The organism is Rhodococcus sp. CH91, assembly GCF_022554085.1.
GTDB lineage: Bacteria > Actinomycetota > Actinomycetes > Mycobacteriales > Mycobacteriaceae > Rhodococcus.
This window is the reverse complement of sequence record NZ_JAKFYR010000001.1, coordinates 345,750-402,001: the sequence shown is the minus strand read 5'-3', so window position 1 is coordinate 402,001 and position 56,252 is coordinate 345,750. Positions and strand designations below refer to the sequence as shown.

At 66.5% G+C, this 56,252-nt stretch carries 58 protein-coding genes (2 of these 58 cut by a window edge); 34 read left to right on the top strand and 24 right to left on the bottom strand.

What is annotated here, in order from left to right; genetic code table 11:
* Positions 1-1,309 carry the 3' portion of a sensor histidine kinase gene (locus MOM01_RS01900; protein ID WP_241383685.1) on the top strand. Its footprint begins 38 nt before the window's first position, so the window shows 1,309 of its 1,347 coding nt (coding positions 39-1,347); its start codon lies off the left edge, out of view; the stop codon is at positions 1,307-1,309.
* Positions 1,306-1,926, top strand: coding sequence for a response regulator (locus MOM01_RS01895; protein WP_241383684.1), 621 nt, complete (start codon positions 1,306-1,308; stop codon positions 1,924-1,926). The genes MOM01_RS01900 and MOM01_RS01895 overlap by 4 nt, the downstream gene beginning before the upstream one ends.
* Positions 1,927-2,035: 109 nt before the next feature.
* Here MOM01_RS01895 and MOM01_RS01890 read toward each other — a convergent pair whose 3' ends face one another.
* Positions 2,036-2,329, bottom strand: coding sequence for a hypothetical protein (locus MOM01_RS01890; protein ID WP_241383683.1), 294 nt, complete (start codon positions 2,327-2,329; stop codon positions 2,036-2,038).
* 266 nt (positions 2,330-2,595) lie between these two features.
* Between MOM01_RS01890 and MOM01_RS01885 the strand changes: the two genes are divergently transcribed.
* The 8 genes from MOM01_RS01885 (at position 2,596) to MOM01_RS01850 (ending at position 10,434) form a co-directional block, all read left to right on the top strand.
* Complete coding sequence (locus MOM01_RS01885; protein ID WP_241383682.1) at positions 2,596-3,204, top strand: TetR/AcrR family transcriptional regulator; 609 nt, start codon at positions 2,596-2,598, stop codon at positions 3,202-3,204.
* A gap of 187 nt (positions 3,205-3,391) precedes the next feature.
* Entirely contained in the window at positions 3,392-3,922 is a 531-nt protein-coding gene (locus MOM01_RS01880) for a VOC family protein (RefSeq protein WP_241383681.1), read from the top strand.
* Positions 3,923-3,924: 2 nt separating this feature from the next.
* Entirely contained in the window at positions 3,925-4,719 is a 795-nt protein-coding gene (locus MOM01_RS01875) for a mycofactocin-coupled SDR family oxidoreductase (protein WP_241383680.1), read from the top strand.
* A 56-nt stretch (positions 4,720-4,775) separates the two neighbouring features.
* Positions 4,776-5,993, top strand: coding sequence for a DegT/DnrJ/EryC1/StrS family aminotransferase (locus MOM01_RS01870; protein ID WP_241383679.1), 1,218 nt, complete (start codon positions 4,776-4,778; stop codon positions 5,991-5,993).
* Between the two features lie 90 nt (positions 5,994-6,083).
* The gene (locus MOM01_RS01865; RefSeq protein ID WP_241383678.1) at positions 6,084-6,806 is read left to right on the top strand and encodes an SDR family NAD(P)-dependent oxidoreductase; all 723 of its coding nucleotides are present in this window, start codon (positions 6,084-6,086) and stop codon (positions 6,804-6,806) included.
* Entirely contained in the window at positions 6,803-7,708 is a 906-nt protein-coding gene (locus MOM01_RS01860; protein WP_277609081.1) for an aldo/keto reductase, read from the top strand. Before MOM01_RS01865 ends, MOM01_RS01860 begins: the two co-directional genes overlap by 4 nt.
* Before the next feature lie 30 nt (positions 7,709-7,738).
* On the top strand, positions 7,739-9,034 hold the full coding sequence (locus MOM01_RS01855) for an LLM class flavin-dependent oxidoreductase (RefSeq protein WP_241383676.1): 1,296 nt from the start codon (positions 7,739-7,741) through the stop codon (positions 9,032-9,034).
* 44 nt (positions 9,035-9,078) lie between these two features.
* The gene (locus MOM01_RS01850) at positions 9,079-10,434 is read left to right on the top strand and encodes an MFS transporter (protein ID WP_241383675.1); all 1,356 of its coding nucleotides are present in this window, start codon (positions 9,079-9,081) and stop codon (positions 10,432-10,434) included.
* Between the two features lie 195 nt (positions 10,435-10,629).
* Here MOM01_RS01850 and MOM01_RS01845 read toward each other — a convergent pair whose 3' ends face one another.
* Positions 10,630-10,875 (bottom strand): DUF6480 family protein, encoded by a 246-nt coding sequence (locus MOM01_RS01845; RefSeq protein WP_241383674.1) that lies wholly within the window; start codon positions 10,873-10,875, stop codon positions 10,630-10,632.
* Positions 10,876-11,087: 212 nt separating this feature from the next.
* On the opposite strand from MOM01_RS01845, the gene MOM01_RS01840 reads away from it, so the two are divergent.
* On the top strand, positions 11,088-12,269 hold the full coding sequence (locus MOM01_RS01840; protein WP_241383673.1) for a zinc-dependent alcohol dehydrogenase: 1,182 nt from the start codon (positions 11,088-11,090) through the stop codon (positions 12,267-12,269).
* A gap of 56 nt (positions 12,270-12,325) precedes the next feature.
* Here MOM01_RS01840 and MOM01_RS01835 read toward each other — a convergent pair whose 3' ends face one another.
* Positions 12,326-12,751 (bottom strand): Hsp20/alpha crystallin family protein, encoded by a 426-nt coding sequence (locus MOM01_RS01835; RefSeq protein ID WP_241383672.1) that lies wholly within the window; start codon positions 12,749-12,751, stop codon positions 12,326-12,328.
* A gap of 172 nt (positions 12,752-12,923) precedes the next feature.
* Here MOM01_RS01835 and MOM01_RS01830 point away from each other — a divergent pair, with 172 nt between their 5' ends.
* The 4 genes from MOM01_RS01830 to MOM01_RS01815 all read left to right on the top strand — a co-directional run bounded on the left by MOM01_RS01830 (position 12,924) and on the right by MOM01_RS01815 (position 14,828).
* Positions 12,924-13,337 (top strand): MerR family transcriptional regulator, encoded by a 414-nt coding sequence (locus tag MOM01_RS01830; protein ID WP_241383671.1) that lies wholly within the window; start codon positions 12,924-12,926, stop codon positions 13,335-13,337.
* 78 nt (positions 13,338-13,415) lie between these two features.
* Positions 13,416-13,571 carry a hypothetical protein gene (locus MOM01_RS01825; RefSeq protein WP_241383670.1) on the top strand — a complete coding sequence of 52 codons (156 nt, stop codon included), beginning with the start codon at positions 13,416-13,418 and terminating at the stop codon, positions 13,569-13,571.
* An 82-nt stretch (positions 13,572-13,653) separates the two neighbouring features.
* On the top strand, positions 13,654-13,872 hold the full coding sequence (locus MOM01_RS01820; RefSeq protein WP_241383669.1) for a hypothetical protein: 219 nt from the start codon (positions 13,654-13,656) through the stop codon (positions 13,870-13,872).
* Between the two features lie 62 nt (positions 13,873-13,934).
* Positions 13,935-14,828, top strand: coding sequence for an AAA family ATPase (locus tag MOM01_RS01815; protein ID WP_241383668.1), 894 nt, complete (start codon positions 13,935-13,937; stop codon positions 14,826-14,828).
* 5 nt (positions 14,829-14,833) lie between these two features.
* Here MOM01_RS01815 and MOM01_RS01810 read toward each other — a convergent pair whose 3' ends face one another.
* The 5 genes from MOM01_RS01810 to MOM01_RS01790 all read right to left on the bottom strand — a co-directional run bounded on the left by MOM01_RS01810 (position 14,834) and on the right by MOM01_RS01790 (position 19,419).
* Complete coding sequence (locus MOM01_RS01810) at positions 14,834-15,286, bottom strand: OsmC family protein (protein WP_241383667.1); 453 nt, start codon at positions 15,284-15,286, stop codon at positions 14,834-14,836.
* Positions 15,283-16,632 carry an LLM class flavin-dependent oxidoreductase gene (locus MOM01_RS01805; RefSeq protein ID WP_241384033.1) on the bottom strand — a complete coding sequence of 450 codons (1,350 nt, stop codon included), beginning with the start codon at positions 16,630-16,632 and terminating at the stop codon, positions 15,283-15,285. The genes MOM01_RS01810 and MOM01_RS01805 overlap by 4 nt, the downstream gene beginning before the upstream one ends.
* A 50-nt stretch (positions 16,633-16,682) precedes the next feature.
* Positions 16,683-17,756, bottom strand: a complete 1,074-nt coding sequence (locus tag MOM01_RS01800; RefSeq protein ID WP_241383666.1) for an NrtA/SsuA/CpmA family ABC transporter substrate-binding protein — start codon at positions 17,754-17,756, stop codon at positions 16,683-16,685.
* A gap of 83 nt (positions 17,757-17,839) precedes the next feature.
* On the bottom strand, positions 17,840-18,586 hold the full coding sequence (locus tag MOM01_RS01795; protein WP_241383665.1) for an ABC transporter ATP-binding protein: 747 nt from the start codon (positions 18,584-18,586) through the stop codon (positions 17,840-17,842).
* Positions 18,583-19,419 (bottom strand): ABC transporter permease, encoded by an 837-nt coding sequence (locus MOM01_RS01790; protein ID WP_241383664.1) that lies wholly within the window; start codon positions 19,417-19,419, stop codon positions 18,583-18,585. Before MOM01_RS01790 ends, MOM01_RS01795 begins: the two co-directional genes overlap by 4 nt.
* A gap of 220 nt (positions 19,420-19,639) precedes the next feature.
* On the opposite strand from MOM01_RS01790, the gene MOM01_RS01785 reads away from it, so the two are divergent.
* The 3 genes from MOM01_RS01785 (at position 19,640) to MOM01_RS01775 (ending at position 22,667) form a co-directional block, all read left to right on the top strand.
* A complete protein-coding gene (locus MOM01_RS01785) occupies positions 19,640-20,272 on the top strand; it encodes a GntR family transcriptional regulator (RefSeq protein ID WP_241383663.1) in 633 nt (210 codons plus the stop codon).
* A 108-nt stretch (positions 20,273-20,380) separates the two neighbouring features.
* Positions 20,381-21,523 (top strand): vWA domain-containing protein, encoded by a 1,143-nt coding sequence (locus MOM01_RS01780; protein ID WP_374112244.1) that lies wholly within the window; start codon positions 20,381-20,383, stop codon positions 21,521-21,523.
* Positions 21,516-22,667, top strand: coding sequence for an XdhC family protein (locus MOM01_RS01775; protein WP_241383662.1), 1,152 nt, complete (start codon positions 21,516-21,518; stop codon positions 22,665-22,667). Before MOM01_RS01780 ends, MOM01_RS01775 begins: the two co-directional genes overlap by 8 nt.
* 7 nt (positions 22,668-22,674) lie before the next feature.
* On the opposite strand, the gene MOM01_RS01770 is transcribed toward MOM01_RS01775, so the two are convergent.
* Positions 22,675-23,487, bottom strand: a complete 813-nt coding sequence (locus MOM01_RS01770; RefSeq protein WP_241383661.1) for a mycofactocin-coupled SDR family oxidoreductase — start codon at positions 23,485-23,487, stop codon at positions 22,675-22,677.
* Positions 23,488-23,633: 146 nt separating this feature from the next.
* Here MOM01_RS01770 and MOM01_RS01765 point away from each other — a divergent pair, with 146 nt between their 5' ends.
* Genes MOM01_RS01765 through MOM01_RS22995 form a run of 4 tightly spaced genes read left to right on the top strand, consistent with a single transcriptional unit; the run spans position 23,634 to position 28,303 of the window.
* Positions 23,634-24,128, top strand: coding sequence for a (2Fe-2S)-binding protein (locus tag MOM01_RS01765; RefSeq protein WP_241383660.1), 495 nt, complete (start codon positions 23,634-23,636; stop codon positions 24,126-24,128).
* Positions 24,125-26,533 carry a xanthine dehydrogenase family protein molybdopterin-binding subunit gene (locus MOM01_RS01760; protein WP_241383659.1) on the top strand — a complete coding sequence of 803 codons (2,409 nt, stop codon included), beginning with the start codon at positions 24,125-24,127 and terminating at the stop codon, positions 26,531-26,533. The genes MOM01_RS01765 and MOM01_RS01760 overlap by 4 nt, the downstream gene beginning before the upstream one ends.
* A complete protein-coding gene (locus tag MOM01_RS01755; protein ID WP_241383658.1) occupies positions 26,530-27,384 on the top strand; it encodes an FAD binding domain-containing protein in 855 nt (284 codons plus the stop codon). Before MOM01_RS01760 ends, MOM01_RS01755 begins: the two co-directional genes overlap by 4 nt.
* 55 nt (positions 27,385-27,439) lie before the next feature.
* Positions 27,440-28,303: an SRPBCC family protein gene (locus tag MOM01_RS22995; protein ID WP_277609080.1), complete on the top strand. Its 864-nt coding sequence runs from the start codon at positions 27,440-27,442 to the stop codon at positions 28,301-28,303.
* A gap of 90 nt (positions 28,304-28,393) precedes the next feature.
* Here the strand turns inward: MOM01_RS22995 and MOM01_RS01745 are convergent, their stop codons facing one another.
* Positions 28,394-29,317 carry a LysR family transcriptional regulator gene (locus tag MOM01_RS01745; protein WP_241383657.1) on the bottom strand — a complete coding sequence of 308 codons (924 nt, stop codon included), beginning with the start codon at positions 29,315-29,317 and terminating at the stop codon, positions 28,394-28,396.
* 276 nt (positions 29,318-29,593) lie between these two features.
* On the opposite strand from MOM01_RS01745, the gene MOM01_RS01740 reads away from it, so the two are divergent.
* From MOM01_RS01740 to MOM01_RS01715, 6 genes are all read left to right on the top strand, one after another.
* The gene (locus MOM01_RS01740; protein ID WP_241383656.1) at positions 29,594-31,690 is read left to right on the top strand and encodes a sensor histidine kinase; all 2,097 of its coding nucleotides are present in this window, start codon (positions 29,594-29,596) and stop codon (positions 31,688-31,690) included.
* A 123-nt stretch (positions 31,691-31,813) separates the two neighbouring features.
* The gene (locus MOM01_RS01735; protein WP_241383655.1) at positions 31,814-32,725 is read left to right on the top strand and encodes an ABC transporter substrate-binding protein; all 912 of its coding nucleotides are present in this window, start codon (positions 31,814-31,816) and stop codon (positions 32,723-32,725) included.
* A gap of 15 nt (positions 32,726-32,740) precedes the next feature.
* On the top strand, positions 32,741-33,850 hold the full coding sequence (locus tag MOM01_RS01730) for an ABC transporter ATP-binding protein (RefSeq protein ID WP_241383654.1): 1,110 nt from the start codon (positions 32,741-32,743) through the stop codon (positions 33,848-33,850).
* Positions 33,847-34,491 carry an ABC transporter permease gene (locus tag MOM01_RS01725; protein WP_241383653.1) on the top strand — a complete coding sequence of 215 codons (645 nt, stop codon included), beginning with the start codon at positions 33,847-33,849 and terminating at the stop codon, positions 34,489-34,491. The genes MOM01_RS01730 and MOM01_RS01725 overlap by 4 nt, the downstream gene beginning before the upstream one ends.
* The gene (locus tag MOM01_RS01720; RefSeq protein WP_241383652.1) at positions 34,488-35,162 is read left to right on the top strand and encodes an ABC transporter permease; all 675 of its coding nucleotides are present in this window, start codon (positions 34,488-34,490) and stop codon (positions 35,160-35,162) included. The genes MOM01_RS01725 and MOM01_RS01720 overlap by 4 nt, the downstream gene beginning before the upstream one ends.
* A 95-nt stretch (positions 35,163-35,257) precedes the next feature.
* On the top strand, positions 35,258-35,698 hold the full coding sequence (locus MOM01_RS01715) for a hypothetical protein (protein ID WP_241383651.1): 441 nt from the start codon (positions 35,258-35,260) through the stop codon (positions 35,696-35,698).
* A gap of 216 nt (positions 35,699-35,914) precedes the next feature.
* Here the strand turns inward: MOM01_RS01715 and MOM01_RS01710 are convergent, their stop codons facing one another.
* On the bottom strand, positions 35,915-36,775 hold the full coding sequence (locus tag MOM01_RS01710) for an alpha/beta fold hydrolase (protein ID WP_241383650.1): 861 nt from the start codon (positions 36,773-36,775) through the stop codon (positions 35,915-35,917).
* A gap of 187 nt (positions 36,776-36,962) precedes the next feature.
* Positions 36,963-38,288, bottom strand: coding sequence for a glutaminase (locus tag MOM01_RS01705; protein WP_241383649.1), 1,326 nt, complete (start codon positions 38,286-38,288; stop codon positions 36,963-36,965).
* Positions 38,289-38,375: 87 nt separating this feature from the next.
* Between MOM01_RS01705 and MOM01_RS01700 the strand changes: the two genes are divergently transcribed.
* Positions 38,376-39,059, top strand: coding sequence for a phosphodiesterase (locus tag MOM01_RS01700; protein WP_241384031.1), 684 nt, complete (start codon positions 38,376-38,378; stop codon positions 39,057-39,059).
* Here MOM01_RS01700 and MOM01_RS01695 read toward each other — a convergent pair.
* Together MOM01_RS01695 and MOM01_RS01690 are read right to left on the bottom strand one after the other, a co-directional pair.
* Entirely contained in the window at positions 39,052-39,546 is a 495-nt protein-coding gene (locus MOM01_RS01695) for a hemerythrin domain-containing protein (RefSeq protein WP_241383648.1), read from the bottom strand. The two genes, MOM01_RS01700 and MOM01_RS01695, sit on opposite strands and share 8 nt — an antisense overlap.
* A gap of 70 nt (positions 39,547-39,616) precedes the next feature.
* Positions 39,617-40,474, bottom strand: a complete 858-nt coding sequence (locus tag MOM01_RS01690; protein ID WP_241383647.1) for a LysR family transcriptional regulator — start codon at positions 40,472-40,474, stop codon at positions 39,617-39,619.
* An 85-nt stretch (positions 40,475-40,559) separates the two neighbouring features.
* On the opposite strand from MOM01_RS01690, the gene MOM01_RS01685 reads away from it, so the two are divergent.
* Positions 40,560-41,570, top strand: coding sequence for a bile acid:sodium symporter family protein (locus MOM01_RS01685; protein WP_241383646.1), 1,011 nt, complete (start codon positions 40,560-40,562; stop codon positions 41,568-41,570).
* Positions 41,571-41,752: 182 nt separating this feature from the next.
* A complete protein-coding gene (locus tag MOM01_RS01680) occupies positions 41,753-42,706 on the top strand; it encodes a DUF808 domain-containing protein (RefSeq protein WP_241383645.1) in 954 nt (317 codons plus the stop codon).
* Positions 42,707-42,732: 26 nt separating this feature from the next.
* Here the strand turns inward: MOM01_RS01680 and MOM01_RS01675 are convergent, their stop codons facing one another.
* The 7 genes from MOM01_RS01675 to rpsF all read right to left on the bottom strand — a co-directional run bounded on the left by MOM01_RS01675 (position 42,733) and on the right by rpsF (position 49,651).
* Positions 42,733-43,338 carry a phosphoribosylanthranilate isomerase gene (locus MOM01_RS01675; RefSeq protein WP_241383644.1) on the bottom strand — a complete coding sequence of 202 codons (606 nt, stop codon included), beginning with the start codon at positions 43,336-43,338 and terminating at the stop codon, positions 42,733-42,735.
* A 72-nt stretch (positions 43,339-43,410) separates the two neighbouring features.
* Entirely contained in the window at positions 43,411-45,048 is a 1,638-nt protein-coding gene (locus tag MOM01_RS01670) for a DHA2 family efflux MFS transporter permease subunit (RefSeq protein WP_241383643.1), read from the bottom strand.
* A gap of 291 nt (positions 45,049-45,339) precedes the next feature.
* Complete coding sequence (gene dnaB / locus MOM01_RS01665) at positions 45,340-47,541, bottom strand: replicative DNA helicase (protein WP_241383642.1); 2,202 nt, start codon at positions 47,539-47,541, stop codon at positions 45,340-45,342.
* 488 nt (positions 47,542-48,029) lie between these two features.
* Positions 48,030-48,485 carry a 50S ribosomal protein L9 gene (gene rplI, locus MOM01_RS01660; protein ID WP_241383641.1) on the bottom strand — a complete coding sequence of 152 codons (456 nt, stop codon included), beginning with the start codon at positions 48,483-48,485 and terminating at the stop codon, positions 48,030-48,032.
* A gap of 17 nt (positions 48,486-48,502) precedes the next feature.
* A complete protein-coding gene (gene rpsR / locus MOM01_RS01655; protein WP_006550800.1) occupies positions 48,503-48,745 on the bottom strand; it encodes a 30S ribosomal protein S18 in 243 nt (80 codons plus the stop codon).
* 41 nt (positions 48,746-48,786) lie between these two features.
* Positions 48,787-49,299, bottom strand: coding sequence for a single-stranded DNA-binding protein (locus MOM01_RS01650; protein ID WP_241383640.1), 513 nt, complete (start codon positions 49,297-49,299; stop codon positions 48,787-48,789).
* Between the two features lie 64 nt (positions 49,300-49,363).
* The gene (rpsF, locus tag MOM01_RS01645) at positions 49,364-49,651 is read right to left on the bottom strand and encodes a 30S ribosomal protein S6 (protein ID WP_006550802.1); all 288 of its coding nucleotides are present in this window, start codon (positions 49,649-49,651) and stop codon (positions 49,364-49,366) included.
* 152 nt (positions 49,652-49,803) lie between these two features.
* Between rpsF and MOM01_RS01640 the strand changes: the two genes are divergently transcribed.
* From MOM01_RS01640 to MOM01_RS01630, 3 genes are read left to right on the top strand one after another with little or no spacing between them, the layout of a single operon-like run.
* Positions 49,804-51,147, top strand: a complete 1,344-nt coding sequence (locus tag MOM01_RS01640; RefSeq protein ID WP_241383639.1) for a glycosyltransferase 87 family protein — start codon at positions 49,804-49,806, stop codon at positions 51,145-51,147.
* Positions 51,144-51,731 (top strand): GNAT family N-acetyltransferase, encoded by a 588-nt coding sequence (locus MOM01_RS01635; RefSeq protein ID WP_241383638.1) that lies wholly within the window; start codon positions 51,144-51,146, stop codon positions 51,729-51,731. The genes MOM01_RS01640 and MOM01_RS01635 overlap by 4 nt, the downstream gene beginning before the upstream one ends.
* A 26-nt stretch (positions 51,732-51,757) precedes the next feature.
* Complete coding sequence (locus tag MOM01_RS01630) at positions 51,758-52,138, top strand: DUF2752 domain-containing protein (RefSeq protein ID WP_374112252.1); 381 nt, start codon at positions 51,758-51,760, stop codon at positions 52,136-52,138.
* Between the two features lie 49 nt (positions 52,139-52,187).
* On the opposite strand, the gene MOM01_RS01625 is transcribed toward MOM01_RS01630, so the two are convergent.
* The 3 genes from MOM01_RS01625 to MOM01_RS01615 form a co-directional block, all read right to left on the bottom strand.
* On the bottom strand, positions 52,188-52,589 hold the full coding sequence (locus MOM01_RS01625) for an RNA polymerase subunit sigma-24 (protein WP_241383636.1): 402 nt from the start codon (positions 52,587-52,589) through the stop codon (positions 52,188-52,190).
* A gap of 109 nt (positions 52,590-52,698) precedes the next feature.
* On the bottom strand, positions 52,699-54,291 hold the full coding sequence (locus MOM01_RS01620) for a glycosyltransferase family 87 protein (RefSeq protein WP_241383635.1): 1,593 nt from the start codon (positions 54,289-54,291) through the stop codon (positions 52,699-52,701).
* Positions 54,292-54,300: 9 nt separating this feature from the next.
* Positions 54,301-56,252, bottom strand: the 3' portion of a protein-coding gene (locus MOM01_RS01615) for a transglycosylase domain-containing protein (RefSeq protein ID WP_241384030.1). It continues 457 nt past the right edge of the window; only the last 1,952 of its 2,409 coding nucleotides appear in the window; the start codon falls outside the window, past its right edge; it ends in the stop codon at positions 54,301-54,303.

The following is a 56,252-nucleotide window of genomic DNA, read 5'->3' as shown; positions in this document are numbered from 1 at the left end:
TGGGACGCACGGATCCGCCATCGCACACAAGGCCGGAATCGCTCATCGTTCCCGGCTGGCCTGGAAAGAGGAGCAGCTGCGGATCTGGAACCTTCTCCAGTTGTTCACGCCGTGGCTGCTGCTGACGATCTCGACAGCGATCTATTTCTCGTGGCTGCTTCCGGACTCCGATGAACGCTTCCGGCCCGAGGGCGCATCCGTCCTCGGGTTGGTCGCGGTCTCGGCGCTGTGGGTGCTGGTCGGGCACACGCTTCCCCTCAGACGGAAGACGCGTCGGCCCGTGGCGGGGTGCATCTACTTCGTCGGGTTGCTGGCACTGTGCCTCACCCTCATGTCGCACTCCGACATCTTTCTCGTTTTCACCGTTGCGGCCTTCTTCCACGCGTACTTGCTCACGCCGTGGCCGTTGGGGGTGCTCGGAGTCCTCGCCACGTCTGTGGTCCTCAACGGTTCGGCGATGCACATATGGTCAGACCCGAACTCGGAGATGCTCGCGGAGTTCATCGTGATCGTCACACTGCAGACTGCAGCGATCGGTGTGGGCATCGTGCTGACGGCGCGCAGCGAACCCGAGGAACGCAAGCGGGAGGAACTCGTCGAGCGGCTCGAGGCGGCACTGCACGAAAACGCCGGGCTCCATGCACAACTGGTAGTCCAGGCCCGTGAATCCGGCGCGCAGGACGAGCGGCAACGTCTGGCCGGCGAAATCCACGACACGCTGGCGCAGGGTCTCACCGGCATCATCACGCAGCTCCAGGCAGCGGAACGTTCCGCGAAGATGGAGGGCGAGACGGAGGAGCACGTGGCGCGTGCACTTCGCCTCGCGCGCAGCAGTCTGACCGAGGCCCGACGGTCCGTGCAGGCACTCGCGCCCAAGGAACTCGGGCAGGCGCATCTTCCCGACGCGCTGCGCACGCTGACCGAGCAATGGTCGAAGGACCAAGGGTTGAGAGCGCACGTGGAGATCACCGGTGTCCGAGAACCACTCAGCCCGGCGATCGAGGTGTCGTTGTTCCGTGTCGTGCAGGAGTCGCTGACCAACGTCGCGAAGCACGCGGGGGCCTCCCGCGTCGGTGTCACGCTGTCGTACACGGGCACCGAGGTGCTGTTGGACGTGCGGGACGATGGACGTGGGTTCGTGAACGGGGTCGGCACCGGCTTCGGCCTGACGAGCATGCACCAGCGCATCAGAGGAGTCGGCGGTCACATAGAGGTACAGAGCGCACCGGGTGAAGGGACATCCGTCAGTGCGCGCGTTCCCGCGATCGCCCCCGGGGGCACGAGAGCAGATGAGGAAACCGACCGATGATTCGACTGGTGGTTGTCGACGACCATCCGATCGTGAGGGGCGGTCTTCGCGACACGTTCGCCGACGCCGAGGACATCGTCGTGGTCGGCGAGGCCGGTGACGGTGACGAGGGCATCGAATGCGCGAAGGAGTTGGCAGCGGATGTCGTGCTCATGGACCTTCGGATGCCCCGGATGGACGGCGTCGCCGCGACCGCGGCTCTGCGCGAGCGCGTCCCGAGTGCCCGGGTGCTGATCCTGACGACCTTCGACAGCGAAAGCGATGTACTGCCGGCGATCGAAGCGGGTGCGATCGGTTATCTCCTGAAGGATGCGCGGCCCGACGAACTGATGCGCGCCGTTCGTGCAGCCGCGCGGGGAGAGTCGGTGCTCGCTCCGTCCGTGACGCAGCACCTCATGGGGCAGATCCGGAGGCCCGGTGCCGGAACGCTGACCGATCGGGAGAAGCAGGTGCTGCAATTGGTCGCCAACGGCAACTCGAATCGCGAGGCCGCTACAGCCTTGTTCATCGGCGAGGCGAGCATCAAGACCCATCTGCAACACATCTACGACAAACTCGGCGTTCGTGACCGAGCCTCGGCGGTCGCCGAGGGCTACCGGCGCCGCCTGCTCATGTGACGTCCTGCTGCCGGTCACCGCTCTGCAGGGCCGTCGCGGGCGGCCTCGAGATCGGATGGACGAAGGCCGGTACTCCGTCGTCACGACGGGGCACGGGCCTTCCGCGAAATCACCAGGGCAGACAGATGACCGACGAGCCGAACCACGCGTGGTTGTGGCCCTTGTGCCAGTCCTTGTCGTGATCGTGCTTCTTGTCCTTGTCGTAGTGGTCGCGTTTCTTGTCTCTGTCGTGGTCGTGCTTCTTGTCCTTGTCGTAATCGCGATGGTGGTCGCCGTGAGCTTCGACGGCACCGGCATCACCGGATGGTGTTGCGGTTGCGACACCCGCAGGCGCGAGGACCAGAATTGCACCGGCGGACAGTCCGGCCAGAAGTTTGCGGATTTTCATGGTGTTCACCTCCATGAATCGGCAGTGTTTCAAACGGTACTCCCTCGCTCGAGCCGCAATCAACAGCCCTCCCGAACAGGTCGGACCTACTTCGCGAACATCGCATTCTTCATCGGCGCACGGATCCGAGGACGAAAAAGCCGACCCCAGAACGAGAGAGACCTACCTGGAGACCGCCACGCCCACACCAGCCACCCCTGGAAGCACTCATCGCGCAGTACCTTGCCGGCTCGGACTGCGGATCCCGACCCTCGCATATGGGGTCCACTAGCCTGAACGGCATGGTGAACACTCAGGTGACTTCCGGTTCCGGCGCCGAGCGACGAAAGTCCGAGATTCTCTCAGCGGCAGCGAAATTGTTTGCTTCCCGGGGGATCGAAGCGACATCGGTGCGTGAGATCGCCGACTGCGTCGGACTGAACCCGGGCGCTCTCTACTACTACTTCCCGTCGAAGAGCTCGATCGCCGTCGAACTGATCACCGGATACTTGAGAGCGTTGCTCGATCGATACGACCATGAGGGACTCGAGGAACTCGAACCTCGTGCACGTCTGAAGTCGATCATCGACGTCTCCCTCGCGACCGGTGCGGCCTCACCTGATGCGACCAAGGTCTATCACGCGGAGTTCGCCAACCTGCGCGAGCTGCGCGACTACAAGACCGCCCGCGACCTCACCAATCGAATCCAACGGATATGGCTGGACGCAATCGAATCGGGACAGCGAACCGGGGTCCTGCGTCGGGATGTTCCTGCCAAGGTCTTCCATCGATTCCTGCGCGATGCAGTGTGGTTCAGCGTCTACTGGCGAACCGACGCCGATGAGTATCCGCTCGAGGAGCTGTCCAAGGACTATCTGGCTGTATTCCTCGAAGGAATGGTGCAGCGCTAGACATGAGTACCGGGATTCGACACGGTCCTGACAGATCGATTGAATGATCGTTTAAACCCTGCCAGACAGGGCCTCTTAACTGCGGGTTTCACAAAATTTATCGTCAGGTCTTGCGCGCCGATCATTTTTGAACAATCATTCAAAGCATGATCTGGAAAAACTCCTGCCGTTCGGTTCGGGGTGGCCGATGAGTCCGATCGGCGTCCCGGACTTCGACCTCGACCTCGGTCGGTTGCATCATGTCGGCGTAGTCGTAGATGACCTGGACGAGGCCGCTGAACACTTTTCCCGCGCCTACGGCTGGACTGTGTCGCTCGGGAAGGAATCCGCGTACAAATGCCGGATCGACGGCGTCGAGCACGACACGGTTCAGCGTTTGGGCATGACCCTCGAAGGGCCTCCACATGTGGAGCTACTCCGAGCTGTGGCCGGCTCGTCGGTGTGGAGACCGACGTCAGGTGTCTATCATCTGGGCTTCGTCGTCGAGGACCTGTCGGCGGCGTCGGCCGAACTCGAGAGGCGTGGCGCTGCGCTGTGGATGGGTGGCGTGCGCGACGGGGAGTGTCCGGCCGGCACCGCGTACCACCGCGACCGGTTCGGTTTCACCATCGAGCTTCTCGACGTCGCTGTCGAGAAGAGCCTGGCTCGCCGGTTTTTCGGCGATGCTCACCACGCGGAATCGGTGGCACCCCTGGACGATCGGATAGTGATCATATGAGCATGAACGGCAAGACCGTGCTGATCACCGGTGCAGCTCAGAGCCAGGGGCGAAGTCATGCGGTGGCGATGGCAGAGGCAGGCGCCGATGTGATTGCAGTCGACTCCTGCACACAGCTCGACTTTGTGCCCTACCGGATGGGGACTGCAGAGGGCCTCGCTGAAACCGCGCAACTGATCGAGGACGCCGGGGGGCGGGTGTACGCGGCGCAGGTGGACGTTCGTGATCGTGCAGGCCTCGACGCCGCACTCGACGCGGGCGTCGAGAGATTCGGTGGTGTCGATGCGGTGGTAGCGAATGCGTCGATCTGCACGGTCCAGCCGTATGATGAAGTCACCGAACAGATCTGGCAGACCACGCTCGATGTGAATCTGACCGGCGTGTGGAACACCTGCGCCGCATCGATCCCACATTTGGACGCCGCCGGCGGCGGCAACATCGTCATCACCGGTTCGACCGCCAGCACTGTGGGTCTGCCGTTCTACACCCCGTATGTCGCGGCCAAACACGCTCTTGTGGGGCTCTGTCGGTCGCTGGCGCTCGAGCTTGCGAACCGTAACATCCGTGTGAACATGATCAATCCGACCGGAGTCGATACCCCGCAAGGTCATTCGGCCGTACTTCCCGAATTGCTCGCAGAGCGGCCCGATCTGGGACCGATCTTCATGAATTCCCTACCCGTCCAGCGGATCGATGCCTCGGACGTCACGAAGGCGCTGATGTTCCTGGCCTCTGACGACGCTCGCTACATCACCGGAATCACGTTGCCTGTCGACGCCGGGTCCACCATTCGGTGACGCTGCCGACCACGTCTCCATCAGTGAACTTCGACCATTCCACCCAGGAGAGAAGAATGCCCAGAGTCATCTATGCCCGCAGTGTGCACGACGAGCGTGAGGTCGAGGCCTGCCTCGAGGTCCTGCGCGGCGGGCCGTACGCGATGAAGATCGGCAAGAACGTCGCCGAAATGGAGCAGAAGGTCGCCGATCTGTACGGCAAAAAGCTGGGTCTGATGTGCAATTCGGGCTCCTCGGCCCTCTATCTGGCCCTCGAGCTCCTCGACCTGCCGAAGGGTTCGGAGGTCATCACCTCACCCCTCACCTTCTCCACGGACGTGTCGCCGATCGTGCGGGGCGGCTGGGTTCCGGTGTTCGTCGACGTCGAACCGGACACATACAACGTGGACGCATCCAAGATCGAGGAAATGATCACCGACAAGACCGGTGCAATTCTGATCCCCAACCTCGCGGGTAATGCACCCGACTGGGATGCGATTCGCGAGATCGCCGATCGTCACGGCCTCAAGGTGATCGAGGATTCCTGCGACTGCATCGGAACCACGCTGCGCGGCACCAAGACCGGTTCGCGTTCCGACATCACCGTCACCAGCTTCGCGATGGCGCACATCATCACCTGTGCGGGCAACGGCGGTATGGTCTGCCTCGACGACGAGAAGCTGCGCGACAAGGGTCTCATGTTGCGCCGCTGGGGTCGCCGCTCCGAACCGCACCTGTTCGGATCGGCCGGCGAAGGCCGAGTGTTCCGCGAGGAGCTCGACGGTGTCGCCTACGACAACGACTTCATCTTCGACGTCCTGCCGTGGAACTTCGAGCCGTCCGAGCTGGGCGCCGCGTTCGGGCTGGTGCAGTTGAGCAAACTCGACACCAACTACGCGCGTCGCGCCGAGATCTTCGAGGCGTTCACCGGAGCTTTCGGCGCCTACCCGGAGCTTTTCCGCCTACCGCGTCAGCTGGAGGACTTCCACACCGCGTGGCTCTGCTATCCGGTCACGGTACGCGAAGACGCCGGATTCAGTCGTTCCGATCTGCAGGAATCGCTGGAAGCTGCCGGCATCGACACCCGTACTGTCTGGAGCGGTAACGTCACCCGCCATCCGATGATGCGCAACGTCGAGTACCGCATCCCTGAATCGGGATTGCCGAACGCCGACGAGGTCTTCGAACGCGGTATGTCGCTCGGCATGAGTCACGGCATGAGCCAGGAAGAACTCGATCACGTCGTTGCCAGCATTCATGCGTTCGCCTCGCAGCACGTGCGCACACGAGCGTAGGTCCCTGCTCGGTCGTCGGCAGAGAGATGACTCCTGCCGGACACCCGGACCGTTCGACACTTCCCATTCGATGCCAGAGAAGGTGGGTTCATGACGGCTGTGCACGCAGTGGTGACCGGTGGCGCCAGCGGGATCGGCGAGGCAGTCGTCGATCGCTTCCTGACCCGGGGCCTGATGGTCACGGTGCTCGATCTGTCCGCGCCCGCATCGGCTCGCGGGAGGGCAGAGTACCTCGAGGTCGATGTCACCGACGCGGAGGCGGTGGAGGCGGCGATGGCGCATGCTCGAGCCCGTGGCCGCGTGCCCGATGTTCTCGTCACCAGCCACGGGATCCGCGGTCAATTCGTGCCTGCGGTCGAGCTCGATCCCGACCGAGTACGCCGAGTCCTCGACGTTCACGTCGTGGGCACTTTGCTGGTCGCCTCGGCTTTCGCCAGACCATTGCTGAACACGGGGACCGACGGCGCGATCGTGACGATCTCGTCGACCACTGCGTACCGTGGCTGGCCCAAACAGGCCGACTACGGAACTGCGAAGGCCGCGGTCTCTCAGCTCACGCAGAACCTTGCCGTCGAGTGGGCTCCCGGCATTCGCGTCAACAGCGTTGCTCCCGGGCACACCCTGACTCCGATGGTGCAGGAGATGATCGATCAGGGCTACGACGTCTCGCAGATCGAGGACCGCAGCCCGCTGGGACGTCTGTGTCTTCCTGATGAAATGGCTCGATCGATCGAGCATCTGGCGCTGGATGCAAGTTTCGTGACCGGCGTCTGCCTGCCCGTCGACGGCGGTTGGACGGCGGTGGGCAAATGAACACAGCGGTCCGGGCACTGGGTGACCTTCGGTTGCCCGCCATCGGGTTCGGTGCAATGACCATCACACAGCGTCCCGGCTTCGACATCGAACAGGGACGTCGGACGGTCCACACAGCACTCGATGCTGGTGTCCGACTGTTCGACACCGCGGATGTGTACGGTCCGGCCGGGGGCGGAGACGGAGTCAACGAACTGGCACTCAGCGATGCGCTGAAGTCCTGGCCGGGCTCGCTCGACGACGTCGTCGTGTCGACGAAGGGCGGCCACGTACGCTATCGCGAGAACGACACCTGGTGGGTCGACGGCAGCGGCAAGCATCTGCGGGCTGCGTGTATCGCCTCGATCGGCCGGCTCGGCCTGGATCCGCTGCCGCTGTATTTTCACCATCGACCCGACCCGCAGCTGCCGTACGAAGAGTCGATGCTCGCACTGCGCGCGCTGTGGGAGGAAGGCCTGATCCGGCGCGTCGGCATCTCGAACGCAAACGTGCAGCAGATCGGCATCGCGCAGCAGATCCTCGGGGATGCGTTGGTGGCGGTCGAGAACGAGTACTCGCCTCGGTTCCGTGGTTCGGAGCCCGAGATCCAGGAGTGCCGGAGTAGAGGGCTGGCGTTTCTGTCGTGGGGACCCTTCGGGGGCATGCAGAATGCGAAGGATATCGGTTCGGACTGTTCCGGATTCGAACAGGTGGCCCGCGCTCGGGGTGTGAGTGTCCATCGCGTCGCACTGGCTTGGCAGCTGCACCGTTCCCCCGTGGTCATCCCGATTCCGGGTGCCTCCCGCCCGGAGTCCGTCCTCGACTCGTTCGCCGCCCTCGACCTGCACCTGGACGAGGACGAACTGATGCTTCTGAACCGGCAGAATCCTGCCGGGCCGAACCGACCCGAGTGGTCGGTCTGAGCAACCTCGATCGAACAAGGAGAGACCGAAATGGTCAGGAAGATTCATTTGGCGCTCTTCGCGCAGGGTGTAGGCGTAGCGCAGTCGGTCTGGCGTTCGCCTCGGACCACGCCGGAGTCGATGCACAGTCTCGGACACTGGAAATCCCTGGCGCAGACCGCCGAACGTGGATTCTTCGATGCATTCTTCATCGCCGATGCACTCAACTTGTCACCGGCGATTGCCACCGACGCCACCGATCGTCCCGACCCCATCGCGGTTCTCTCCGCGTTGTCGGCGGTCACCGAACACATCGGTCTGATCGGCACCAGCTCCACCACATACAACGACCCGTTCACGGTCGCACGGCAATTCGCCACCCTCGATCACCTCAGCAACGGCCGTGCCGGATGGAACATCGTCACCACCGCTATCCCCGCCGCAGCTGCGAATTACGGCTCCGCGAAACTCCCCGACCACGAGGACCGCTACGCACGCGGCGAGGAGTTCGTCGATGTCGTGCGCGCACTGTGGGACGGCTGGGACGCCGACGCGATCATCGCCGACCGCGAAACCGGGCAATGGACCGACGCGCGCAGAATCCACCGCATCGACCACTCGGGTAAGCATTTCGACGTCGCAGGCCCGTTGACGATCCCCCGCTCGCCCCAGGGCCGACTGCCCCTCGCCCAGGCGGGGTCGTCGCCGACCGGCATGAAACTGGGTGCGCGGGTCGCCGATCTGATCTTCACCACGCAACACGACATGACCGAAGCCAAGACTTTCGCCGACCGGGTTCGTAGTCTGGCACAGTCCGCCGGCCGCCCTGCCGACGCGGTCAAGATCCTACCGGGCGTCACCCCGATCATTGCCGAAACCGACGACGACGCTCGTGATCTCGCGGCCGAACTCGGTTCGTTGATCGATGAGCACACCACTCTCAAATTTCTCGGCCAGGCCTTCGGAGACATCGACTTGTCGCACTACGACCTCGATGAACCGTTTCCGGACATTCTCGAATCGTTACCGCGCAACGCCGGCATGTCTCGACCCACACTCTTCACCGAGATCGCCCTACGCGAACAGCTCACTGTCCGGCAGCTCGCGCAACGCATCGGGCTGAGCATCGGCCACCGCACGCTCGTCGGTTCTCCCGACACGGTCGCCGACGACTTGGCGCGATGGTTCGACAGTGGAGCCGCAGACGGATTCATCATCCTGCCCGCCGACCTCCCCGTCGGGCTGAACGAGTTCGTCGACGAAGTCGTCCCACGACTGCAAAAGCGTGGCCTGTTGCGCACCGAGTACGCCGGCCGCACCCTTCGCGACCACATCGACGAGCCCTGACCGAGCCGCGCCCTCGCGACCTCAATTGACGGCAAGGAGCTTCTATGGCCGAGATCGACCGATTGGAGCCGGTGGTCGGCTCGCACACCCCGTCACCAGAAGATCATGGCAGGCAGGTACGCCGCGTGGCGTACTCCAGCTTGCTCGGCACGGTGATCGAGTACTACGACTTCCTCTTGTACAGCACGATGGCCGCCCTGGTCTTCGGTGAGTTGTTCTTCCCGAACTCCAGCGGCGCAGTGTCGACGATTGCCGCATTCGGCACGCTCGCCGCGGGTTATCTCGCGCGACCTATCGGCGGCGTTCTCTTCGGTCATTTCGGTGACCGGTTAGGCCGAAAGTCGATGCTGATCCTGTCGATGTCGCTCATGGGCGGCGCCAGCGTCCTCATCGGAGTTCTCCCGACCTACCACACGATCGGCATCGCCGCGCCGATCCTGTTGGTCGCATTTCGCGTGGTGCAAGGCATCGCAGTAGGCGGAGAATGGGGCGGCGCTGCGCTCATGGTCATCGAGCACGCCGAATCCGACAAGCGCGGCCGGTGGGCAGGCATCATGCTGATGGGCTCGCCGATCGGATCGATTCTGTCCACTCTGGCGGTGATGGGGGTGACCCTGCTTCCCGAGAGCAGCTTCATGTCGTGGGGTTGGCGTGTTCCGTTCTTGATCAGCGCCCTGCTGCTTGCGATCGGCCTGTACGTGCGCCTCAGCGTCGTCGAGAGCCCCGTCTTCCAGAAGGCTGCCGAGATCCCGTCTGTACGGAAACGCGATCGAATCCCAGCACTGGAGATCCTGCGTCGCCCGCGGGCGTTGCTACTGGCGACCGCAGTCGGTATCGGCCCATTCGTCCTCACCGCGCTGATCAGTTCACACATCCTCGCTTATGCGCCCTCGATCGGATACGAGAAGGCTGACGTAGTTCGGACCCTGCTGTTCACCTCCGGCATCTCATTGGTGTGCATTCCGCTGTTCTCAGCGCTGTCCGATCGCATCGGGAGACGGGTGGTGAGCCTGGGAGGTGCAGTAGGAGCAATCGTGTTCGCGTTCCCGCTGTACGCGATGGTCGGCACCGGTTCGGTAGCCGTCATGACGCTCGCGTTGATGGTCGCGATGGTCGCGCAGAACGCACTCTATGCGCCTCTGGCGCCGATGCTCTCGGAGATGTTCGGCACCGGTGTCCGCTATACGGGTATTTCGATGGGCTACCAGTTGGCGAGCCTCATCGGGGCCGGGTTCACCCCTATGATCGCCGCCTCGCTGGTCGCGGCAGACGACAACTCGAGCCAGTCCTTGAGCATTCTCATGATCGGCGGCGCCGCCATCACGATCATCGGACTCGCGCGACTGACCGAGTCCAGAGGGCGCGACCTCACCGCGGACATCACCCCCTCGTCCGTATAACACCGTCACCACCGGGACCGGAGAGTCTCCCTGGTCGCTACAGCCCCGTCGATGTGTTTCCGACCCGGTCGTCTCACGTCCAGGACCCCTGAGAGCAACGATCTGCACTCGGACGAAGCGATCGCGGAAGCATCGGCCGGTTCCAGCAATTCGGCTGCGGTCTCGGGTGGGCGGTGGCCCACCCGAGACCGTGGCTCACGCCAGGATGCCGAAGATGGCGACCACGAAGATCACGACGATGACGGCGACGGCCAGCAGTGTCAACCACCCGCTCAGCGGGAACCGGTGGCGAGTTTCAGGTTCGGGAGCGGACAGGCCGGAGGTCGTCCCCGAATCGGGGGGCGTCGATCCCGGTGGTACGCCCCCGCCGGGTTCCAGATCCGGGGTACGTGACGGTTCGGGATCCTGATTTCCGTGGGGTTCGGGGTCCGAGACGGTCACTTGATCTCCTTCCGCACGGTCGCGCCTTCGTCGGCGGCCGCACTGGGTGTTGCGGTGGGCGTGCTCTGTTCCGAGTTACCGCTCCCCCGGCGTGCGCAAACATGTACGGGGCGTCGCACGGAGTTTGCACTCCTCTCCTGCGGGTAGGCATCGGTGACACATGCCCGGGAAGCACCCGGCACCCATTACAGCCGATGAGCCGAGGAGCGACGATGAAGGCAGTGACATGGCAGGGCCGCCGCAACGTGAGTGTCGATACGGTGCCCGATCCGAAGATCCAGGATCCCGGTGACGCCGTCATCCGCGTCACCACCACGAACATCTGCGGATCCGACCTGCACCTGTACGAGGTGCTCGGGGCATTCATGACCCCGGGAGACATCCTGGGCCACGAACCGATGGGGATCGTGGAAGAAGTGGGCTCCGCGGTCACGAAGCTGAAGCCCGGCGACCGGGTCGTGATCCCCTTCCAGGTCTGTTGTGGCCAATGCTTCATGTGCTCGCACGGACTGCACTCCCAGTGCGAGACGACGCAGGTCCGGGAGGAAGGTACCGGCGCCGCCCTGTTCGGCTATTCCAAGCTCTACGGCAGCGTGCCGGGCGGGCAAGCGCAGTACCTCCGGGTGCCTCATGCCGACGCGACCCACATCAAGGTGCCGGAGGGGCCGGCGGACGATCGGTTCGTCTATCTCTCCGATGTTCTGCCCACCGCATGGCAGGCCGTCGAGTACGCGGAGATCCCGCAGGGCGGAAGCGTGACCGTACTCGGACTCGGCCCGATCGGGGAGATGGCCGCGCGCATCGCGGCACACAAGGGAGCACGGGTCATCGGCGTCGACCTCGTCCCCGAACGCCTCGCGCGGGCAGCCTCCCGCGGCATCGAGGTCGTGGATCTCCGCGAGGTCGGCAACGACCCGGGAGACGTGATCCGGGATCTGACGAGCGGTCGCGGCACCGATTCGGTGATCGACGCGGTCGGAATGGAGGCGCACGGTTCGCCGGTTGCGAAACTCGCCCAGACCGCGGCGGGATTCCTGCCCTCCGCGATAGCCGAACCGTTCATGGAGAAGGCGGGACTCGACCGTCTGCACGCGCTGTACACGGCCATCGACGTGGTGCGGCGGGGTGGCGCGATCTCACTGAGCGGTGTGTACGGCGGGGCAGCGGATCCGATCCCGATGCTCACCCTGTTCGACAAGCAGATCCGCCTCCGGATGGGCCAGGCCAACGTATTGCACTGGGTGCCGGAGATTCTCCCTCTGCTGACCGACGAGGATCCGCTGGGAGTCGACGACTTCGCCACCCATCGTCTGCCGCTCGACGACGCTCCCCACGCATACGAGATCTTCCAGAAGAAGGAGGACGGCGCGTTCAAGATCGCGCTCAAACCGTGACGGCCACAGCGGGAACCGGCCCGGGCATCGGCACGGGCCGGTTTCGTCGCCTCGGCTCACTTCTCGATAGCGGCCCGGTCGTTGCCCTCCGCGTCGATCACGGAGATCTTCCGGGGCTTCGCCTTCTCGGCGACCGGAATCGTCACGCGCAGCACACCGTTCCGGTACTGCGCTTCGATGCGGTCGGTGTCGAGGGTGTCGCCGAGGAAGAGGCGCCGGGTGAAAACTCCTCGCGGCCGCTCCGTGGCGACGAACTCCTTGTCCCGGTCGATCTCCGGGCGTTCGGCACGGACGGTGAGTACGTTGCGTTCGACGTCGAGGTCGATCGAATCGGCCCGGACGCCGGGAAGATCGAATTCCGCCACGAAACGGTCGCCTTCACGCCACGCGTCGAGAGGCATCACCGCGGGCCGGGCCATCGTGCCCAGCACCTGCTGCGTGAAGCGATCGACATCGCGGAAGGGGTCGGTGCGCATCAACATCGTTCTGTCACCTCCGACTCTCGGCCGTTCGTCACGGCCTCGCTCCATTCGATTATCTGTGCCATTTGACACAGATTTATTATGTGCTCGCCGGTAGACTTCGGTCAAGGTCGACGGCAAGGACATCTCGGTCGATCAGGCGAAACAATCAGTGGGGCTTCCGGAGGAGACGATGGCGCACGATCCGTCACTGCGAACGCACCGCGGGGTCTACGGGATTTCGGTGGCCGCGGAGCTGTCGGGACTCGATCCCCAGACCCTGCGCCTGTACGAACGTCGAGGTCTGCTCCGTCCCGCCCGGACGGCCGGCGGAACACGCCGCTACAGCGACAACGACCTCGAGGTCGTGCAGCGGATCGTCGAACTCGTGGCTTCGGGTGTCAACATCGCCGGAATCGCCCGCATCCTCGAACTCGAATCAGCCAATGCGGCACTCCGGGATGACAACACGCGTTTGCGAGCCGCACTCTCGGGGGAATCCCCGTCCCGCGCGGCCCGATCCCGGACCTCCCCGACACGGTCCGCGGGAGAGAAATGTGCACCCGGCAGACCCGAAGCCCGACCCGCCGCACGCGAACCGGGCTAGCATCGAAGAACGCCTCACAGGTGCGGTGCAGTGCGTCCGTCGAGCGGGCGCACCGAGAGCAATGAAGGGGTGACCTCCGTGCGCAAAGCACATCACGATTCGCCGAGCATCGGACAGGGGCGAGAAGACGGTAGGCCCCTGCCCGGCCACATCGCAGACGACACGATCCGCTGGCCCGATCCCAGCCCTCTCGACAGCTGGTGGGCCCGCATCATGGGCACGACCGCTCCGTGAACCGAGCCGTTCCGGAACGACCGCTCGACAGATTCGCCGATACCGCGCCCCCGACGGCGCCACGACACCGAGGTGGACACAGATGATGCCGCACCGCGACCCACTGTCCGGTGACCGGTGGGTCTTCCGCTGCGACCATTGCGACCACTGCTACCGCACTGCCGCTCGCAGCCGGCTCCAGGCGGAGCTCTACGCCCAGGTGAACGGGTGGGCCACCGAGCCGAAGACCCTGTGCCCCGGGTGCGCCACACTCTTCGTCGGTGAGACCTCCTCACTGACCCCCAGCGCCGACAGCAGCTGAACGCGAGACCTCGATCGCCCCAGTCGCCCCTGGATACGGGATCGAGCATCTACGCTCGCTTCATGACCGGCGACGTGGCACGCATCGACTCCCCCGAGGACCTCACGGCGGCTCTCGGGACGACGGGTTATCTCGCCGACGAGGGCTTGGCGACGGCGGCCTTCCTCGCGATGCGGATGGGCCGGCCTCTCTTCTGCGAAGGTGAACCCGGTACCGGGAAGACCTCGCTCGCAGCAGCTCTCGCCCAGGCACTGGAACTGCCGATGGTCCGGCTGCAGTGCCACGAGGGCATCGACGCTTCGCAGGCGCTCTACGACTGGGACTTTCCCCGGCAACTGCTCCACCTGCGTTCCCTCGAGGCGGCGAGCGAGGGTGTGCTCGACGCGGACGCCGCCGAGCGTTCCCTCTACACCGAGCGCTATCTCCTCGTCCGGCCGTTGCTGCGAGCCCTCACCGAGTCGCCGTGTGTCCTGCTCGTCGACGAGATCGATCGTGCCGACGACGAATTCGAAGCGTTCCTCCTGCAGTTGCTCGACGAAAATGCGGTGACCATCCCCGAACTGGGCGAGATCCGGGCCGAGGTGCCGCCGTTGGTCGTGCTCACCTCCAACCGCACCCGCGAGGTGCACGACGCCCTCAAACGCCGCTGCCTGTACCACTGGGTCGAGCACCCCGATCTCGAGCGCGAGGTGGCGATCCTCCAGCGGCGTCTGCCCGGCCTCGGGCACTCCCTCGCCGAGCAGATCTCACGAGCGGTGCAGTCGCTTCGCGCTCAGGACCTCCTCAAGCCGCCGGGTGTTGCCGAATCCCTGGATTGGGCACGCGCACTGCGCACACTCGACCGCGACGTACTCGACGTTGCGACCGCGGCCGCGACCCTCGGCGCGGTCTTGAAATACCGCGAGGACATCGATCGGGTGACCCGCGCCGGGCTCGAGCAACTGATTGCCGGCTGAGCTCGTCAGCCCACCGATCGCCGGTCCGTGAGGGGTTGCCCGTTGATCGTCAGTTCGATACCGCTCCCCCGCTCGATCGTGTTGTAGATCGGGCACGCGGCGACGAACTTGCGGGCGAGCGCCATGGCGTCGTCCTGCCCGACGCCACGCACCTCGATCTCCAGAACGGTGCTGTCGTACCGGGTGGGATCGACAGCACCGCGGGTATGGGCCGCCCTCGCGACGATCCCACCGACCGGAAGCCCGTCCAGTGCCGCATTGTGCTCGAAGTTGGCCATCGCACACGATGTGAGGGCCGCGAGCAACAACTCTCCGGCGTGCACGGCCTCCCTGCCGGCAAGCCTCGAATCGGTGACGAAGTGGTTGCTGCGGGCACTGACGACGAAACGGCCGGCCTCGCTCGTCACGGTTCCCGTCACCACTGCATCGTGGGCACCCGACGGTGCGGGGGCATTCATCGGGTCACCCGATCCTGCGTTCCCGCCCGCCGCTGCCATTCACCACTCGCCGGACGCGTGAGTCCGAGATTCTCGCGCAATGTCGCGCCTTCGTACTCCGTGCGGAAGACGCCGCGCTTCTGCAATTGCGGAACGACCTGGCGGGTGAAGGTCTCGAATCCTCCCGGCTGGTACGGGACCTGAAGGGTGAATCCGTCTGCCGCTCCGTCCTCGAACCAGTCCTGCAGGCCGTCCGCGACCTCGTCGGCGGTACCGATGAAGCCGCCCTCGTACCGGCCTCCGTACTGCTTCCCGAGCTGACGGAGTGTCAGTCCCTCGCGTTCGGTGATCTCGCGGACCTCGTGGTAGTGCCCGGCAACTCCGGGCACCTCGACCTCCGGCAGCCTCTCGTCGAGCGGGAAGGTCGACAGGTCCACATCGAGATGATATGCAAGTGTCGATAATCCGCCGATCGAAGGCACGAGTTCGAAGATCTCGTCGGCGAGTTCCTTCGCTCGCGCGGTCGTGGACCCGACCACGGGGGTGATCGACGGAAGGATCTTGATCTCCTCCGGGTCACGACCGAATGTCGCAGCACGATCCTTGATTTCGCGATAGAACGCCTGCGCCGACTCCTTCGAGGCGTGGCTGCAGAAGATCACGTCCGACCAGCGCGCGGCGAAATCCTTGCCCTTCGAGGACGCACCGGCCTGGATGAGCACCGGATATCCCTGGGGCGGCCGAGGAACGTTGAGCGGTCCCTGCACGGAGAAATACCTGCCCTTGTGGTCGATACGGTGCACCCTGTCCGGATCGGCGAACAGAGGCCGTTCGGCGTCGAGCACGAGCGCATCGTCGTCCCAGCTGTCCCACAGCTTGCCGGCCACCTCGAGGAATTCGTCGGCCCGTTCGTAGCGGGTGGAACGGTCGAACTGTTCGTCGAGCCCGAAGTTCCGCGCCTCGGATTCCTGGAAGGAGGTCACGATGTTCCACGCCGCGCGTCCGCCCGAGAGGTGGTCGAGGCTGGCGAAGGAGCGGGCGACGGTGAACGGCTGCGCGTAGGTGGTGGAGACCGTTGCAGCGAGTCCGAGATGGCGGGTCACGGACGCCATCGACGCGATGACCGGAAGCGGATCCACCCGCAGCGAGCCGAGGGCACCGTACCTCAACTGCGAATCCGTGCTCCCACCGAATCGGTCGGGTACGGAGACGATGTCGGCGAAGAAGGCGAGATCGAACCGGCCTTCTTCGAGGGTGCGGGCCATGTTCTGGTAGTAGCCCGCATCGAGCCATCCGGGAACCGAATCGGGCAGGCGCCATCCGCCGGGACGACCGGGGCCGGCTGTGACGAACGCGGCGAGATGCATCTTCTTGGTCACGAGAACTCCTGAATTGCTGTGTACCGGGACCGGCCCGGTCAGACCTTCGCCAGTTCGGCGGTGACGGCGGCACGGACGGGATCGAATCGACTGTCGGACAACCAGCTCCGGACGTCGATCGTCTCCGGGTACACGCCGAGAGCATGGAAGTTGTCGGCGAGATCCTGTGTGCCGTCGATCGCGTCGGCGCCTACGGCAGTGAATTCACCGGCACCCGAGTAGGACAGTCGACGGTCGACGACGAGATCGCGGTAGACCTCCCTCTCGAGTTGTGAATCCCCGAATCCGCCGAGCGCCGCGAACTCGCCGACGGCGACATCGGGCTGCGCTTCGATCCAGCGCTGTGCATCGCGGACGTTGCGGGCGAGCTTCGCGGCGAGCTCGGGACGGCCGAACGCGAAGTTCTCGCTCGCGACGAAGAACGCGTAGTCGTAGGTCTTCACGTCGGGCAGGACGTCGGCATCGTGTTTACGCCGCGCCAGTTCGATCGTGGGCTGCCAGTTGATCCACGCATCGACCTTGCCCTGCGCGAAGGCGGCCTCGGCATCGGCGGCGGTGAGATTGCTGTACTCGATGTCGTCGAGCGTCAGGCCCGCGGTCTCGAGGTATTTGACGAGACTGTACGTCCCCGTGGTCCCCTGCTGGTCGGCGACCCTGCGGCCCTTCAGATCCGCAGCGCTCCTGATATCGGAACCCTTGGGGACGAGGATGTCGACCTCGTTGCCCGGCAGCGGATACGCAACGAGCGGTACGAACGGCACCTTTCCACCGATGCCGTAGATGACCGCGGTTGCGGTGGCGAAGGAGAAATCGATGCTGCCGGCCTTGATCGCCTCCATGACGGGGAGCGAGGCCGTGAAGCCGGACCGGAAGTTCACGGGCACAACGAGATCTGCGGAGACGTCGAGACCGCCCAGCTTGTGGGAGAGCACCGTGCCGGGTTCGGCCTTTCCGTCTCCGATGAGCGCGTACCGCACCTCGGCGAGCTCGTCGTCCGCGGACCCGCCCGGCCCGCACGCCGCGAGTGCACCGATTCCGGCGAGTCCGAGCGCGCCGACGCCCGCAGCACGCAGGAATCCGCGACGGTCGAGGGTGGGACGGAAAGTGTTCATCGTGGGGGAAAGCCTTTCGGACGGTCGGAGATCGAAGACAGGTGTGCCGGTGTCGGACGAGAAGGGTGCTCGGTGGAGTGGGATCAGACGGAGGTGCGCACCGCACGGTCGGCTTCGAGGAGACCGTCGAGCAGTTCTTCCTTCCACGCCGCGAGCTGCGCGTCGCCCCGGTGCCGTGGCCGGGCCTGCGGAACCCGGAGATCACGTGTGATCCCCTGCGGCGTCAGCAGCAGCACGCGGTCGGCGAGGACGAGTGCCTCCTCGACGTCGTGGGTGACGAGCAGGACGGTGCGCGGATGTTCGGCGAGGATGTTCTCGAGCAGTTGCTGCATGGTCACGCGGGTGATGGCGTCGAGTGCACCGAAGGGTTCGTCGAGCAGCAGGATGTCGGGGTGGTGCAGCAGGGCACGAGCGAGCGCGACACGCTGCCGCTGACCACCGGAGAGCTCTGCGGGCCAGGAATTCTCACGACCGGAGAGACCGACCTGCGCGAGCAGTCCGACCGCCTTGTCACGCTGCCCCTTCGTCCCCAGGGCAATGTTGTCGAGTACCGACTTCCACGGCAGGAGCCGGTCTTCCTGGAACATCATCCGGGCGGTCGGACCGCCGGCCGGCGCGTCACCGATCGGGGTCATGGTGCCCGAACTGGGATCCTCGAGGCCGGCGAGAATACGCAGCAGGGTCGACTTGCCGACACCGCTGGGTCCGAGGATCGCGACGAAGTCGCCGGGGGCGATGGTCAGATCGAGGTCGCGCAGTACCTGGTTGTCACCGTAGCGACGTCCGATGGAGGTCAGTTCCAGGCCGACGAGTGTGCTGACGGTGGTCATCGTTCACCCTTCCGGTAGTTCGGGTTCCAGCGCAGGACACGGGCTTCGATGAATCGGGTGATCTGGTCCGCGAGCAGGCCCGCACCGGCGTAGAGCACGATTGCGAGGACGATGCGGTCGTTGCGGAGCATCTCGCGGCCGTTCTGCGCGAGGTAGCCGATGCCTTCGCGGGTCGCGATGGTCTCGGCGATGACGAGGGTCAGCCACGCGACACCGAGGGCGTAGCGGATGCCGGTGAGGATCATGGGCATGGCGCCGGGAACGACGATTTCACGAATCAACTGAACACGGCTGAGACCGTACGACTTTCCGAGCTGTACGAGCTTCTCGTCGACCGTGCGGATACCGCTAACGGTGTTGAGGTAGACGGGGAAGATCACGCCCAGCGTCACGAGCAGGACCTTGGGTAGTTCTCCGATGCCGAAGGCTGCGATGAGCAGTGGTACGAGCGCGAGGTGGGGCAACGCCCGCACCATCTGGAGTGTGCGGTCGAACAGGCCTTCGGCGATACGGGACAGGCCGACGGCGAAGCCGAGAAGGAGGCCGATCGCGGCACCGATGACGAACCCGATCGCGATGCGACGCAGACTCACGAGGATGTGCGACTGCAGTTCGCCGGTGGACCACAGCGACCGTGCGGTGTCGACGACGTCCGTGGGCGGCGGCAGGATCGCCGCCGGGACGACCCCGGCACTCGAGCCCCATTGCCAGCCGAGGAGGACCAGCGCGGGTACCACCCAGGGAAGCAGTGTCGTCCAGTGCGGCACACGCAGGCCACGGCCCCGAACGGCGGGGGTCGCCACGGGGGCTGCGGAGACGGTGACGTCGCTCATCGCCGGATCCGGCGATCGGGTCGAGCGGTGTGGTCGGTCATGATTTCTCCCTGTCGTGAAGCGTTCGCAGGGGCACGTTACGACCGAGTGCACGCAATTGTCGTCATTTGTATACACATGGATTTGAAAGGTGTACACGGCACGGATGCCGTGGTAGTCCTGGTCCGGCGGCCCGGTCGGTGAGACCGGCACCACACGATCCGGCCGGGGAGGACACAGCATGACGCCCACGACAACGAATCCGTACAGCGAACTGCGCAGACGAATCATGGAGGGGGTCCATGCGCCCGGCGATCTACTCGTGCCCGCCGCCGTGGGAGAACAGCTGGGCGTCTCCCGGACACCCGTGCGCGAAGCGCTGATCCGACTCGAACTCGAAGGTCTCGTGACGAAGGTCTCACGCGGATTCCGGGTCCTCGAACGCACCCCGGAAGAGATCCTCGACATCTGCGAGGCACGCATCGCACTCGAATCGGCAGTAGCGCTGTCCGCCGCGCAACGACGCACAGAACTCGATCTCGCCCGGCTGCGGCGCAGTCTCGACGAAGCACGAACCGCGCGAGCCCCTGCCGACAGATTGCGATTGCATGCGGAATGGCACGTGGCGTTACGGCTGGCCGCACACAATCCCACGATCGTGGAACTGATGGACCTGCTCGACGCCCGATTACACGTGTACGACGGCAAGGCTTCCCGTACGCCGGACAATCTCGACCTGGTCGAACGAGAGCACCAGGCCGTCTACGAGGCCGTCGCCGAAGGTGACGGCACGCGTGCCCAGGAACTGATGGTCGCCCACCAGCAACGCACTCGCGACCTGCGCATCGCCGAGATGGCGGAATCGAACCACTGAGACGCCACCCGATCTCCCGCATCCGGCAGCTTGCCCGCGGCACTGCCAGTAGCGTCGGCGATCGAGCCCCCGTGACCGGGACCGCTGGGGCGTGAAGCAGGAGGACGAGTGACCGCAGGGCGTCGAGCATCCACGACGGACCGGATCCCATCGGGCCCGATCACAGGCTTCGCCGGTTTCTGCCGCGCCCTCACCGCGGCCGGTCTGCCCGTCACGCTCGATGCCACCGTCACCTATCTCCACGCACTCGAGCACGTCGACGTCGGTGACGTGAAGCAGGTCTACTGGGCAGGCCGCGCCACCCTGTGCCGCACACCGGACGACACGGCGAGGTACGACGCGGCATTCGTCCACTGGTTCGGCGACACCGTCCCGACCGGCTCGAGAACCCGGGGGCAGCGCACCCGCACCGCACGCATCGCCGCCCTGGCACGAGGAGACGGCGCTGCCGGCGAGGCCGGCGACGACGCACCCCGACTGCAGGTCGCGGCCGACGACACGGAGGTGCTCCGTCACCGGGACGTCGCCGAGCTGGCCCCGGCCGAACGCGCACATCTCGCCGAACTGCTCACGCATCTGCGACCCCGGCCACCGCAACGCCGGGCGCTGCGCTCCCGCCCGTCCCGGGGTGGCCCGGTGGATCCGCGCCGCACCCTGCGCGACATGCTGGCGACCGGCGGCGAGTCCGTACGACCTCGACGGCACGCCCGGACGAGCAGAGCGCGCCGGGTGGTACTGCTGATCGACGTCTCCGGGTCGATGAACCCGTACGCCGACGCACTCCTGCGGTTCGCTCATGTCGTCACGCGTGCTGCACCGTCGTCGACCGAGGTGTTCTCCCTCGGTACCCGGCTGACCCGCCTGTCGCGGGCCATGCGCGCCCGCGACGCCGACAGCGCGCTCGCTGCCGCATCCCGCGCGGTACCCGACCGGGCCGGCGGGACCCGTCTCGGCGACACCCTCCGCACCTTCCTGGACCGTTGGGGCCGAAGGGGTTTCGCGCGTGGTGCGGTGGTCGTGATCTTCTCCGACGGCTGGGAACGCGGTGACGCGTCACTGCTCGGGGAACAGATGGCGCAACTGCACCGGCTCGCGCACCGCGTGCTGTGGGTGAACCCGCATGCCGGCGGGAAGGGATACGAACCCGTCCAGTCGGGTATCACGGTGGCCCTGCCCCACATCGACCGTCTGCTCGCGGGACACAGTCTCGCGACACTGGAAGAACTTCTCGAGGAGGTTCGGCGTGCGTGAAATTCTCGACGAACTCGACCGGCGTTACCGGGCCGGCGAGACCGTCGCCGTGGGCACAGTGGTCTCGACCTTCCGGTCGGCGCCCCGAGGGCCGGGCGCGTCGATGCTGGTCGCGCAGGACGGCACCGTCACCGGCAGCGTCTCGGGCGGCTGCGTCGAAGGAGACGTCTACGAGCTGGCCCGGGGCGTGATCGAGGACGGCGAGCCGGTACTGCAGCGATACGGGGTGTCCGACGACGACGCCTTCTCCGTCGGCCTCACGTGTGGTGGCATCATCGACGTCTTCGTCGAACGCATGGACACCGAGACCTTCCCGGGCTTCGCCGAACTGGTCGGCTCCGTCCGCGCCGGCACCCCCGTCGCCCTGGCGACCGTCACCGATCATCCGGACCCGGCGGTGCGCGGGCAGCGGATGGTGGTGTGGCGCGACCGTGCCGAGGGGCGGCTCGCCTCACCCCGCATGCACGACGCCGTGGCCGACGACGTGCGCGGTCTGCTCGAGTCGGGCCGTTCCGGCACCCTCCACTACGGCACCGACGGGGAACGCCGGGGCGAGGGGATGTCGGTCTTCGTCAACGTCTTCCAGCCACCTCCACGGCTGATCGTGTTCGGGGCTATCGACTTCGCGTCCGCGATGGCCCGTCTCGGCTCGTTCCTCGGGTACACGGTGACGGTGTGCGACGCCCGCGGTGTGTTCGCCACCGAGGCCCGCTTTCCGGGAGCCGACGAGGTGATCGTGGACTGGCCGCATCGTTATCTCGAGGCCGAGGCCGAGGCCGGCCGCATCGACACCCGCACCGTGATCACGGTGCTCACCCACGACCCGAAGTTCGACGTGCCGCTCCTGGACATCGCGCTGCGACTCGACGTGGCCTACGTCGGGGCCATGGGCTCGCGGCGCACCCACGGCGAACGGATGGCGCGGCTGAGGGAGACGGGCCTGTCCGAGACCGAACTGGGCCGCCTGTCGTCGCCGATCGGCCTGGATCTCGGTGCCCGGACCCCTGAGGAGACCGCGGTGTCGATCGCCGCCGAGATCATCGCGCTGCGGTGGGGCGGGGGCGGAAACCGACTGGTCGACACCGAAGGGCCCATCCACGCCCACGAGGAATCCGCCGGTCCACAGACTCCGGTTCGGAGGTGACCCCGGCTCAGAAGTACTGAGCGCCCCCGTCGATCGCGAAACTCTGTGCGGTGACGAAGGCCGACTCGTCGGATGCCAGGAAGGCGACCATGTTCGCGATCTCGTCCGCTTCGGCCGCGAACTGGTTCAGGAAGGGCGTCGTCATCCCGGCGAGCCGCGGGTTGCTCTCCGCGGTCTGCGCGATCCGCTCGCGCATCGAACCGGACCCCATGGGAGTGTTCACCGCGCCCGGGTGGATGCTGTTGACCCGGATGTCGTGCTGTCCGAGTTCCGCGGCGAACGCCCGTGCCATTCCAACCAGAGCGTGCTTGCTGGTCGTGTAGTGGACCATGAAGGGCTGCAGCTTCGCACCGGCGAGCGAGCTGGTGACGACGATCGAACCGCCTCCCCGGGCGATCAGGTGCGGGGCGGCAGCGGTGATCGTGTTCCACACACCCGTGACGTTGATGTCGAGAGTGTCGCGGAAGCTCTCGGGTGTGATCTCGTCCCACGTCTGCGGAATGCAGATGCCCGCGTTCGCGACCACCACGTCGAGACCGCCGAACTGTGCGGCCCCCTCCTCGAGGACGTTCTTCGTCCCTTCGAGATCGCGCACATCGCACTGCACCAGATGCGCTTTCGCCCCTTCGGCCTCCACGAGCCTGCGCGTCTCGTCGAGGTCCTCGACGGTGGCCGAATCGTAGGGGACGCCGGGCAGCGGAGCCGCGAGGTCGAGGCCGACGATCTGCGCACCCTCCCGCGCCAGCCGGACCGCATGAGCACGCCCTTGACCTCGCGCGACACCGGTGATGAATGCGACCTTGTTCTCCAGCCGGGCCATCCGGTTCCTCTCGTACTCACGTGCCGCGTTCGACCGGTTCGGGGCCGCCGACGCGATTTCGTCGATTCGGGTCTTTTCTACGCGCGATATGCAGCAGAGTGTCAGTGATCTGTATCACTGCGCCATGTGAGGCACTTGGAGGACCGATGCGCATCACTGTCACCGTCGACGGAACGCAGTACACCGACGACGTGGAACCACGGCTGCTACTCGTGCACTACCTCAGGGATCGGCTCGGCAGAGTGGGCACGGTGGTCGGCTGCGACACCAGCAACTGCGGGGCCTGCACCGTGCTGCTCGACGACCGCAGCGTCAAATCGTGCTCGGTGCTCGCCGTCCAGGCCGACGGCCGTTCCGTCACCACCGTCGAAGGTCTCGCCGTGGACGGCGTCCTGCATCCGGTCCAGGAGGCCTTCCGCGAGAAGCACGCCTTGCAGTGCGGCTTCTGCACCCCCGGGATGATCATGGCCACCATCGACCTGCTCTCCGAGAATCCCGACCCGAGCGACGAGGACGTACGACACGGACTCGAAGGAAATCTGTGCCGCTGCACCGGATATCAGAACATCGTGGCAGCCGCACGGGATGCCGCACAGCGACTGCGCGAGGACTCCGCAGTCACCGAGGAGGTCGCACGATGACGAGCACCGCGGATCCGGCCACCGACGCGCGCGCCGGCGATTCCGAACTCGGCCGGGCACGACGCCGCAAGGAAGACGAACACCTCATCACCGGCCGAACCCGCTGGACCGACAACATCGTGCTCCCCGGCATGGTGCACGCCGCGATCCTGCGCAGCCCGGTCGCTCACGCCCGCATCACCGGCCTCGACGTATCCGAGGCACGGACCATGCCGGGTGTCGTCGCCGTCTACACGGGCGCAGATCTCGCCGAGGAGCAGGGCAGCCTGCCGTGCGCCTGGCCCATCACCGAGGACATGAAGACGCCGAACGCGCCCGCTCTCGCGGTCGACACCGTGCGGTTCGCAGGCGAAGCCGTCGCGGTGGTCGTGGCCCGCAGTCCGTACGAGGCCCACGATGCACTCGACGCGATCGACGTCGACTACGAGGACCTGCCGGTCGTGCTCGACCTCGAGGCCGCGGCCCGGGACGGCGAACTCGTCCACCCCGATCTCGGAACCAACGTCAGCGCGACCTGGGTCTTCGACTCCGCCGAGGCGGGCAGCGGCGGGAACGTCGAGGATGCGATCCGGGACGCGGAGGTCGTCGTCGAGCGGACCTTCCGGCAACAACGACTCATCCCCGCTTTCATGGAGCCGCGGTCGGTGGTCGTCGATCCCACCGCCTCACAGATCACCATGTGGTCGGCGACCCAGGTACCGCACGTGCTGAAACTGATGCTGGCGATGACGCTGGGTCTCCCCGAGCACAAACTGCGCGTGATCGCCCCCGACGTCGGTGGCGGATTCGGTGGCAAGCTCCAGGTCACTCCCGAGGAAGTGCTCACCCTGCTCATCGCGCGCCGGCTCCACAAGCCCGTCAAGTACACCGAGACGCGCAGCGAGTCGATGCTCGCCGCACATCACGGCCGTGATCAGGTCCAGAAGCTCACCCTCGCCGCGCGCCGCGACGGCACCGTCACCGGGCTGAAGGTCGAACTGCTCGCCGACATGGGCGCCTATCTACGTCTGGTCACGCCGGGCGTGCCGATCCTCGGTGCGTTCATGTTCAACGGCATCTACAAGTTCGGCTCCTATCACTTCTCGTGCACCAATGTGTTCACCAACAAGGTGCCCACCGACGCCTATCGCGGTGCCGGACGGCCCGAGGCCACCTTCGCGATCGAACGCATCATGGACGAGCTCGCCGTGGAACTGTCGATGGATCCCCTCGAGATCCGGGAGAAGAACTGGATCAGGCACGAGGAGTTCCCCTTCGACACCGTCGCGGGTCTGACCTACGACTCGGGGAACTACGAGGCCGCCACCGCCAAGGCCCGGGAACTGTTCGACTACGACGCTCTGCGCCGCGAGCAGGCCGAGCGACGCGAACGCCACGACCCGGTCCAGCTCGGGATCGGTGTCTCGACGTTCACGGAGATGTGCGGTCTGGCCCCCTCCCGGGTACTCGGGTCCTTGTCCTACGGCGCCGGCGGGTGGGAGCATGCGGCGGTCCGCATGCTTCCGACCGGCAAGGTCGAGGTCGTCACCGGCTCGTCCGCCCACGGCCAGGGCCACGAGACGGCGTGGAGTCAGATCGTGGCCGACCGGCTCGGAATTCCCTTCGACGACATCGAGATCCTGCACGGTGACACGCAGAGTTCACCGCGCGGCCTCGACACCTACGGCTCCCGATCGCTCGCGGTGGGCGGCATCGCCGTGGTCAAGGCCGCCGAGAAGGTGGTCGCCAAGGCGCGCCCGATCGCCGCGCACCTACTCGAATGTTCCGAGGACGATCTCGATTTCGAGGCCGGGCAGTTCCGCGTCAAGGGGACGGCGAAGTCCGTCGGCCTCACCGACGTCGCACTCGCGGTCTTCGCCGCCCACGACCTGCCCGAGGGCATCGAACCGAATCTCGATTCCGAGGCGACCTACGATCCCGACAACTTCTCGTTCCCGCACGGCACCCATCTGTGCGCGATCGAGATCGATACGGAGACGGGCCACGCGCGCATCCGCAAGTACGTCTGCGTCGACGACGTCGGGCACGTCGTGAACCCGCTCATCGTCGAGGGGCAGGTGCACGGCGGTCTCGCCCAGGGCATCGCCCAGGCGCTCTACGAGGAGGCGGTGCACGACGAATCCGGCACGCTGCTGAGCTCGTCGTTCGCCGAATATCTGCTGCCGACGGCCGTCGATCTGCCGCCCTTCGTCACCGACCGCACCGACACGCCGGCACCGGGGAATCCGCTCGGCGTCAAGGGAGTCGGTGAGGCGGGAACCATCGCGTCGACGCCGGCCGTGGTCAACGCCGTGCTCGACGCGGTACGGCAGTTCGGCGTCACCGACGTCGAGATGCCCTGCACACCGATGCGGATCTGGCACGCGCTCCGCGACGCCCAGAATGCCCGAGGAGGCACGAAATGATTCCGGCCCCGTTCGAGTACGTCGCACCCTCGAGCGTCGACGAAGCCGTCGCCGCGCTGACGGAGGCGGGTGAGGACGCGAAGGTCATCGCCGGCGGGCAGAGCCTCATGCCCGTCCTGCGATTGCGGATGGCCGCGCCGACCGTGCTCGTCGACCTCGGCCGGATCCCCGAACTCCGAGGGATCCGCGACGACGGCGACGCGCTCGTGATCGGCGCGACCACCACGCACCACGAGGTGTTGCACGATCCGCTCGTCGCGCAGCACGCACGACTGCTCGCCGAAGCGACGGCGACGGTGGCCGACCCGCAGATCCGGCACCGCGGTACGTTCGGCGGGTCGCTGGTGCACGCCGACCCGTCCGGGGATCTCGCCGCACCCGCGGTGGCGCTCGGGGCGAGCTTCATCGTCGCGGGGCCCTCCGGTCTACGCACCGTCGCGACGGACGACTTCTTCCAGGACTACTTCACGACCGCCGTCGAACCCGGGGAGATCCTCGTCGAGGTGCGGGTCCCGAAACACACGGGCTGGGCTGCCCGGTACGAGAAATTCCATCGCGCGGCCCAGCAGTGGTCGATCGTCGGTGTCGCCGCGACACTCGAGACGTCGGGGGGACACATCGAACGAGCGAAGATCGCGCTGACCAACATGTCGGCGGCCCCCGTCCGGGCGCGCAGTGTGGAGGAATCGCTCGTCGGCAGACCGGCGACGGCCGAGACGATCCGCGCTGCCGCCGAACATGCCGCGGAGGGCACGGCGCCCATGACGGACGGAAATGCGGACGCCGAGTATCGGAGCCATCTCGCGCGGGTACTCACCCGTCGAGCCGTCACGGCCGCGACCGGGGTCTAGGTCGCCGGCACGGAATGTCCACCGGCCCCGGAACCACTTGTTCGGAAAGGAACCCATGCAACTCGAACACTCACTGTCCGTTCCCGCACCGGTCGACGAGGTGTGGACCGCCCTGCTGAACCCGGAGAAGGTCGCACCGTGCATGCCGGGCGCCACGCTCACGGGGGTCGACGGCGATTCGTTCACCGGGACCGTCAAAGTGAAGCTCGGACCGGTGGCTCTCACGTTCAAGGGCACCGGCGTGTACGTCGAGAAGGACGAGGGTGCCCGCAGGGCGGTGATCGAGGCCAATGCGAAAGACACGCGCGGTAACGGGACGGTGGCTGCAACGGTCACCGTCACCCTCCGTGGCGACGGGAACCGAACCGACGGCACGGTGAACACCGACATGAAGATCACGGGCAAGCCGGCCCAGTTCGGGCGAGGCATGATCTCCGATGTCGGCGGCAGGATTCTCGAGGAGTTCGCGAGTTGCCTGTCGACGAAGCTCGGTCCCGATTCCGAGACCGGAGCCGCTGCGGCAGCGACGGCGGAGGCTGCCGAATCGCAGCCCAACGAGTCGATTCCGGCGAGCACTCCGCTCACCGCGACGGCCACCGGAGCCGAGCAGGCCGGCGGGGCATTCGTCGGTCCCGGCACCGGAGAGCCCACCGAAAAGGACGAATCCGCCGAGCCGCGTCCCAACGAATCGATGCCCCCGAGCCCTCCAGTCCCGTCCCCGGCACCGCCGACACCGGCCACAGCGCCGGTACCGTCGGCGACCCCCTCTCCGGGGCAGTCTCCGCAGCCCGAGGCCGAACCGCTCGATCTCATGCAGTACGCGCGGGGGTCGGTCGCCGCGCGGATGGCGCCGGTGGGAGCGATTGCGCTGCTCGTCGTCGTCATCGCGATCGTCCTGCAGCGCCGATCGGGACGCTGATCGGACTGCGGACCCCGACGGAATTCCGAGCACTGCGGCCGGCCCCGGTGGACGGGCCGGCCGCAGTGCTCGATCGGGTGCAGGCCGGGCTCAGACGGCGTGTACCGAGACGCGTCCACGCCCGATCGGATCGAGTTGCGCCCGGAGCCACGCGTGCGCCGGATCGGCATCGCGTTCGGCGTGCCAGACGGCGAATTCGCGCAGAGGCGGCAACGCGAAGGTGGGCTCGAGTATCCGCAGGGAGGCCGTCTCGGCGATGTGGTGGGCCATCTGTTCGGGTAGGAGGGTGACCATGCGGGTGTTCTCCAGGGCATACGGCAGGACCGCGACATTGCCGGTGGTCGCGCCGATCCGGGCCACCACCCCGGCCCGCAGCAACGCACGGCCGAGGTTCGTGTCGTCGGAGTACCGCACGTAGGACAGCAGGGGGTAGCGCGCGAGCACTTCCCGGGTGAGTTTCGTGCCGGTGTACGGATGCCCCGACCAGACCGCTCCGACGAACCTGTCGGACAGCAGGATCTGCCGACGGCAGGTCGCGAATTCGGGTGAGTCGAGGAAGTGTTCCGGGAGCACCGCGAGGTCGATCTCGAAGCGCCGGAAGGCATCGAGACCTGCTGCATTCAACGGCTGCAGGTCGAAACGGATGTTGGCCGGTGTAGCTCCCCGGACCAGCAGACGCAGCAGGGTGACCTCGGCGTAATCGCCGGTCATGAGGGTGAAGGTGCGTGCGTCGGTCGCCGGGTCGAAGCCGGGTGCGGTGAGCACCGACCGTTCGAGTGTGCGCAGCACTTCTCGGAGCGGCTCGACGAGCGCTTGGGCTCGCGCCGTCGGGCGCAGTACGCGCCCGCTCTTGACGAGCAGCGGATCGTCGAACTGTTTGCGCAGGCGGGCCAGAGCCGTGCTGGTGGCCGGCTGGGACATGTTCAGTCGCTGGGCCGCACGGGTGACGTTGCGTTCTGCGAGCAGGACATCGAGCACCACGAGCAGGTTGAGATCGACCCGTCGCAGATCCATTCGTCCCCCTGACATCGAAACCCGGCGGAACGGGAAATTCCGGCGGCATCGTAACGCACAGCCGCGATGTATACGCAAGGTCGTATACCAGCTATCGGACTTGCATCCCGATCTTGTGAGCATGACGAATGAGTACCTAGTCTGGCCCACGTCCTGACGGCAGCGAACCGTGATTCGCCCTGGCCCGAATTTCGATGGCGAAATTCTCACTTGCCGAGATCCTGCTTCGGCCCGGCCGCCGACTCAGGCATGCAGAGGAGTTCGGGGGCGAAAGACGTGAGTCTCGTACAACAGATCCGGCAGCACACGCCGGAGAACTGGCGCCTGTGGCGCAAGATGACCGTGGTCGTCGCCGTTCCCATCGTGGCCGCCACCCTGTACGGCTCACTGCGCGTCTACGACCTGTTCCAGGAGAACCGCGCCTACAGTGCCGCGGCCGAGAACGTCTCCATCCTGCCCACTCTCGCCGAGTACGCCACCGGTGTCTCGGGTGCCGCGGCCGCGACGATCCTGTCGCTGCCGGTCGACAACGGCGCCCAGATCGCACGCGAAGCCGCGGCGACCCTGACGAGCCAGATGGAGGACAAGGACCTCGATCCGAAAATCGCCGCACAGATCAACCGCATGCTCGCCGAGGGCGAGAGTCTGCTCGCCAGTGCGTCGTCCGGAACGCTCGCCCCGACCGTGGCCAGCGAACGCGCCGACGGATTCGTCACCCGTGCCCAGGCCGCCTACCGCGCCATCACGACCACCAGCGACAATCCCAGCGTCCTGAACGAGAGCGCCACGCTTCTCGACCTGTGGGCCACGCAGTGGACGCTGCTCGACCAGGTCCTCGCCTTCTCCGCCCTGAGCGCCGACACCGACGGCGCATTGCTGATGTGGAACAACGCCCTCGGCGTCGAGGCCGCCAAGCTCACCGTTCTCCGCGACACATTCGCCGAGAATTCTGCCGCCGACGCGAGCAAGGTAGACGCTCTCATCGGCATGCTCGAGAAACGCCGCAGTCTCACCGCCGAACTCGGCAACGCGGGTGGCGACGTCCGCGCCCTGCAGGGCTCGCTCTTCGAGAGCCTCATGATCTACCAGGAAGAGGTCGCCGGTTCCGCGACTCGCGCCGTGGGCGTCCTCGACGATCTCGCGGGCGAAGCCCGCAGCGAAGCGCTCAAGAACGGTATCGGTGTGGCCGTGGTGCTCGCCCTCGCCCTCGGACTCGCGATCATGATCGCAGCATCGCTGGTCAAGCCGTTGCGCCGCCTGCGCAACGACACTCTGCGTGCAGCCGAAGAGGATCTTCCCGCCGCTCTCGCCGCGATCAAGGACGGCGCCGAGATCGACACCGTGCAGTTGTCCCCGGTGCGGGTGCACACCCGTGAGGAGATCGGCGAGGTCGCCCGCGCCGTCGACAGCATGAACGAGGGCGCCCTGCGTCTCGCAGGTGAACAAGCCCAACTGCGGCGGCAGGTCAACGAGATGCTCGAGACCCTCGCGCGTCGCAACAAGACCCTGGTGGAACAGCAACTCGCCCTGATCGATTCGCTCGAACACGAGGAACGCGATCCCACCCGTCTCCAGAATCTGTTCGCGCTCGATCACCTCGCCGCCCGCATGCGTCGTACGGGTGACTCGCTGCTCGTCCTCGCCGGCACTCGTCAGCGCCTCGGCCGGGTCCCCGACACACCGCTCGTCGACGTCCTCCGCGCCGCCGTCTCGCAGGTCGAGAACTACCAGCGCGTGAACATCGGCAATGCCCCGGAAGGCAATCTGGTCGGTAGTGCCGTCACCGACGTCGTCCACATGGTCGCCGAGCTCCTCGACAACGCGCTGCGCGCTTCACCGCCCGACAGCACGGTGGCGTTCGCCTTCTCCCGCGCGGTGGACGGCGGCCTCCTGCTGGAGATCGCCGACCGCGGGATCGGTATTCCCGCAGACGAACTCGCAGACATCAACATGCGACTCGGATCCGACAGCGAGGCCGGATCCGGCGCGGCACGTCGAATGGGCCTGTTCGTGGTGGCCCGCCTCGCCGACCGTCACGGCATCACCGTGCGGTTGCGTCCCACCTTCGACTCGTCCACCAACGCCGGCATCACCGCGAGCATCTATCTGCCGACGAGTCTGCTGAAGGGGACGGGCAGGAACCACGAGGATCCGTACCGGATCGATCGACCGCGTCGCCTGCCCGACCCACCCTCGGAGCACAGCGAGCACTACCCCGCCGACCCGGTTTCCGGGGCCCAGCCGGACATCGGAAACCGCTATCCCGCACCTGTGCCGGCGCCCGCTCACGCTCTGGCGTCACCCGGCACGAGCCCCGGTGTCCGGCGCGGTCAACTGCACGAACGATGGGTCCCCCGCGGCACAGGACACTGACACCGCGAATCCCTCCGCTCCGCACTGTCTCCGGCAGATCTCTCGTGCGTCATATCCGGCGCATCGGGCACTCCGCGGGATAGAGTCGACGGGCCGACCGTGCCGTCTCCGAGGGAGCAACCCGTGAAACGTTTCGCACACACCACCGCACTCCTCGTCGCCTCCGCCGCCGTCCTCGCCGGGTGTTCCGGTGGAGGAGACGACGATCCCCTCGCCGCCGACGGCGCGGGCGCCGGCACGGTCGTCGTCGGCTCGGCGAACTTCCCGGAGAACGTCCTCCTCGCGGAGATCTACTCGCAGGCACTCGAGAGCACGGGCACCGAGGTCACCCGTCAGTTCAACATCGGCAGCCGCGAGATCTACTACGACCAGGTCGCCTCGGGTGCCATCGCTCTCGTCCCCGAGTACAACGGAGCACTGCTCGAGCGGGTCGATCCCGAAAGCACCGCAACCACGACCGAGGCAGTCGACAGCGCTCTCTCCGAATCCCTTCCGGAAGGACTGGAGATCCTCACCTCGGCCCCCGGCGAGAACAAGGACGCGCTCGTCGTCACCGAGGAGACGGCCCAGCGGTACAACCTGAAGACCATCGCAGATCTCGCGCCGGTCGCAGGAGAACTCGCGGTCGGCGGGCCCCCGGAGTTCGAGACACGCCAGCAGGGCGTGGTGGGCCTGCGGGAGGTCTACGGAGTCGAATTCCGCGAGTTCGTACCCACCGACACGGGTGGGCCCATCACCATCCGGGCACTCTCGGACGGCACCGTCCAGGCCGCGAACATCTTCACCACCGACCCGTCGCTGAGTACCGAACCGTTTGTGGCGCTGGAGGACCCGGAATCGGTGTTCGGAGCCCAGAACGTGACCCCACTCGTCCACCGCGCCAGCCTCGACGACGAGGACATCGCGGCGATCGACGCGGTCTCGGAGAAGATCACCACCGACACTCTCGTCGAACTGGTCGGACAGGTGGTCACGGACGGTCGCGACATCGACGTCGTCGCCGAGGAATGGTTGCAGCAGAACGGACTCGGGTGACGGGAGCGGCGCCGCGTGATCACCTTCGACGACGTCGAGAAGAGTTATCCGGACGGAACCGTCGCGGTCGACGGCCTCACCCTCGAGGTGCCCACCGGCACCCTCACGGTCTTCGTCGGCCCTTCCGGATGCGGCAAGACCACATCACTGCGCATGATCAACCGAATGATCGAGCCCACGAGGGGCCGCGTCCTCGTCGGAGGCCGCGACATACGTGACGAGGATCCTCGGATCCTGCGGCGCGGAATCGGATACGTGATCCAGCATGCCGGCCTGTTCCCCCACCGCACGGTGGTCGACAACGTCGCCACCGTACCGCGCCTGCTCGGCGCGAGCCGGAAGCAGGCCAGGGCGACCGCAATGGATGTGCTCGCGCGCGTCGGGCTCGGAGAGGAACTCGCACAGCGCTATCCGGCGCAACTGTCGGGAGGGCAGCAACAGCGTGTCGGTGTGGCACGGGCCCTGGCGGCCGACCCGCCGATCCTGTTGATGGACGAGCCGTTCTCCGCAGTGGATCCGGTGGTCCGGAAGGAACTGCAGCAGGAACTGCTCCGCCTGCAATCGGTGATGGCCAAGACGATCGTGCTCGTCACCCACGACATCGACGAAGCGATCACCCTCGGCGACCGCGTGGCGGTGCTGCGGCCCGGCGGTGTGCTCGCGCAGTATGCGACGCCGGAGGAACTTCTCACCGCGCCCGCCGACGAGTTCGTCGCCGGTTTCCTCGGTGCCGAGCGAGGCGTGCGGCTCATGTCGTTCTTCTCGTCGGCCGACCTGCCGTTGCGCACCCAACCCGTCGTCACGCAGAGGGATGCCGAACGCGTCGACAGTGGGCGCTGGCATCTCGTCGTCGACGACGACAAGCGTCCCCTGGGGTGGACGAATGGTCCCGGTCGATCGGAATCGAGTTCGGTGGGAAGAACTTTCGTTCCCGGTCATGATTCGCTGCGAGCGGTGCTCGACGCGGCCGTACTCTCCCCTTCCGGCCACGCGGTGGCCGTCGACGGGGACGGGCGGGTCATCGGTGTGATCAGCGGGGAGGAGATCACAGCGGCGGCCCGTTCGTTGCACAGCAGCCGGCAGTCGGGCCTCGATTCCCCAGCTCGGACGGGAAAGCCGCGGTGAACCTGCGCATTCCCGGATATCTGGGAACGTTCTGGGAGTTGCTCGGAGACCATCTCCTCATGGCACTGGGGGCGTCCCTGCTCGGTTTGGTGATCGCGGTGCCGCTGGGAGCGGCATGTGTGCGGTGGCCGCGTGCGTATCCACCGGTACTGGCGATCTCCAGTGTCCTGTACTCCATTCCGTCGCTCGCCTTCTTCGTTCTCCTCATCGCGTTCACCGGGATCGGCCGCACCACGGTGATCCTGCCGTTGGCCGTCTACGCTCTGGCCGGACTCGTCCCCAACGTCGTGGACGGCCTGCGTGCCGTACCGGAGAGCGTCCGTCAGTCCGCGGTGGCCATGGGGTTCTCGACTCCCCGGCGGTTGTTCACGGTGGATCTGCCGCTCGCGATCCCCGCGGTCGTCGCCGGACTGAGGGTCGCCACGGTCGCGAACATCAGCTTGGTGAGCGTCGGGGCGTTGATCGGTATGGGCGCGTTCGGCTCGCTGTTCACCGCTTCGGTGCAGTTGAACCGGCCGGATCTGGCAGTCCTCGGTATCGCCGCGACGGTCGTGATGGCACTGGTCGTCGACGCGGTGCTGGTCCTCGTCCAGCGTCTTGCCACGCCGTGGATGCGCCGCACCTCGGGAGCCCGGCCGTGACGACGCTGCTGAATCATCTCGCCGAGTATTTCGGAGACGCCGCCAACTGGTCGGGACCTGCCGGTATCCCCACTCGCCTGCTGCAGCACTTCGGGTACACGCTGCTCGCGTTCGTACTCGCCGCCCTCCTCGCCTTGCCTGGCGGCTTGTGGACCGGGCACACCGGCCGAGGTGGTGTGCTGGTGTCGCTCACGGCGAATTCCGCGCGTGCACTCCCCACCTACGGACTGCTCGTGCTGCTGGTGGTGTTGTACGGGATCGGGCTGGTCCCGGTGCTGGTGCCACTGGTGGCGCTCGCCGTTCCTCCGATCCTCCTGAACTCGTACGAGGGGATCCGGGGGGTGGACCCGGCGTTGACGGACGCCGCCCGGGGAATGGGGATGACCTCGTGGCAGATCCTGATGCGGGCGCAACTGCCCGTTGCGCTGCCGCTCGTGCTCGTCGGGTTGCGCACCGCGGCGGTACAGATCGTCGCGACCGCCACGATCGCGGCGGCGGTGAGCTTCGGCGGAGTGGGAAGGCCCATCGTGGACGGCCTTGCGCGGAGTGATTACGCCCTGGTCGTGGGGGGTGCGGCCCTCGCGGCGATCTGCTCGCTGCTGGTGCTTGCGATCTTCTCGGTTCTCGGGCGTCTGGTGGTCTCCCCGGGCGTACGGGCGGCACAGCAGTAGACCGCACGCGACCCTGCGTCCGGCCCCCGGAACGTGTCGGTGGCCGGGCGCACACTACGGAGGAGACGGATTCCCATCGAGGAGGCGCAGGTGCGATGTATGCGCAACGCGATATCTACTTCGGCTGGACGTCTCGGCGAGTGCCCTTGTACTCGACCTCCACGATCGAGCCGGACATCCGATCCGACGACCGTGCTCCCTCGGGGGTGACACTCGACCGGATCCTGCCCGAGTCTCTCCTGCACGGCAGGCTGATCACCTTCCACGACGCCGAGGACGACAAGGACTACGTCGCCGTGACGGTCGGCGCGGTGGTGGGTGAGAACGACGTGCCGGTCCGGGCGGTGGCGGAGGAGACCCTCGTCCTCTTCGCTGCCCGGAGCGTGACGAACGGGATCCTCGTCGGGACCGAGGACGACGACCTCGACGAACGCGAGATCGACCGCCAGCTCCGCCTCGGCGGTCCCGTTCGTGATCTGCTGGAGTACATCGGCGCGAGATCTGTGGTCGTGGACTGGGCCGCTGCGGCGGCATGACGCGCCGATCCGTTCGTCTGCACCGGCTGTGCGGGCGAGTGGTACCGTCGTACCCGTCACCGTGACCAAACTGTGATATTCGAGGGTTGAGGGAACCCTGTCGGGGGTATTCGACCGCTCGGGTGTCGACGGGGACGGTGACCGGGAGTGGCGGTGCCGGACTGGATGCGAAGCCCGTCGGGGGCAGCCCGGTACCCGCCGCTTTCCTCTCGTATCTCAGCTCTCCGGGACGGCCGTGGACGCGAGCAGCGCCGGCACCTCGGCCGCCAGAAGATGACCTGCCCGGGGAACCGTGACGAAACGCGCCTCGATGTCGTGGGCAAGTTTGCGCAGGGCGTCCACCTGCACGAGTGGGTCGCGATCTCCCACGATCACCTCGACCGGGTGGCCACGCCAGCGTCGCAGCGCGGCCCGGTCGATCCTGGGCATGTTCGTCAGTGACGTGCAGTAGGCACCTACCCGGCAGAACCAGCGCAAGGTCTGCTCGTCGGGCTCGTAGCCGCTCCCGGCCAACGCACGAAGGTACCGTTCCGTGTTCTCGAGATTGGGCTCGTTGCGCCACTGCAACCCGGGGACGAGGGCGCGATGCCACCGGACGCGCGGCACGAGGCCCAGCGGCGCGGCGATCACCAGTTTCTCCACCCGGTCCACGTCCTCCACGGCGGCCGCCACCGAGGCCGACCAGCCCAGGCCGATCACCGGGACCCGCTCGACGCCGAGCGCATCGAGCACCTCGAGGAGCCAGTGCCCGTAGACGGAATGGACGCGCGTGTCGGGCCGGCCCCCCGCGCTCCCACCGGGAAGACCCGGGACGTCGACCAGCACCACCCGGTGCCGGTCGCCGAACCCGTCCGCGAGCAGACGCAGGCCCGCGGCGGGAAGGTCGCCGCCGGCGAGCACCACGATCGGAGGTGCAGTCGCAGGACCGGTGGTGAGGACGTACGTCTCTCCCAGCGATGTGCGAGCGACGTGCTCCTCGACAGGGCGCTGCCAGAAGGTCAGCAGCCCTGCACACGCGTGATGGATGACGCTGTCATCTCCGGGACAGCGATACGGCGAGCGTGTGAGCAACGCCATCACCCTCCTACCCGGACGACTCCGGGGACGACGAGGGACTCACAGGTGAACGGCATGAGTGGATCTTCTTTCTTCGGTACGACCATGTTTCGCCGACCAGCCTCCGGCACACCGCAGGACACCGTAGCCCAGTGCCGGGCGAGAATGCCAGCCCACCTTCTGCGAGGCTTCACAGCTGTCCCGCGAGTCACTTTCGTGCCGAATGTCCTCTCTCCGGTTCCGTCTGCGCGCCCGCATCCGGTTGCGATTCCTCGACGTCCTCCAGCGAGCCGTACACGCGGGGGCGGAAGCCGTAGCCCGCATCCGGGTCGGGCAATCGCTCGTCGGGATCGATGACGATCACTTCCGTTCCGTCGAGATGCAGCCTGCCGATCATCTCGAGCAGCATGCGGCGGCCGACGGACAGGATCGCGCGCACGAGAGACAGATCGAGAGCGAGACGCTTCGTCTCCACCGGTTCGTCGACGACCGCCCTGATGATCCCCTCGGAATTGGTGAAGTTGAGGTCGCCCTGCAACTCCAGAATCGTGAGGGCAGCGTCACCTTCGCCCACCACACGTCGCCGGCGCAACACCGAATGCGCGAGCATCGGCGCGTCCATCAGGTGCAGATTCATGTCCCGGGACAGCCGTCCGAACGCGGCGACGCCCTGCACGCTGGTGCCGTGCTCGTCCAGTCGAGGCGAGTAGGCGGCGATGCCCAGCTGACCGGGCAGGATTCCTATGATTCCGCCCGACACGCCACTCTTCGCCGGGATACCCACGGTGGAGAGCCAGTCCCCCGCCGCGTCGTACATTCCGCAGGTCGCCATGACCGACAGCACCTGCCGCACCACATCGCGCGAGAAGATCTGTTCACCGGTCACGGGCTGGATCCCGCCCGTCGCAAGGGTCGCGGCCATCATCGCGAGATCCTTCGTGGTGACCGTCACCGAACACTGCCGGATGTAACCCTCGACGATCTCGTCGGGATCGTCCTCGAACACTTCGTATCCGCGAAGAAGGTTGGCGATGGCCACGTTTCGATATGAGTTCTCGAGCTCGGAAGCAGCGACCTCCTCGTCGACGACGAGTTCGCGACCGGCCAGTGACGACAGGAGGGAACGGATCGATTCCACCGCCTGCTCGGACCGCCGGCCGTTCAGCACCAGTGCGTGTGCGGCGAGCGCACCGGCATTGATCATGGGGTTGAGCGGACGCCCGGTATTACGCTCGAGCGACACCTCGTTGAAGGCCTCACCGGAAGGCTCGACATCGATGACGTCGAGCACCTTCTCGAAACCTCTCTCCTGCAGCGCGAGACCGTACACGAAGGGTTTCGAGACGGACTGGATCGTGAATTCGGTCTCGTCATCCCCCACCGAATAGCTCGTCCCGTCGGCGGTCAGCAGCGAGATGGCGAACCGGTCCGGATCGACTCCCGCCAGTCCCGGGATATAGTCCGCGACCGCACCGGAGGTATCGGCACATCCGTCGAGGACTTCGGTCAGATAGTCCGGCAATGGTGAACGCATGTATCCCATCCTGGCCGAAACAGGTCGTGCCCGCGGACGAAGCGGGAGGGACGATTGAACCGGCAGCAGGACGGGTACGCCGTCCGCATGACCGCCCTGTCCTCGGTGCTGTCTGCGCCGTTCCGAGCCGGCTCCGCCCTGCGCGGAGCCCGGGTCTTCCACCCGCGCGGCGCGCTCTACGAGGGTGTCGCCGACCTCGACTCGGCCTGGTGGCCCCGGCAGATACCCCGCCGGACTCCGGTTCTCGCCCGGCTGTCGCGGGGAATCGGCACCCCCGGCGGATTACCGGACGTGCTGGGGCTGGCTCTGCGCTTTCCTCTCGAGCCCTGCCCGTGGGATGTCCTGCTCGCGTCCGCCTACCTTCCCGGCCGAGCGGTCCTGTTGCCGGCCCGCTCGTGGTCGAGCGCCAGGTACAGCACGCTCATGGCCTATCGGACCGAGACCGACCGCACTCCACGATGGATCACCGCCGTTCCGCGGGGGCTGCATTCGTCATCGACGACGTCGGTGGAGGCACTCGATGTTCCGATGCAGTTCTCGCTCCTGGTGGGCGCCGCCCGCGGCCCGCTGGAGCCGGCCGGGGTGCTGACACTGGAATCCGAACGCCCCGAGCAGAATTCGAATCAACCGTCCTTCGATCCCACCGTCCACTGTCCCGGATTTGTCGATCCGTGGCCGGCATGGCTCACCGGCACCCGCCGGGACGCCTATCGGGCGAGCCGGGCCGGGCGAGGCGCCTCCCTCGCCCGGCCTCAGCGCCCCGTCAGCTGATCACCGCATCGATCGTCTTCTTCAGTGCGGACGGCTGCGCGGGTGACCGCGGCGCCTTCTTCTTCATCTCCAGCATCCGCGCGCCGATGTCCTGCAATTGCTTCCGGCCGAGCGCCTCCCGCACCTTGGGGAACCACTCTTCTTCCTCCTCCTCGATGTGGTGCTCGACGTTCTCGATGAGAACGGTCGTCTTCGCGTCGAAACGCTCGGCGTCCGGCGACATTCCGGACAGCTCCATGACGAGCACATCGGCGACGTGGTGCTCCTCGTAGGATTCGAGGATGTCGGATTCGAGATCCGGGAGCAGGGAACGCACTTCGGGGTACATGCATTCGTTCTCGAGATAGGTGTGCACGGTGAGGGCCTCGATGATCCGGTCCACGATCCGGCCCTTCTCCTTCTCGCCCTCGGCTTTCCCGAAATCGCGGAAGAGCTTCTTGATCTCCTTGTGATCTTCCTTCAGCAACACGATCGCGTCTGTGGACACGGTTCCTCCTGCGGCGTGAGCACTTCCGCCCCCAGCGGGCGTGGCACAGGAATACCCGTCCGGGACACCGTCACACGCGCACACGATCGGCGTTGGCAAGGATGGCGGCCCGCAGAGCCTCTTCCGGCCCGCTCAGCACCGAGCGGCGCGCGACGAGCACGAACTCGATGTCACCGGCCTCGGGAAGCACACGCTGAGGATCACGTACCGGCACGAGGCCCGGCGGGGGAAGCCGCTCGGCGTGCAGGACCACACCGAGACCGGCGAGCGCCGCCGCCCGCAGGCCGTTGAGACTGTCGGTCGTGCATGCCACACGGACACCCCTGCCGCTGCGCTGGAGGACCTCGAGGGCGATGTCGCGGGTGAGCGCCGGCGACGGATAGGCCACCAACGGGGTCGGTTCGCCGGGGTCGAGGACGTAGTCCGGGGCGGCGAGGAAGACGAGCCGTTCACGGAAGATCACCTCACCGTGCCGGCTTCCCGGTCGGCGCTTGCCGAACACCAGGTCGAGTTCGTTGTCGTCGAGCCGGCGTTGCAGACCTTCACTGAGGTCGACGGTCAACTCGAGATCGATGCGGGGGTGACTGCGCCGGAACTCGGCCAGGATCGACGGCAGCTCGTAGAGCACGAGATCCTCCGACACCCCGAACCGCAACCGCCCGCTCAGCGACGACTCCGAGAAGTGCCTGCGGGCCGCATCGTGCCGGTCGAGGATCTCCCGGGCGAAGGCGACCATGTCGGCGCCGTCCGCCGTCAGCTCGACGTTGTGGGTGTCCCGCACGAAGAGGCGGCGCCCGATCTCCTTCTCGAGGCGGGCGACGTGCTGACTGACGGTCGACTGCCGCAGACCGAGCCGCTCGGCGGCGGCGGTGAATCCGCGCTCGCGCTCGACGGCGAGGAAGCTGCGCAGGTGGACCGGATCGAACACACCCACACTGTAATCACGGATCGTGATGACAGAAAACGCGGTTACCGCCTTCTGCAATGGTCTGCCGCTGTCGTACGGTCGATTCGTGCTCTCCAAGATCCCGATGCTCGGACGACTCGACCCGTTCCTGCTCGCCATCCTCCTGACCGTGCTCGTCGCCGCCCTCCTCCCGGCGGACGGGGTCGTGCTCGAGGGTGCGAACTGGGCCGCGAAGATCGCCATCGGACTGTTGTTCTTCCTGTACGGCGCTCGGCTGTCCACCCAGGAGGCCGTCGAGGGTCTCAAGCACTGGCGTCTGCACCTGACCATCCTCGCGACGACCTTCGTCGTCTTCCCCCTGCTCGGCCTTGCGGCGAAGGTCCTCGTGCCGTCCGTCCTCACCGATCCGCTCTATCTCGGTGTGCTCTATCTGTGCCTGCTGCCGTCAACCGTGCAGTCGGCGATCGCGCTCGTCTCCGTCGCACGGGGCAACATCCCGGGGGCCATCGTCTCCGCGAGCGCGTCGAGCCTCATCGGTATCGTCGCCACCCCGCTGCTGGTCGCGCTCACCATGACCACTCGAGGCGTCACCTTCAGCGCATCCGCGGTCGTCGACATCGTGCTCATGCTGCTCGTGCCGTTCGTCCTCGGGCAGCTTCTTCGACGCTGGATCGGCGCATGGGTCAAGGCGCACGGAAAACCACTCAAGCTCGTGGACCGCGGCTCCATCATGCTGGTCGTCTACGTGGCGTTCAGCCGTGGCATGAACGAGGGCATCTGGTCGATGATCTCCCTCGGCCGCCTTGCCGCACTGGTGGGCGTGTGTGCCCTGCTGCTCGCCGTCGTGCTCGCACTGACCTGGTATTCGTCCCGGGGTCTGCGTTTCGGCTACGAGGACCGTGTCGCGATCCTGTTCTGCGGCTCGACGAAGTCCCTCGCCACCGGATTACCCATGGCGATCGTCCTCTTCCCCGGGCAACCGATCGGGCTCATCGTGCTGCCCCTGATGCTGTTCCACCAGATGCAGTTGCTCGTGTGCGCCGTCATCGCCGCCCGGCTGGCGAAATCGGCACCCGGCCACGTTCCCCTCCGGCAGGTGTCGCCGACCACCTCGTGAAGCAGTTCCGCCGGTTCGGCGACCGTGTCCTCTGGGTACCCGCAGTTCTGCCGCGTCGAGCCGACCCGCCCACGGAAGGATCTGCGCGGTGAAGCACGGAGTCGTCCGGATTCGGTAGCGTTCGAGTCGGCTCGCGAAAACGCGTGCCGGTCTCTCGGCACTGCCGAACTGGGGAGGTTCCCGTGGCTGGTGGTCTCGTCGCCCTGCTGGACGACGTCGCGGTACTTGCGAAAGCAGCTGCGGCATCGATAGACGACATCGGGGCAGCGGCAGGCAAGGCCAGCATCAAGGCAGCAGGCGTGGTCGTCGACGACACGGCCGTCACCCCGCGCTATGTGCACGGCTTCTCACCCGAACGCGAACTGCCGATCATCCGCAAGATCGCGATCGGATCGATCCGCAACAAGCTCCTCATCATCCTGCCCGTCGCGATGCTCCTGAGTCAGTTCCTCCCTCAGGCGCTGCCCTATCTGCTCATCGCCGGCGGCCTGTTCCTCTGCTACGAGGGCGCGGAGAAGGTCTACGAAGCCCTGACCGGAGGCCACCACGAAGAGGAAGCCACCGCGGCGCAGAAGGGTCCCGAATTCGAGAAGGCGATGGTCGGCGGTGCGATCCGCACCGATCTGATCCTGTCCGCCGAGATCATGGTGATCTCACTGTCGTCCGTGGAGGACGAACCCTTCTTCACCCGCCTGGCCGTACTCGTCGTCGTCGCGATCCTCATCACCATCCTGGTGTACGGGGTGGTGGCACTGATCGTGAAGATGGACGATGTGGGACTGTCTCTTGCGCAACGTAAGTCGTCCTTCGTCCGGCGCGTGGGGCGGGGTCTCGTGACCACGATGCCCAGATTGATGACCGTGCTCACCGTGGTCGGGATCGCCGCGATGCTGTGGGTGGGCGGCCACATCCTGATCGTCAATGTCGGCGAAGCCGGATTCCATTGGCCTGCCGACCGCCTCCACGACCTCGAGCACTGGTTCGGTGAGCTCGTGCACGGTGGTGTCGGCGGGGTCCTGTCCTGGACCGCCGGAACCGTGGTGTCGGCTCTGGTGGGCCTCCTCGTGGGAGCGATCGTCGTCCTGATCATGCACCTGATACCGAGGCGGAAGAAGAACGCCGCCGCACACCACTGACACGCCCGATCCTCACGCCCGGCGGATCACCGGGTGTCGGCGCGCCGCACGGCCTCCGCGAACGCCCTCATCCGCGCCGGATCCTTCACACCCCGGCTCGATTCGATGCCACTGGAGACGTCGACACCCCACGCGCCGGACGTACCGATCGCCGTCACCACGTTGTCCGGATCCAGACCACCCGCCAGAATCCACCGGCCGGACGGCAGAGCGTCGCGGTCCCGCCAATCCCACGTCTCCCCGGCCCCGGCGACGGCGCCGTCGACGAGGAGCAGGTCGGCTCCGAAGTCCTCCGAGAGCATCTCGGCGCCGCCGGTGTTGACCGCGCGGATCACCGTCAGTCCTGCCTCGTGCAGCCGGCGCACGTCGTCCGCGGAGCGCAGGTCGTGCACCTGGACGTGATCGAGGTTCGCGGTCCGGGCAGTCGCAACGATCTCGTCGAGGGACATCCGCACGTACACCCCCACCGCCAGAACACCGTCCGGAACCCTCGAGCGCAGCTGCCTCCCACGGTCCGCGGACACCTGCCGAGGACTGTCTGCGAACACGAAACCGACCGCGTCGACGCCCAGTTCGACGGCGAGATCCACCGTCGCCTCGTCCCGCAACCCACACATCTTGACGAACGTCATCGCGCACCCTTCTCCTCGTCCGACCCGACGAGGATCGCACGAGCGGGCGAGGGGAGCAGTCGCTGCCTTCTCCTAGCCCGGCTCGCGGGGCTGCAACTGCGTGGCGGTCACCAGACCCGCAGTGAGGAAGGCCGCCGCGACGAAGAGCGACCACCGGGTGGCGTCGGCGAACCCCTCCGCCAGTCCCTCGGCGGTCTGGGGGCCGGCCGGCCCGAGCGAACCGTGATCCCCTTCGTCCCGGATGCGGGGGATGGTGCTGCCTGCCGAATCACGAGTGGAGTCGACGAGTGCCGTTGCCTCCTGCGGAGGAAGATTCACCGAGTCGAGTTCGTCGGGCAGATTGTGGGCGAGACCCAGTGACAATACGGTGCCCAGCAACGCCGTTCCGAGCGCTGCGCCGAGTTGTCGTGAGGTGCTCTGGGTGGCAGATCCCTGCCCGGATTCCGCCGGGGGAATATCGACGAGAACGGTCCCCGTGAGCTGTGCCGAAGCCAGGCCCAGACCGGCACCGTAGACCGCCAGCAGCAGTGCCAGGACCCACGTCGCCGACGACGTACCGAGATAGAAGGCGAAGGCCAGCACACCGACCACTTCGAGGGCCAGCCCGATCAGCACCGTGCGCGGTGCCCCGAAGGCCGCAGTCACCTGCCGGGCCGCAGCACCGGACACGAACGCGCCCGCCGCCATCACTGCGAGGACGTAACCGGAGCCGAGGGTGCTCAGACCGTAGGCGTTGACGAGGAAGAGGGGCAGCACCAGCAGAATTCCGAATTCACCGATGGCGACCGTCATCGCGGTGAAATTGCCCCAGCTGAAGGTACGGAAACGGAACAGGGTCAGATCCAGGATCGCCGACCGTCCCACCCGCGCCCGCCTGCGCTCCCACACCACGAACATCGCGAGTGCGAGGAGACCGATCGCTGCGAAGACCGGTGTGGCGGAGACCGGCGCGTCCTCCGACCACGTGAAGCCCGGCAACCTCAATTCCGCGACGGGCGTCCACCACCCGATGGTCTGGCCCTCGATGAGCGCGAAGATCAAGGCTCCGAACCCGATCATGCTCAACAGCACACCGACGATGTCCAGTCCCGGCGTATCGACCCTGGCCTTGGTCTCGGGAACGATCAGCAGTGCACCGATCACGACGACGGCCGCGATAGGAATGTTGACCAGGAAGATCCACCGCCATGTGAAGTACGTCGTGAGCCAGCCCCCGAGGAGCGGGCCGACGGCGGCCATGCCCGAGATCACCGCACCCCACACACCGAAGGCGATCGCGCGGTCGCGGCCGCGGAAGACTGCGTTGACGGTCGACAACGTGCACGGCAGCACGAGCGCACCGCCGAAACCCTGCACGACGCGGGCGAGGATCAAGGCGGTGGAACTGTCCGAACTCGCGGCCATGAGACTGCCCGCGAGGAAGATCCCGATGCCGACGACGAACAGCAACCGGCGGCCCACCCGGTCCGCGGTCCGCCCCGCCGCAAGGAGGAGAGCAGCGAACACGATCGAATAAATACTGTTGATCCACTGCGCGTCCGTGAGATCGAGATTCAGATCGTCGATGATGACCGGCAGGGAGACGTTGACGATGGTGCCGTCGACGACGATCAGCGACAGCCCCGCGGCCAGAACGACCAGTGCCAGCCAGTCGCGCCGGTTCGCCCGCTCTTCGTCGGGTTCGGTGAGTTCGGATGCTTCTCCACCCACGGATCTCACCTCCCTTCACGGACCGTCTTGTGCGGCAGGAGGCTTCGAGGACATTCCCGGGATCCGAAAGTGTCGTGGCGGGACCCGGGACACCGATCTACGTCGAAGCATGTCGCGGCGGAGGCACGAACCCGCCGCGGCAACTCCTCGCGTCCAGTACACACCCGGCCGCCGACTTCCGCAGTCGATCAGGAAATCCTCCACCCGCCGGGAAGACGACGGCACGCCGACACGGCAGTAGTGAATATGCCGACACGGCAGTGGTCGAACATGCCGACACGGCAGTGGTTGTCAGCCCCGGGCCATGTCCACGAACCGCGACAGGTGCAGCTGATGCGCCACGGTGATCGTCGCCGTCGGCCCGTTGCGGTGCTTGCCGACGATGAGGTCGGCCTCGCCGCCACGGGGATCGTCGCGCTCGAAGGCGTCGGGGCGGTGCAGCAGGATCACCATGTCGGCGTCCTGCTCGAGCGATCCCGACTCACGCAGATCGGAGACCATCGGTCTCTTGTCGGTGCGCTGCTCCGGACCACGGTTGAGCTGACACACGGCCACGACCGGAACCTCGAGCTCCTTCGCGAGAAGCTTGAGGCTACGCGAGAATTCGGACACCTCCTGCTGGCGCGACTCGACCTTCTTTCCGGAGGTCATCAGCTGCAGGTAGTCGACGACGATGAGGCGGATGTCGTGCTTCTGCTTGAGCCGCCGAGCTTTTGCGCGAATCTCCATCATCGTGAGGTTCGGCGAGTCGTCGATGAACAGCGGCGCCTCGCTGATCTCGCTCATACGGCGGGCGAGCCGCGTCCAGTCGTCGTCCGTCATACGACCGGAACGCATGTCGCCGAGCTTGATCTTCGCCTCGGCGGACAGCAGGCGCATGACGATCTCGGTCTTGCCCATCTCGAGAGAGAAGATCACCGAGGCCATGCCGTGCTTGATGGAGCACGAACGCATGAAATCCATGCTGAGCGTGGAGTTGTGGGTGGGCACCATCGCGCGACCCGCCAGATACATGTGCTCGCCGTCGACCTCGACACACCGCACCGGGACCGATGGCACCGGGCGGACCGCCACGATACGACGTTCGCGCGGCGCCTCGACCCGGCACTCCTTGTGCCGCACAGCCTTGCTGGGCAGGACGAAGACGTCGTCGACGGTGGTGAACGAGATCTCGCAACCGCTCACGAGCGGCACGTAACCGAGGCCGGCGAGGAGTTCGGCGACGTCGTCGGCCAGCTGTACGGACGATGCGGTGAACCGGATCGTGCCGTCGTCGGCGATGTCTCCGCCGGCGTCGAGCAGGCCCGCGAGCAGTTCGCGGCGTTGCTGTTCGGACGCTCGCTGGTACTCGGCGGGAATGTGAGCCCCGAGAGCCACGAGGGCACCGGTGAAGCCGCCCTCCCCGTCGACACGCATGTGCAGTTCGGGATCCGACGACGGCCCCCCGAGCCACGCTCCGAGCGTGAAGGGGGAGACGGGCACTTCTGCGGCCGGGAGCGAGAGGGCTTCGGCATTCGTCACGACGTGCTCGGCCTCGGCGGTGGCGAAGAGTTCGCCGGTGGTGCGGATCGTGCCGTCGCCGGTGCGCCACTGATGCTGTTCGTCCGCGACGATCACGGTGCCGTCGGAGAACACGACGTCGAAACACGGACGGTCGTGCATGACCTCGGTGGCAGCGAGGACACGAGTGGGACGGCCGTCGGCGCCGAGGAGTTCGTCGCCCACCCGGACCTCGCCCATCGTGGTCCAGCCGGTAGGAGTGGGCAGGGGAGTGTCGAGTGCGAGGGCCTTACCGACACCGGGCCGTGCCGCCACGATGATCATCTGGCCGGCGTGGAGACCGTTGGTGAGCTCGTCGAGTTCGGCGAAGCCGGTGGGCACGCCCAGCGAGATACCGCCACGGCTGGCGATGGAGTCGATCTCGTCCATCGTGGGCTGCAGGAGTTCCTCGAGGGGGACGAAGTCCTCGGTGGTGCGCCTCTCGGCGACCTCGAAGACCTCGGCCTGGGCCCGGTCGACGACCTCGGCGACGTCCTGTCCCTCGGCACCTGCGTAGCCGTACTGGACGATGCGGGTACCGGCCTCGACGAGCCGGCGCAGGATGGCCTTCTCCGCGACGATCTCGGCGTAGTAGCCGGCATTGGCGGCGGTGGGAACCGTCTGGGTGAGGGTGACGAGATAGGCCGCACCGCCGAGGCGTTTGAGTTCTCCGCGCCGATCGAGTTCGGCCGACACCGTGACGGGGTCGGCCGGTTCGCCGCGGCTGTAGAGATCGAGGATCGCGTCGTACACCACCTGGTGTGCAGGACGGTAGAAGTCGCCGGGGCGGAGCACCTCGAGGACGTCCGCGATGGCGTCCTTGCTCAGCAGCATGCCGCCGAGCACGGACTGCTCGGCCACGAGATCCTGCGGGGGTTGCCGACCGAAATCCCCACCCGGCTCCTCGGGAGGTCCCGGATAGTCGGGATTGCCACGATCGTCGACGACGGCCACTGCAGTGCCTGCCCTTCCTCCACATGTCCCCGCTCGACCCGTCACGGACCGGCGGATAACTGCACGCACTCCCGGTATCGGTATCCGGGTTCGTGTCCGGTTGTACTCGCCCCTACCGACATCCTGGGTGGAGTCGTGCGCCCGACGTTAGGGATCGGGATGACCGTCCACAACTCGGGTTGTGCACACAGCTGGGGATGAATTGTGGAAAGGGGAGGCCACCCTTGTGCACCGGATGTGGACAACCTGGGGACAACACATCTCACATATCCGATCTCCGCAGGTAGGAGCCGAAAAATCGCTGTTCACAGCTGTGGAGGAAAAGAATTTCGGCGTGTTGTCGGCCCGGGCGTGTTCACCCTTTCGTTCCCCGAACGACATTCAGGCGAGTCACAACGGTGTGGTTTACCCCCGGCTTTATCCACAGGCTGTGCACATACGACGAGGAGCCCCACGCCGGGCAGGCGCGGGGCTCCTCGGGGCCGGAATCAGGCAGCCACGACGTTCAGCGTGAACTTCGCGGTGACATCCGGGTGCAGCTTCACGACGATCTGGTGCTTACCGGTCGCCTTGATGTGAGCCTTGGGCAGCTCGACGATGCGCTTGTCGACCACCGGGCCACCGGCAGCCTTGAGAGCACCGGCGACATCGGCAGCGGTGACCGAGCCGAACAGCTTGCCCGAGTCGCCCGAGGTCTTGACCGTCAGCGAGACGTCCTCGAGACCCTCGATGGCGGCCTTGAGCTCCTGGGCGTGCTCGAGGCCACGCACGGCGCGGGCCTCCTGAGCACGGCGGATGCCCTCGACCTGCTTCTGGGCACCGCGGGTGGCGACGATCGCCAGGCCGCGAGGCAGCAGGTAGTTGCGGCCGTAGCCGTCCTTGACCTCAACGGTGTCGCCAGGCGCACCGAGGTTGTCCACGTCAGCAGTAAGGATGAGCTTCATCGTGTCCCTCCCTTTCCTCAGCGAGTCGTCGAGACGTAAGGGAGCAGAGCCACCTCACGAGAGTTCTTCACAGCGACAGCGACATCGCGCTGGTGCTGCACGCAGTTGCCGGTGACACGACGAGCGCGGATCTTGCCGCGATCGCTGACGTACTTGCGCAGCAGCGTCGTGTCCTTGTAATCGATCTGCACGTTCTTTTCTTTGCAGAAGGTGCAGACCTTCTTCTTCAAAACCTTCTCGCGCGCTGGCGACTTAGGCATGGTCTTTCTCCGTAATTCGAGGAAGTTCGATCGAGGTCCGATCAGAACGGAGGCTCGTCGTCCCCGGAGCCGCCGAACGAGCCGGCCTGCGGGGCGTCGCCCCACGGGTCGTCTCCGCCGACGTTCGCGGTGGGACGGCCACCGCCCGATCCACCGGAGGAACCACCGAAGCCGCCTCCGCCACCACCGCGGCCGGCCTTGGTGACCTTGGCCGTGGCGTAGCGGAGCGAGGGGCCGATCTCGTCGACCTCGAGCTCCACGACAGTGCGCTTCTCGCCTTCACGCGTTTCGTAGCTGCGCTGCTTGAGCCTGCCCTGCACGATCACGCGCGAGCCGCGGGTCAAGCTCTCGGCCACGTTCTCCGCTGCCTCACGCCAGATGTTGCAGCGGAGGAACAGAGCCTCGCCGTCCTTCCATTCGTTGGACTGACGGTCGAACACGCGGGGCGTGGATGCGACGGTGAAGTTCGCAACCGCGGCACCCGCGGGGGTGAAACGCAGCTCGGGGTCGGCGGTCAGATTGCCGACCACGGTGATGACGGTGTCGCCTGCCATGTGGTTCCTCCTGCAGTGTGTGGAGTCCTGATGCGCCAGAGCCTACGGCCCGGCGCCGACAGGCTCACTTGCCGTGGCGCAGAACCTTGGTGCGGAGCACCGACTCGTTCAGACCGAGCTGGCGATCCAGCTCCGCAACGGCGGCGGGCGTCGCGCTGATGTCGATCACCGCGTAGATGCCTTCGCTGTTCTTGGCGATCTCGTACGCGAGACGACGCTTACCCCACACGTCGACCTTGTCGACCTTGCCGCCTTCCTGGCGAATAACGTTGAGGAACGTCTCCAGCGAGGGAGCGACGGTGCGCTCGTCCAGGCTGGGGTCCAGGATGATCATCAATTCGTAATGACGCATAAGACCTCATCACCTCCTATGGACTGTGAACGGTCACGGACGGTCCGTGACAGGAGGGTCGTTGCGTCAGCAACCCATGAAGGGTACACGACGGCCGTGCGACCAGCGAAATCGCATCCTTCGCGCACGGGGCATTGCCCTAGGGTGAGGACATGCGCACGAGCTCCAGGACCGTCTCGCTCGTCGTCGTCCTGACGTGCGCGGTGACGATGTGGCTCGGCTATCTCAACAAGGCCCGTTGTGCCGGAGCACCGTTCGACGCCGAGGGCCGCACGGTGCGATTCGAGGCGGTCAAGGATGCGAACGTCTGCTATTCCGACATCCAGCAGTTGTGGATCGGCCGTGGCATCAACGTCCATCTGTTTCCCTTCGTCGACGGCGGAATCACCGATTCGGGAGTGCTGACCGGGGGCACGGTGGAGTATCCGGTGCTCAGCGGGGTCCTCATGTGGATCGGCGCGATCGGGGCACATACCGACGCGCAATTCCTCCTGCAGTCGGCGCTCCTGCTCGCTCCCTTCGGCCTGATCACGGCGTGGCTGCTCGGCCGGTTGGCGGGATGGGCGGCACTGGCGTGGTCGGCCACCCCGCCACTGGTCCTCTACGCCTTCCTCAACTGGGAACTTCCGGTCGTCGCGGTCACCGTCGCCGCCGTCGCGGTGATGGGGATCGAACGCTGGTCGTTGCGTACTCGCGCGGTACTCGCAGCGGCACTGCTGGGTGTGGGCTTCTGCCTCAAGCTCTATCCGGGGATCTTCGTCCTGCCGCTGATCGCGTACGTCTTCACCGGTGGTTCCTCTCCCGACCGGAAGCGGGACGTCCGCGGGGCCCTCGCCGTGGCCGGCACCGCGGCCGGGACGGTCCTGGCGATCAATCTGCCCTTCATGGTTCTCGGCTACGAGGGCTGGCGTGCCTCCTTCACTTTCCAGCAGCACCGCGAGTCGGACGGAACAAGCAACTCGATCTGGTACTGGGGTCTGCGACCGCTGCTCGGCGGTTACAGCGAATACGAGAACACCCCCCAATACAACGACCTGGTCTCCCAGCTGTCACCGGCGCTCGTCGCTGTGTCCTTCGCCCTCGCCCTGTGGCTCGGATGGCGCCTGTATCTCCGCGACGGCACCTACCCGTGGCTCGGCACGAGCGCCGCCATGCTGTGCGGATTCCTGCTCTTCCACAAAGTGCACTCACCGCAGTACACCCTGTGGCTGCTACCGCTGTTCGTCCTCCTCCGTGTGCCGTGGAGCCTCGTCGCCGCATATCTGCTCGCAGATCTGTCCATCGGAATCGGAATCTTCCGATGGTTCACCGCGACCGTCGGCGAGACCGGCATGACCCTGCCGCTCGTGCTCGTCCACTTCGGTGTGTGGGGCCGCGCGGTCCTGCTGCTCGTGCTGTTCTTCGTCTTCCCGCGCGTACCACGGCGGGACCCCCGGCAGCACCGGAAACGACCGGACGACGATCGACGGCCGACCGCCACGGGAGGAGTGCGATGAACGGGCGATGGGCTGAGCATCCCGTCCTCGACGGTGCACGTGTCCGACTCGAACCTCTCGACGAGTCGCACGCGGCCGGGCTGCTCGATGCGGCGGACGATCCGGACACCATCTTCCCGTGGGCGTCCACCGAGATCCGCGATCTCGCCGGCGCACGCGCATTCGTCCGCGCGGCCGCGGTCGATCCCGGGCGCCTGGCCTACGCGATCATCGACAGGACCACCGGCACGGTCGTGGGTTCGACGTCGTACTACTCGCTCGAACCCACCCACCGGACACTCGTCCTCGGCTACACCTGGCTGTCGACACGAGTGCAGCGCACCCATGTGAACAGCGAATCGAAACTCCTTCTGCTGCAACGCTCCTTCGACGATCTCGGCGTCGTACGCGTCACGTGGCACGTCGACGAGCGCAACACCCGTTCCCGCGAGTCGCTGCGCCGGCTCGGCGCCACCGAAGAAGGTCTGCTCCGTAAGCACCGCAGGCGCCGGGACGGCAGCTGGCGGACCACGGCTCTGTTCTCCCTCACCGACGACGAGTGGCCGCAGGTACGCGATCGGCTCGGAAAGCGCCTCGCACGATGAGAACGAGGCGTGCCCTCGCAGCTCCCATGGCGGTCGCCGTGGGCGCGATCGCGGTGTGCGCGACGGTGGCGTGGGCGGACCCGACCACGCCGGGCGGGGTCATTCCACCCTGTCCGACCTATTCGATGTTCGGAATCCTCTGTCCCGGTTGCGGTTCGTCGAGAATGCTGTATTCGCTTCTCCACTCGGACCTGCCGGCGGCGCTGCACTACAACGCCCTGGGACTCGTCGCTCTGCTCGTCCTGGCCCTGGTCTTCGGGCTGTGGACGGTGAACCGGCTGCGGGACACCCCGATGCTGCGATGGACGCGATACCGGTGGACCCCGCACCTCGTGCTGACCCTGACGGTGGTGTGGTTCGTCGTGCGCAATATTCCGGTCGCGCCGTTCACCGCCCTTCGGATCTGATCGGGCGGGACCGGCCAGGCGACCAGGATCGCGATGCCCGCAGCGGGATTCAGGCCGCTCGCAAGGACGTCAGCGCGGCGTGTTGTTCGAGCGCGACCCGTCCCGGCGCGACCGCCAGAGCCACTGCGGTCTGCCTCGGATCGAGCCCCACGATCGTGCGGAGGATGAGAATCTCCTGCTGGAGCCGGGTCAGGCGGTTCGCCCGGGTGAGCACGAACTCGGTGTCCGTGGCGTCGGCGACCACGGTGTAGGCCAGACGCAGGAACGGCCGGTCGGCACCCGAGGGCGCAGCGAGCTCGGCGAGGACGGCGCGACAGGCATCGAGGGCGAGACGGTCGGCGTCTGCGAACGTCGCTCCGGCCGCCCGTGCCCGGGCACGGCAGTAGGCGACGACCGGGGGGTGCAGATCGCGCAGCAATCGGGGGATCGCGGTGGCGTCGCCGGCAGCCACCGTCCAAGCCGATTCGCATGTCGTGAAGTGCGACGTGGTGACGTCCGCCCCGGCCCCGAATCCCGACCCGCCGCTCGCCATACTCCCCCCTCGGTTCTCACCTGCGAGCCTAGGGCGACGGCGTCCCCTCCGGAATCCACCGTTCGGATGATTGTCCACTCGTCTCCCGTTGGTGGGCGGGCCGCACTCTGTCGGGGAGCCACCGCGGCGGACGGTCGGGCGCCTGGTCGAGTACCCCTCCCACGGGATCGTCGACGAAGCCGTAGCGGACGGGATCCTTGACCGGATTCCGGATCTGCCACAGCACCACCGCACACAACGCCACCACAGCGACGTCACGCAGGAAGACCGTGGCGGTGAACCACTGTTCGGGCAGCCCTTTCTGATCGGGGCCGAGGTAGTAGTACATGCGCGGAACCCACACCAGTGCGTCGATCGTCATCCAGGCGAGCAGCGCGCGACGATGAGGCACGGCCAGCACGGCGAGCGGCACCAGCCACAGCGAGTACTGCGGACTCCACACCTTGTTGGTGAGCAGGAATGCCGCGACCAGGAGGAAACACAACTGCGCCAGGCGCGGACGCCGGGGGGCGGTGAGCCCGATCCACCCGATCGCCACGCACGCTACGGCGAACAACACCAGCGAGACGACGTTGAAGGTGGAGGCCGACCAATCCGGCCAGCCCAGGAACGAACGCAGCACGTTGTAGATCGAATCCGGATCCGCTCCACGATCGGAGTTGAGCCGGAAGAACTCCGCCCACCCCTGGGGATAGAGCACCATGATCGGCAGATTCACGACCAGCCACGCGGCCGCCGCGGCACCGGCGGTCCGGCCGAACGCGCCCAGCCGGCCGGTGCGCAGACACAACACCAGCAGAGGGCCCAGCAACAACAGCGGGTACAACTTCGTGGCCGCGCCGAGACCGAACAGCACACCCGCCAGGACGGGTCTCCGTCTGGCCCACGCGAGCAGGCCCCCGGCGGCGAACGCCGTGGCCAGAGCATCGAAATTCGTGAAGGCGTGGACCACGACCAGTGGTGACGCCGCGACGAGAGCGGCGTCCCAGATCCTCCGGCCCGCCGACATCGCGGTGGCCCACACCGTGACGAGCCATGCGAACCCGAGACCCACCGCGACGACGGAGAAGTAGATCGCCACCTGGAGACCTCCGGGCAGCCACGGTGTGGCATCCCACGCCTTCGCGATACGCATCGAGCCGTACTGATAGAGGCCCGCGAGCACCGGATATTCCATGTAGCGGGTCTGCATCTGCCCGTCCGGGCCGGGTTCCTCCCAGGACGTCCGGTACGGGAAGGCTCCCTCCGAGAGCCGTTCCGCGCCGTAGAGCGGAACGATGTCGGAATAACACAGCGCCACGTACTGGCGGTTGCCGCTCCAGTCCAGGCCGAGCTCGCCGGCGGGCCCGACCGGCCCCTGCTGGATGCATGCGGCCTTGGTGAACCAGCCGAAGGCGAGGAAGACGACCGCGAGCAGCAGCATCGCTCGCAGGGGAGTGAAGAAACGGGTGCGGCCGAGCACCGCGTGGCGGCCTACCGGACCGCCGATCACCGTGCTCAACCGCGACACCATCGGGTCGGTGCGCCCTGGGGTGTCGCGCCAGTCCAGGGAACGACGATCCTCGGCCGGCGGTGCTGCGGACACCACCGGCCGGGCGTCGGTTTCCCGGTCGTCGCTCACGCGGCGAGGCTACCCCGCGGGGGCGTACTCGAGCGCGTCCTGAGGATCGGCGCGCTGCGCTCCGGGCACTGCCGGGCTCTCGAGACCGGGGATCCGATTCTGCGGAGACGATCCCTCGTCCGATTCGTCACCACCGGTCTCGGTGTCGAGCGTCCCGTCCTGTTCCTCGTTCTGCCCGCCGCCCGTTCCGGGCCGGGTGGGCACGCTCTGGGTGGTCGTCTGAGGCGCGACTCCCGGAACAGGAATCGTCACGCCGGGGAAGATCTCCACGTTCTGAGTGGTGATCTCGGGGACTTCCGGCAGGCTGGGCACGGGCCGCGAGGTGGTGGTCTCCTCCCGGGCGGGCGGGGCCGTCGTCGTCGCGGTCCATGCGGGCACACCGGAGACGCCCGCGATCGGCGCCGGCTTCGGGAACGACTCGACCTCGGTGCCCTGGAGAGCGCCGTCCATCGTGTCCTTCCAGATGTCCGAGGGAAGCCCCGATCCGTAGATCATCCCGCCCCAGCTGTTCTCGAGGGGGAGGCCTTCCTCGGTACCGATCCACACCGCGGTCGACAGCGACGGCGTGTAGCCGACCATCCACGCGTCCTTGTTCGAACCGGTGTCGCCGAGCTGGGCGGTACCGGTCTTCGCTGCCGACGGGCGGCTGCCGGCGAGCGCGTGCCCGTTCGAGTACGCGGCGATCGGGGTCATCGCGGAGGTGGTGTTGTCGGCGACGGCCGCGTCGACCACCTGTTCACCGGAAGGAGTACCGCGGTCGAGCAGCACCTCGCCGTCGGACGTGACGACCTTCTGCACGAAATAGGGTTCGTGGTACCGGCCCGAGGCCGCGAGCGTGGCGTACGCCGACGCCATGTCGAGGACGCGCGACTGGTACTGGCCGAGGACGATGCCGTAGTTCGGTCCGGCACCACCCGGTTCGGTGAGCGTCTCCCCGATGCCCGGCAGCTCCTTCGCGACACCGAGGCGATGCGCCATGTCGGCGATGGCCTGCGGACCGTTGTCCATCTCGAGCATCATCCGGTAGAAGCTCGTGTTCAGCGACCGCTTGAGAGCCTCGGCGATCGTGCACTGACCGCACGACTCGCCCTCCACGTTGCCGATCTTGATGCCGTTGACGGTGAGCGGCCCGCTGTCGTAGGTCTTCGACAGGGGAACTCCCTGGTCGAGGTTCGCTGCGAGACCGAAGACCTTGAACGACGATCCCGTCTGCAGGCCGGACTGCGCGAAGTCGTAGCCGACACCGCTCTCACCGCCGTAATAGGCGCGGATCGCTCCGGATCGCGGATCGACGGAGACCAGCGCGGTGCGCAGTTCCTCGGGTTCACCCTCGAGGTTGTCGCGCACCGCCTCGAGCGCCGACTGCTGGGCCTGCGCGTCGATCGTCGTGGTGATCTGGAGACCCGCGGTATTGAGGAGGTTCTCGTCGATGCCCTCGCGCGACAGCTCGGCGAGCACCTGGTTCTTGATCAGTCCTTCCGGACCGGTCGACTGGTCGCCGTTGTCGAGTTCCGCGAGCGGCACGTAGGCCGGGTACTGCATCCCCGACCGCTGGGCGGCGTCGAGCGTGCCCGCGGTGACCATGCCGTCGAGCACGTAGTTCCACCGCGCCTGCGCACCCTCGGGATTCTGCTCCGGATCGAGCAGCGACGGGAGCTGGATCGACGACGCGAGCACGGCACCTTCCTCTACGGTGAGCTCACCGACGGGCTTGCCGAAGTACGCGTTCGACGCCGCCGCGATGCCGTAGGCGCCCCGGCCGAAGTAGATGGTGTTGAGATAGGCCGCGAGGATGTCGTCCTTGGCCCACTGGTTCGCCATCTTGGTCGACAGCACCAGTTCCTTGAGCTTTCGGGTCAAGGTCCGCTCGGAACCGACCACTGCGACCTTCACGTACTGCTGGGTGATGGTGGATCCGCCGCCGGCGCTGTCGCGGCCGAGGATGTTGTCGCGGGCAGCAC

Bases quoted from the DNA above. Each gene is read 5' to 3' on its own strand.
- MOM01_RS01635 (WP_241383638.1), top strand. From the start codon at position 51,144: ATGAACGGGCGATGGGCTGAGCATCCCGTCCTCGACGGTGCACGTGTC.
- MOM01_RS01850 (WP_241383675.1), top strand. From the start codon at position 9,079: ATGGCCGAGATCGACCGATTGGAGCCGGTGGTCGGCTCGCACACCCCG.
- MOM01_RS01755 (WP_241383658.1), top strand. From the start codon at position 26,530: ATGATTCCGGCCCCGTTCGAGTACGTCGCACCCTCGAGCGTCGACGAA.
- MOM01_RS01790 (WP_241383664.1), bottom strand. From the start codon at position 19,419: ATGAGCGACGTCACCGTCTCCGCAGCCCCCGTGGCGACCCCCGCCGTT.
- MOM01_RS01630 (WP_374112252.1), top strand. From the start codon at position 51,758: ATGGCGGTCGCCGTGGGCGCGATCGCGGTGTGCGCGACGGTGGCGTGG.
- MOM01_RS01840 (WP_241383673.1), top strand. From the start codon at position 11,088: ATGAAGGCAGTGACATGGCAGGGCCGCCGCAACGTGAGTGTCGATACG.
- MOM01_RS01675 (WP_241383644.1), bottom strand. From the start codon at position 43,338: ATGACGTTCGTCAAGATGTGTGGGTTGCGGGACGAGGCGACGGTGGAT.
- MOM01_RS01715 (WP_241383651.1), top strand. From the start codon at position 35,258: ATGTATGCGCAACGCGATATCTACTTCGGCTGGACGTCTCGGCGAGTG.
- MOM01_RS01700 (WP_241384031.1), top strand. From the start codon at position 38,376: ATGACCGCCCTGTCCTCGGTGCTGTCTGCGCCGTTCCGAGCCGGCTCC.
- MOM01_RS01835 (WP_241383672.1), bottom strand. From the start codon at position 12,751: ATGTTGATGCGCACCGACCCCTTCCGCGATGTCGATCGCTTCACGCAG.
- MOM01_RS22995 (WP_277609080.1), top strand. From the start codon at position 27,440: ATGCAACTCGAACACTCACTGTCCGTTCCCGCACCGGTCGACGAGGTG.
- MOM01_RS01705 (WP_241383649.1), bottom strand. From the start codon at position 38,288: ATGCGTTCACCATTGCCGGACTATCTGACCGAAGTCCTCGACGGATGT.
- MOM01_RS01830 (WP_241383671.1), top strand. From the start codon at position 12,924: ATGGCGCACGATCCGTCACTGCGAACGCACCGCGGGGTCTACGGGATT.
- rpsF (WP_006550802.1), bottom strand. From the start codon at position 49,651: ATGCGTCATTACGAATTGATGATCATCCTGGACCCCAGCCTGGACGAG.
- MOM01_RS01815 (WP_241383668.1), top strand. From the start codon at position 13,935: ATGACCGGCGACGTGGCACGCATCGACTCCCCCGAGGACCTCACGGCG.
- MOM01_RS01765 (WP_241383660.1), top strand. From the start codon at position 23,634: ATGCGCATCACTGTCACCGTCGACGGAACGCAGTACACCGACGACGTG.
- MOM01_RS01880 (WP_241383681.1), top strand. From the start codon at position 3,392: ATGAGTCCGATCGGCGTCCCGGACTTCGACCTCGACCTCGGTCGGTTG.
- MOM01_RS01710 (WP_241383650.1), bottom strand. From the start codon at position 36,775: ATGGCGTTGCTCACACGCTCGCCGTATCGCTGTCCCGGAGATGACAGC.
- MOM01_RS01640 (WP_241383639.1), top strand. From the start codon at position 49,804: ATGCGCACGAGCTCCAGGACCGTCTCGCTCGTCGTCGTCCTGACGTGC.
- MOM01_RS01885 (WP_241383682.1), top strand. From the start codon at position 2,596: ATGGTGAACACTCAGGTGACTTCCGGTTCCGGCGCCGAGCGACGAAAG.
- MOM01_RS01855 (WP_241383676.1), top strand. From the start codon at position 7,739: ATGGTCAGGAAGATTCATTTGGCGCTCTTCGCGCAGGGTGTAGGCGTA.
- MOM01_RS01805 (WP_241384033.1), bottom strand. From the start codon at position 16,632: ATGCATCTCGCCGCGTTCGTCACAGCCGGCCCCGGTCGTCCCGGCGGA.
- MOM01_RS01760 (WP_241383659.1), top strand. From the start codon at position 24,125: ATGACGAGCACCGCGGATCCGGCCACCGACGCGCGCGCCGGCGATTCC.
- MOM01_RS01860 (WP_277609081.1), top strand. From the start codon at position 6,803: ATGAACACAGCGGTCCGGGCACTGGGTGACCTTCGGTTGCCCGCCATC.
- MOM01_RS01650 (WP_241383640.1), bottom strand. From the start codon at position 49,299: ATGGCAGGCGACACCGTCATCACCGTGGTCGGCAATCTGACCGCCGAC.
- MOM01_RS01890 (WP_241383683.1), bottom strand. From the start codon at position 2,329: ATGGAGGTGAACACCATGAAAATCCGCAAACTTCTGGCCGGACTGTCC.
- MOM01_RS01785 (WP_241383663.1), top strand. From the start codon at position 19,640: ATGACGCCCACGACAACGAATCCGTACAGCGAACTGCGCAGACGAATC.
- MOM01_RS01770 (WP_241383661.1), bottom strand. From the start codon at position 23,487: ATGGCCCGGCTGGAGAACAAGGTCGCATTCATCACCGGTGTCGCGCGA.
- rpsR (WP_006550800.1), bottom strand. From the start codon at position 48,745: ATGCCTAAGTCGCCAGCGCGCGAGAAGGTTTTGAAGAAGAAGGTCTGC.
- MOM01_RS01800 (WP_241383666.1), bottom strand. From the start codon at position 17,756: ATGAACACTTTCCGTCCCACCCTCGACCGTCGCGGATTCCTGCGTGCT.
- MOM01_RS01820 (WP_241383669.1), top strand. From the start codon at position 13,654: ATGATGCCGCACCGCGACCCACTGTCCGGTGACCGGTGGGTCTTCCGC.
- MOM01_RS01745 (WP_241383657.1), bottom strand. From the start codon at position 29,317: ATGGATCTGCGACGGGTCGATCTCAACCTGCTCGTGGTGCTCGATGTC.
- MOM01_RS01870 (WP_241383679.1), top strand. From the start codon at position 4,776: ATGCCCAGAGTCATCTATGCCCGCAGTGTGCACGACGAGCGTGAGGTC.
- MOM01_RS01895 (WP_241383684.1), top strand. From the start codon at position 1,306: ATGATTCGACTGGTGGTTGTCGACGACCATCCGATCGTGAGGGGCGGT.
- rplI (WP_241383641.1), bottom strand. From the start codon at position 48,485: ATGAAGCTCATCCTTACTGCTGACGTGGACAACCTCGGTGCGCCTGGC.
- MOM01_RS01810 (WP_241383667.1), bottom strand. From the start codon at position 15,286: ATGAATGCCCCCGCACCGTCGGGTGCCCACGATGCAGTGGTGACGGGA.
- MOM01_RS01875 (WP_241383680.1), top strand. From the start codon at position 3,925: ATGAACGGCAAGACCGTGCTGATCACCGGTGCAGCTCAGAGCCAGGGG.
- MOM01_RS01865 (WP_241383678.1), top strand. From the start codon at position 6,084: ATGACGGCTGTGCACGCAGTGGTGACCGGTGGCGCCAGCGGGATCGGC.
- MOM01_RS01795 (WP_241383665.1), bottom strand. From the start codon at position 18,586: ATGACCACCGTCAGCACACTCGTCGGCCTGGAACTGACCTCCATCGGA.